This is a genomic window from Enterovibrio makurazakiensis (genome assembly GCF_050336585.1).
In the GTDB taxonomy this organism is placed as follows: Bacteria; Pseudomonadota; Gammaproteobacteria; order Enterobacterales; family Vibrionaceae; genus Enterovibrio; species Enterovibrio gelatinilyticus.
In genome coordinates, this window is the sequence record NZ_JAKJSE010000023.1 from 57672 (window position 1) to 115342 (window position 57671).

The 57671-nt window shown below is 46.3% G+C and carries 42 protein-coding genes (2 of these 42 cut by a window edge); 31 read left to right on the forward strand and 11 right to left on the reverse strand.

The window, feature by feature from the left end; all coding sequences use genetic code 11:
• From plsX to L4D06_RS17890, 11 genes are all read left to right on the forward strand, one after another.
• On the forward strand, positions 1–561 hold the 3' portion of the coding sequence (gene plsX / locus L4D06_RS17840; RefSeq protein ID WP_274166476.1) for a phosphate acyltransferase PlsX. 465 nt of this gene lie to the left of the window's left edge; the window shows 561 of its 1026 coding nt (coding positions 466–1026); the start codon falls outside the window, past its left edge; its stop codon occupies positions 559–561.
• 5 nt (positions 562–566) lie between these two features.
• On the forward strand, positions 567–1532 hold the full coding sequence (locus tag L4D06_RS17845; RefSeq protein ID WP_274166477.1) for a beta-ketoacyl-ACP synthase III: 966 nt from the start codon (positions 567–569) through the stop codon (positions 1530–1532).
• A 14-nt stretch (positions 1533–1546) separates the two neighbouring features.
• Positions 1547–2470 (forward strand): ACP S-malonyltransferase, encoded by a 924-nt coding sequence (gene fabD, locus L4D06_RS17850; RefSeq protein WP_274166478.1) that lies wholly within the window; start codon positions 1547–1549, stop codon positions 2468–2470.
• Between the two features lie 59 nt (positions 2471–2529).
• On the forward strand, positions 2530–3264 hold the full coding sequence (fabG, locus tag L4D06_RS17855) for a 3-oxoacyl-ACP reductase FabG (protein WP_274166479.1): 735 nt from the start codon (positions 2530–2532) through the stop codon (positions 3262–3264).
• Positions 3265–3421: 157 nt separating this feature from the next.
• Positions 3422–3658 (forward strand): acyl carrier protein, encoded by a 237-nt coding sequence (gene acpP / locus L4D06_RS17860; RefSeq protein ID WP_007467184.1) that lies wholly within the window; start codon positions 3422–3424, stop codon positions 3656–3658.
• A 98-nt stretch (positions 3659–3756) separates the two neighbouring features.
• On the forward strand, positions 3757–4995 hold the full coding sequence (gene fabF / locus L4D06_RS17865) for a beta-ketoacyl-ACP synthase II (RefSeq protein WP_274166480.1): 1239 nt from the start codon (positions 3757–3759) through the stop codon (positions 4993–4995).
• 73 nt (positions 4996–5068) lie between these two features.
• On the forward strand, positions 5069–5878 hold the full coding sequence (gene pabC / locus L4D06_RS17870; RefSeq protein WP_274166481.1) for an aminodeoxychorismate lyase: 810 nt from the start codon (positions 5069–5071) through the stop codon (positions 5876–5878).
• Entirely contained in the window at positions 5875–6888 is a 1014-nt protein-coding gene (gene mltG, locus L4D06_RS17875; RefSeq protein WP_274166482.1) for an endolytic transglycosylase MltG, read from the forward strand. The genes pabC and mltG overlap by 4 nt, the downstream gene beginning before the upstream one ends.
• Positions 6885–7520: a dTMP kinase gene (gene tmk, locus L4D06_RS17880; RefSeq protein WP_274166483.1), complete on the forward strand. Its 636-nt coding sequence runs from the start codon at positions 6885–6887 to the stop codon at positions 7518–7520. The genes mltG and tmk overlap by 4 nt, the downstream gene beginning before the upstream one ends.
• Entirely contained in the window at positions 7510–8475 is a 966-nt protein-coding gene (holB, locus tag L4D06_RS17885; protein WP_429740594.1) for a DNA polymerase III subunit delta', read from the forward strand. The genes tmk and holB overlap by 11 nt, the downstream gene beginning before the upstream one ends.
• A gap of 68 nt (positions 8476–8543) precedes the next feature.
• A complete protein-coding gene (locus L4D06_RS17890) occupies positions 8544–9320 on the forward strand; it encodes a TatD family hydrolase (protein WP_429740595.1) in 777 nt (258 codons plus the stop codon).
• 121 nt (positions 9321–9441) lie between these two features.
• Here L4D06_RS17890 and L4D06_RS17895 read toward each other — a convergent pair whose 3' ends face one another.
• Entirely contained in the window at positions 9442–12204 is a 2763-nt protein-coding gene (locus L4D06_RS17895; protein WP_429740596.1) for a M16 family metallopeptidase, read from the reverse strand.
• A gap of 469 nt (positions 12205–12673) precedes the next feature.
• On the opposite strand from L4D06_RS17895, the gene ptsG reads away from it, so the two are divergent.
• Positions 12674–14104, forward strand: coding sequence for a PTS glucose transporter subunit IIBC (gene ptsG, locus L4D06_RS17900; RefSeq protein ID WP_429740597.1), 1431 nt, complete (start codon positions 12674–12676; stop codon positions 14102–14104).
• 141 nt (positions 14105–14245) lie between these two features.
• Here the strand turns inward: ptsG and L4D06_RS17905 are convergent, their stop codons facing one another.
• A complete protein-coding gene (locus tag L4D06_RS17905; RefSeq protein ID WP_429740598.1) occupies positions 14246–15145 on the reverse strand; it encodes a LysO family transporter in 900 nt (299 codons plus the stop codon).
• An 89-nt stretch (positions 15146–15234) separates the two neighbouring features.
• A complete protein-coding gene (locus tag L4D06_RS17910) occupies positions 15235–16155 on the reverse strand; it encodes an HDOD domain-containing protein (protein WP_429740599.1) in 921 nt (306 codons plus the stop codon).
• A gap of 447 nt (positions 16156–16602) precedes the next feature.
• On the opposite strand from L4D06_RS17910, the gene L4D06_RS17915 reads away from it, so the two are divergent.
• The 4 genes from L4D06_RS17915 (at position 16603) to L4D06_RS17930 (ending at position 19280) form a co-directional block, all read left to right on the forward strand.
• Positions 16603–17187, forward strand: a complete 585-nt coding sequence (locus L4D06_RS17915) for a TfoX/Sxy family DNA transformation protein (RefSeq protein WP_274166496.1) — start codon at positions 16603–16605, stop codon at positions 17185–17187.
• Between the two features lie 138 nt (positions 17188–17325).
• Positions 17326–18237, forward strand: coding sequence for a DNA-binding transcriptional regulator DsdC (dsdC, locus tag L4D06_RS17920; protein WP_429740600.1), 912 nt, complete (start codon positions 17326–17328; stop codon positions 18235–18237).
• A gap of 96 nt (positions 18238–18333) precedes the next feature.
• Positions 18334–18804: a TetR/AcrR family transcriptional regulator gene (locus L4D06_RS17925; RefSeq protein ID WP_429740601.1), complete on the forward strand. Its 471-nt coding sequence runs from the start codon at positions 18334–18336 to the stop codon at positions 18802–18804.
• 107 nt (positions 18805–18911) lie between these two features.
• Positions 18912–19280 (forward strand): hypothetical protein, encoded by a 369-nt coding sequence (locus L4D06_RS17930; RefSeq protein WP_429740602.1) that lies wholly within the window; start codon positions 18912–18914, stop codon positions 19278–19280.
• Positions 19281–19328: 48 nt separating this feature from the next.
• On the opposite strand, the gene L4D06_RS17935 is transcribed toward L4D06_RS17930, so the two are convergent.
• The 3 genes from L4D06_RS17935 to L4D06_RS17945 all read right to left on the reverse strand — a co-directional run bounded on the left by L4D06_RS17935 (position 19329) and on the right by L4D06_RS17945 (position 22550).
• A complete protein-coding gene (locus tag L4D06_RS17935) occupies positions 19329–19886 on the reverse strand; it encodes an outer membrane beta-barrel protein (protein WP_274166500.1) in 558 nt (185 codons plus the stop codon).
• Between the two features lie 211 nt (positions 19887–20097).
• Positions 20098–20598, reverse strand: a complete 501-nt coding sequence (locus L4D06_RS17940; protein WP_429740603.1) for a response regulator — start codon at positions 20596–20598, stop codon at positions 20098–20100.
• The gene (locus tag L4D06_RS17945) at positions 20595–22550 is read right to left on the reverse strand and encodes an ATP-binding protein (RefSeq protein ID WP_429740604.1); all 1956 of its coding nucleotides are present in this window, start codon (positions 22548–22550) and stop codon (positions 20595–20597) included. Before L4D06_RS17945 ends, L4D06_RS17940 begins: the two co-directional genes overlap by 4 nt.
• A 172-nt stretch (positions 22551–22722) precedes the next feature.
• On the opposite strand from L4D06_RS17945, the gene L4D06_RS17950 reads away from it, so the two are divergent.
• The 7 genes from L4D06_RS17950 to udp all read left to right on the forward strand — a co-directional run bounded on the left by L4D06_RS17950 (position 22723) and on the right by udp (position 32238).
• Entirely contained in the window at positions 22723–24039 is a 1317-nt protein-coding gene (locus L4D06_RS17950; RefSeq protein ID WP_429740605.1) for a DUF945 family protein, read from the forward strand.
• Positions 24040–24278: 239 nt separating this feature from the next.
• A complete protein-coding gene (locus L4D06_RS17955) occupies positions 24279–24698 on the forward strand; it encodes a CBS domain-containing protein (protein WP_274166504.1) in 420 nt (139 codons plus the stop codon).
• Between the two features lie 207 nt (positions 24699–24905).
• On the forward strand, positions 24906–26378 hold the full coding sequence (locus L4D06_RS17960; protein ID WP_429740606.1) for an MATE family efflux transporter: 1473 nt from the start codon (positions 24906–24908) through the stop codon (positions 26376–26378).
• Positions 26379–26778: 400 nt separating this feature from the next.
• Positions 26779–28194 carry an SLC13 family permease gene (locus L4D06_RS17965; RefSeq protein ID WP_274166506.1) on the forward strand — a complete coding sequence of 472 codons (1416 nt, stop codon included), beginning with the start codon at positions 26779–26781 and terminating at the stop codon, positions 28192–28194.
• A gap of 69 nt (positions 28195–28263) precedes the next feature.
• Positions 28264–28737, forward strand: a complete 474-nt coding sequence (locus tag L4D06_RS17970; RefSeq protein ID WP_274166507.1) for a response regulator — start codon at positions 28264–28266, stop codon at positions 28735–28737.
• Positions 28738–28846: 109 nt separating this feature from the next.
• The gene (locus L4D06_RS17975) at positions 28847–31243 is read left to right on the forward strand and encodes a zinc/cadmium/mercury/lead-transporting ATPase (RefSeq protein WP_429740607.1); all 2397 of its coding nucleotides are present in this window, start codon (positions 28847–28849) and stop codon (positions 31241–31243) included.
• 227 nt (positions 31244–31470) lie between these two features.
• Complete coding sequence (udp, locus tag L4D06_RS17980) at positions 31471–32238, forward strand: uridine phosphorylase (RefSeq protein ID WP_274166509.1); 768 nt, start codon at positions 31471–31473, stop codon at positions 32236–32238.
• Between the two features lie 73 nt (positions 32239–32311).
• Here udp and L4D06_RS17985 read toward each other — a convergent pair whose 3' ends face one another.
• A complete protein-coding gene (locus L4D06_RS17985) occupies positions 32312–33481 on the reverse strand; it encodes a Card1-like endonuclease domain-containing protein (RefSeq protein ID WP_429740608.1) in 1170 nt (389 codons plus the stop codon).
• A gap of 459 nt (positions 33482–33940) precedes the next feature.
• Between L4D06_RS17985 and L4D06_RS17990 the strand changes: the two genes are divergently transcribed.
• The 4 genes from L4D06_RS17990 to ppl all read left to right on the forward strand — a co-directional run bounded on the left by L4D06_RS17990 (position 33941) and on the right by ppl (position 47640).
• Positions 33941–43129, forward strand: a complete 9189-nt coding sequence (locus L4D06_RS17990) for a retention module-containing protein (protein ID WP_429740609.1) — start codon at positions 33941–33943, stop codon at positions 43127–43129.
• Between the two features lie 173 nt (positions 43130–43302).
• Positions 43303–44040, forward strand: a complete 738-nt coding sequence (locus L4D06_RS17995; protein ID WP_429740610.1) for a glycerophosphoryl diester phosphodiesterase — start codon at positions 43303–43305, stop codon at positions 44038–44040.
• A 131-nt stretch (positions 44041–44171) separates the two neighbouring features.
• Positions 44172–44648, forward strand: coding sequence for a Dps family protein (locus L4D06_RS18000; RefSeq protein WP_429740611.1), 477 nt, complete (start codon positions 44172–44174; stop codon positions 44646–44648).
• Positions 44649–44946: 298 nt separating this feature from the next.
• On the forward strand, positions 44947–47640 hold the full coding sequence (ppl, locus tag L4D06_RS18005; RefSeq protein WP_429740612.1) for an anti-phage protein Ppl: 2694 nt from the start codon (positions 44947–44949) through the stop codon (positions 47638–47640).
• Positions 47641–48524: 884 nt separating this feature from the next.
• On the opposite strand, the gene L4D06_RS18010 is transcribed toward ppl, so the two are convergent.
• Both L4D06_RS18010 and yccS read right to left on the reverse strand, forming a co-directional pair.
• Positions 48525–48809: a hypothetical protein gene (locus tag L4D06_RS18010; protein WP_429740613.1), complete on the reverse strand. Its 285-nt coding sequence runs from the start codon at positions 48807–48809 to the stop codon at positions 48525–48527.
• Positions 48810–48824: 15 nt separating this feature from the next.
• Entirely contained in the window at positions 48825–50999 is a 2175-nt protein-coding gene (gene yccS / locus L4D06_RS18015; protein ID WP_429740614.1) for a YccS family putative transporter, read from the reverse strand.
• 199 nt (positions 51000–51198) lie between these two features.
• Here yccS and helD point away from each other — a divergent pair, with 199 nt between their 5' ends.
• A complete protein-coding gene (helD, locus tag L4D06_RS18020) occupies positions 51199–53286 on the forward strand; it encodes a DNA helicase IV (protein WP_429740615.1) in 2088 nt (695 codons plus the stop codon).
• A 71-nt stretch (positions 53287–53357) separates the two neighbouring features.
• Here helD and L4D06_RS18025 read toward each other — a convergent pair whose 3' ends face one another.
• Together L4D06_RS18025 and L4D06_RS18030 are read right to left on the reverse strand one after the other, a co-directional pair.
• Positions 53358–54809 (reverse strand): HD-GYP domain-containing protein, encoded by a 1452-nt coding sequence (locus L4D06_RS18025; RefSeq protein ID WP_429740616.1) that lies wholly within the window; start codon positions 54807–54809, stop codon positions 53358–53360.
• Between the two features lie 28 nt (positions 54810–54837).
• Positions 54838–55275 carry a hypothetical protein gene (locus L4D06_RS18030; protein ID WP_274165442.1) on the reverse strand — a complete coding sequence of 146 codons (438 nt, stop codon included), beginning with the start codon at positions 55273–55275 and terminating at the stop codon, positions 54838–54840.
• A 463-nt stretch (positions 55276–55738) separates the two neighbouring features.
• Here L4D06_RS18030 and L4D06_RS18035 point away from each other — a divergent pair, with 463 nt between their 5' ends.
• The 3 genes from L4D06_RS18035 to L4D06_RS18045 all read left to right on the forward strand — a co-directional run.
• Entirely contained in the window at positions 55739–56488 is a 750-nt protein-coding gene (locus L4D06_RS18035; RefSeq protein ID WP_274165441.1) for a flagellar brake protein, read from the forward strand.
• A gap of 204 nt (positions 56489–56692) precedes the next feature.
• On the forward strand, positions 56693–57313 hold the full coding sequence (locus L4D06_RS18040; RefSeq protein ID WP_429740617.1) for a chemotaxis protein: 621 nt from the start codon (positions 56693–56695) through the stop codon (positions 57311–57313).
• A 51-nt stretch (positions 57314–57364) separates the two neighbouring features.
• Positions 57365–57671, forward strand: partial view of an oxygen-binding di-iron domain-containing protein gene (locus L4D06_RS18045; protein ID WP_274165439.1) — the beginning only. The gene runs 428 nt beyond the window's last position; only the first 307 of its 735 coding nucleotides appear in the window; it begins with the start codon at positions 57365–57367; its stop codon lies off the right edge, out of view.

Here is a 57671-nt window from a genome sequence, read left to right on the forward strand (position 1 = left end):
GATACGTTATTTCAGTTTGCTGTGATGGGTGCCGTACTCGCTGAAGAAGAGTTAGGTCGCCAACCATCAGTGGCATTGCTGAACATCGGTGAGGAAGAAATTAAAGGGAACGATTTGGTTAAACGCTGTTCAGAAATGCTGCAACAGTGTTCTGCGGTTAATTACATCGGCTATGTAGAGGGTGACCAACTCTATACAGGAAAAGCCGACGTGATTGTCTGCGATGGATTCGTCGGTAATGTCAGCCTCAAAACCAGTGAAGGTGTCGCGAGATTATTTTTAGAAAGTCTAAAAATGCATATACTCGAGAACCCGTTTAAGAAACTGGTGGCTAAATGGCTATTTGGCAGTCTATTTAAATCGCTAAATAACCTGAACCCCGACCAGTACAATGGTGCAAGTCTGTTAGGATTGCGCGGCATTGTAGTGAAAAGCCACGGACGTGCTGATACATCCGCTTTCCAACACGCTATCGGAGAAGCGGTACACGAAGTCGAACGGCAAATCCCTAAAAAGATATGTGACCGTTTGGAAGCCGTACTACTCGAGAGGCATTATTAGTCTTCATGTTCAGTAAGATTTTAGGCACAGGCAGTTATTTGCCTGCGCAAATCCGCTCAAATGCGGATCTCGAAAAAATGGTTGATACCAGTGATGAGTGGATCATGGCTCGCACTGGTATTAAAGAGCGTCGTATCGCTGCTGAAGACGAAACAGTGGCGACGATGGGTTATCACGCTGCTTGTCGAGCCATTGAAATGGCACAGATTGACAAGCAAGACATTGACTTAATTATCTTTGCGACCACCAGTGGCGAAAACGCATTTCCTGCAGCGGCTTGTGATGTACAAGCTATGTTGGAGATTAGCGGTTGCCCTGCGTTTGATATTGCTGCGGCATGTTCAGGGTTTGTTTATGCCCTCAGCGTGGCAGATCAATACGTGAAATCTGGCATGGCGCGTAACGCACTCGTGATTGGTGCAGATCGTCTATCGCATAAATGTGATCCAGAAGATCGTTCGACCATCATTCTGTTTGGTGACGGTGCGGGTGCGGCAGTGGTGAGTGCCAGTGAAGAACCTGGAATTATTTCAACGCACCTTCGCGCTGACGGTAAGTTTGGCGAGTTGCTGAAACTTAAATTTCCTGAGCGTGCTGGCGCCAATAGTCCTGTCGCGCAAGATGCATGGCTAGAAATGGCTGGCAATGATGTGTTTAAAGTTGCTGTTACCCAACTTGCTAACATCGTGTCGGAAACACTTGATGCGAATCATATGGATAAGTCAGAGATTGATTGGTTAGTTCCACATCAAGCTAACTTCCGCATTATTAAAGCTACCGCTAAGAAACTCGCGATGTCGATGGATCAGGTAGTGATTACCCTAGATAGACACGGCAATACGTCTGCCGCCTCTGTCCCTACTGCGCTCGATGAGGCAGTGAGAGATGGACGCATTCAACGCGGTCAAACGATTTTGCTGGAGGCCTTTGGTGGTGGTTTCGCCTGGGGCTCTGCTCTGATTAAGTTTTAAAAAGGAATATATCTATGTCTAACTTTGCTGTGGTTTTCCCAGGTCAAGGTTCACAAACTGTGGGCATGTTGGCAGAACTGGGTGAACAATTTGATGTAGTAAAACAAACGTTTTCAGAAGCATCTGACGTGTTGGGTTACGATCTTTGGGCACTTGTTCAAAATGGTCCAGACACTGACCTTAATCAAACACATCGTACGCAACCTGCACTATTGAGTGCGTCTGTTGCTATCTGGCGTGTTTGGCAAGAACAAGGTGGTGCTCAGCCATCAGTTATGGCTGGTCATAGCTTGGGTGAGTATTCGGCGCTTGTATGTGCGGGCGTTATCGATTTCAAAGAAGCAGTCAAATTGGTTGAGCTTCGTGGTCAATTAATGCAAGAAGCTGTGCCTGCTGGTGTCGGCGCGATGTCAGCCATTATTGGCCTTGATAATGATGCGATTGCAAAAGCGTGTGAAGAAGCTGCTCAGGGAGAAGTCGTTTCTCCAGTTAACTTCAATTCACCAGGCCAAGTTGTGATTGCGGGTAATAAAGAAGCAGTAGAGCGTGCAAACGTATTGTGTAAAGAAGCGGGTGCAAAACGTGCTCTTCCTTTACCTGTTTCTGTGCCTTCTCACTGCGCATTGATGAAACCAGCAGCAGATAAATTGGCAATTGCACTTGAGAATATCGTGTTTTCTGCGCCATCTATTCCTGTGATTAATAACGCGGATGTGGCAACTGAGACTGATTCTGCTGCAATTAAGAGCGCATTGGTTCGCCAGCTTTATGGTCCTGTTCGTTGGACAGAAAGTGTAGAGAAGATGGCAAGCGAAGGTGTTGAGCTGCTATTGGAAATGGGCCCAGGTAAAGTATTGACAGGCCTAGCAAAACGTATTGACCGCAACTTGAGTGCAGCGGCAGTAAACGATTCAGCATCGCTGGAAGCGGCGAAATAATTTCTGGGAATTGCGGACAGCAATAAAAGCTGGCAGCTGTTATAAAGGAACGAAAACTCATGAACCTGAACGGAAAAATTGCTCTTGTAACCGGCGCAAGCCGCGGTATTGGCCGTGCTATCGCAGAACTTCTTGTTGAACGAGGTGCGACAGTAGTAGGCACTGCCACTTCTGAGAGCGGTGCCGCAGCAATCAGTGATTATCTGGGTGAAAATGGCAAAGGTTTCGCACTGAACGTGACATCAGCAGAGTCTGTTGATGCTGTACTGAAATCGATTAAAGAAGAGTTTGGCGACATTGATATCCTGGTAAATAACGCAGGTATTACGCGTGATAACCTTCTGATGCGAATGAAAGATGACGAGTGGCAGGACATCATGGACACCAACTTAACGTCTATCTTCCGCATGTCGAAAGCAGTAATGCGTGCAATGATGAAAAAACGTCATGGCCGTATTATCAACGTGGGCTCTGTTGTTGGCACAATGGGCAATGCAGGACAGGCGAATTACGCAGCAGCAAAAGCTGGAGTTGTGGGCTTCACCAAATCTCTGGCACGAGAAGTTGCATCACGCGGAATTACCGTAAATACTGTTGCTCCAGGTTTCATCGAAACCGATATGACAAAAGCGCTGAACGATGATCAGCGTGCAGCAACACTTTCTCAAGTACCTGCTGGACGATTGGGTGATCCACGTGAAATTGCTGCGACCGTCGCTTTCTTAGCGTCAGGTGATGCAGCATATATCACAGGTGAGACACTTCATGTTAACGGCGGCATGTACATGATTTAAACATTAAAGTTGCAACACGAAATGATACAGGTCAAACTCCGGCTGTTTATCGAGCATATCGTGGTTTGACCAGCATATAGGGTGTTGCAACTTCCACATTATTGAATAAACTACTGCACATATCGCATCTGCGAATCTTGTAAGGAATAGTATTAATATGAGCAACATCGAAGAACGCGTTAAAAAAATCATCGTTGAGCAACTAGGCGTAGACGAAGCTGAAGTTAAAAACGAAGCATCTTTCGTTGACGATCTGGGTGCAGATTCACTTGACACTGTTGAGTTGGTAATGGCTCTGGAAGAAGAATTCGATACAGAGATCCCAGACGAAGAAGCAGAGAAGATCACTACCGTCCAAGCAGCGATTGACTACGTTGTAGGCGCGTCTGAGTAATCAGAACAAGATCCTTCCAGGCGGTCACTATGACCGCCTGAGTTTTTTCTAAGACCCCGAAAATTTCAAATTACACCTTTTCTCCGGAGAATATCATCGTGTCTAAGCGTCGTGTTGTTGTCACTGGCATGGGGATGTTATCACCTGTAGGTAACACCGTTGAATCTTCTTGGAAAGCCTTGCTGGCAGGCCAAAGCGGAATTCAAACCATCCAACATTTCGATACCACTGGTTTCGCAACCCAATTTGCTGGGATGGTGAATGATTTCAACTGTGAAGATTACATCTCTAAGAAAGATGCCAAGAAAATGGATTTATTTATCCAATATGGTATCGCTGCAAGTGTGCAAGCATTTGAAGATTCTGGTTTGGAAGTCACAGAAGAGAATGCAGAGCGTATTGGTGTAGCTATTGGCTCTGGTATTGGTGGCCTCGGACTTATTGAGTCAAACCACCGTGCGTATGTCGAAAAAGGCCCACGCAAAATTAGCCCATTTTTTGTACCGTCGACCATCGTGAATATGATCGCCGGTCATGTTTCAATTAACTACGGTCTTCGCGGTCCAAACATCGCGATTTCGACTGCTTGTACGACTGGCCTTCATAACATCGGTCACGCGGCACGTATGATTGCATACGGCGATGCGGACGCTATGGTGGCAGGTGGTGCAGAAAAAGCATCAACTGAGCTTGGTATCGGTGGTTTTGCAGCAGCAAAAGCACTGTCAACTCGTAACGATGACCCACAAGCTGCTTCGCGCCCTTGGGATAAAGACCGTGACGGTTTTGTTCTGGGTGATGGTGCAGGCGTCATGGTTCTTGAAGAATACGAGTTTGCTAAAGCGCGCGGCGCGAAAATCTACTGTGAGCTAGTTGGCTTCGGTATGAGTGGCGACGCCTACCACATGACCTCGCCAAGTGCAGACGGCTCTGGTGGTGCATTGGCAATGAAAGCGGCAATCCGCGATGCTGGCATTACACCTGAAGACATTGGTTATGTTAACGCACACGGCACCTCGACGCCGGCTGGTGACGTTGCTGAAACCAAAGGCATTCGTTTGGCTATGGGTGCTGCTGCTGACAAAACCATGGTGTCTTCGACCAAGTCGATGACTGGTCACTTGTTGGGTGCTGCAGGTTCTGCTGAATCTATCTTCACCATCATGTCATTGGTTGATCAAGCGGTACCGCCAACAATTAACCTTGATAACGTTGATGAAGGTTGTGACCTTGATTACGTTCCTCACGAAGCGCGTCAAGTGAGCATGGAGTACGCTCTGTGTAACTCTTTCGGCTTCGGCGGCACGAATGGCTCGTTAATCTTCAAAAAAATGTAAGTTTTTTGATAGAATAGAACGGCTCGATAGTTGATATCGGGCCGTTTTTTTTTCTGCTTTTCAAGGATGAACCATGATCCTGCTTAATGGACAGCTTGCTGATTTCCTGCCGATTGCTGACAGGGGACTGCAATACGGAGACGGATGCTATACCACCATGCTGGTCAATGATGGTGTAGTTCGTTCTTGGTCACGTCACTTAGCGCGTTTGAAAGCCAACACGGCAAAGCTAGGTATTGATGGCGTTGATTGGCAACAGGTCGCTACGTCAGCTGAAAGCGTTGCTTTTTCTCAGAAGCATGAAAGCAAAAGCATCGTGAAGATTATCGTGACGCGAGGAAGTGGTGGTCGAGGTTATAGCCCAAAAGGTTGTCACACGCCGAATGTTGTTGTGTCATCACACGCTTATCCTTCGCACTATCAGCAATGGAAAGAGCAGGGCATACAAATGGTGATGCTCAATCAACGATTAGGTTTGTCTTCGCTTGCTGGATTAAAGCACCTCAATCGTCTTGAGCAAGTATTAATAAAGCAAGAATTGGATACTCAAGACATTGATGATGGTGTGGTGTGTGATCTCAACGGCAAGTTGGTGGAAGCGTCGGCATCAAATTTGTTTTGGCGAAAAGGCAATGCCCTTTTCACGCCGGACCTATCGTTGTCTGGTGTAGAAGGTACAATGCGTGCTGAAGTGATCCATGCAGCACCATTGGAAGGATTCGACGTGAATATTGTGACAGTAGACGCCGACACGATTTTCAGCGCGGATGAAGTATTTATAACCAATGCAGTGATGGGATTGGTTCCTGTTCGTTGCATAGAACAAACACGTTACCGCAGTGATGCGGCGTGTAGAGCTCTTACATTGAGGTTGAATGCGTGATTAAGAAAATCGCCCTGATTTTATTGTTTTTAGTAGTAGCTGCACTGGGCGGCGCATATTGGGTTCATGGTCAAATCGAAGGCTATGTGAATGGCCCCATCAAGATCGATGCCAGCCAACTGGTGACGGTTCCAGACGGAGCCAACTACCATTCATTTACCCGAAACTTGGTGTCACAAGATATTGTTGATGGTTCTCAATGGGCTCGTTGGGCTGCGAAAACGCACCCTGAATTAACAAGATTGAAAGCTGGCACTTATCAAATCAAACCGGGAATGACACTTTCTGATGTTTTTCTGGTTGCGCGTTCCGGTAAAGAACATCAATTTGCTATCACGTTTGTTGAGGGGAGCACATTCAAAGAATGGCGTGCTCAATTGGCGACCACAGAGCATATTACTCATGATACCGAAGATATGTCTGAGGCTGACATTGCAAAGAGCTTGGGTTTGAGTGTTAATAAACTGGAAGGGCTGCTACTTCCTGAGACCTATCATTATGTGTCAGGCGAGAGTGACATAGCGATTCTCAAGCGCGCATCAGACCAGTTGGAAAACACCCTGAAGCAGGCATGGGAGCAGCGTGAAGCAAGCTTACCAATCAAATCTGAGTATGACCTTCTTACGTTGGCGTCCATTATCGAAAAAGAAACGGCCGTGGATAAAGAGCGTGGTAAGGTCGCGTCTGTATTCGTTAACCGATTAAATAAAGGGATGCGATTACAAACAGACCCAACCGTGATTTACGGTATGGGTGATAAGTACGATGGTAATATTCGTAAGAAAGATTTACGCACGCCAACACCTTACAATACCTATACCATTAAGGGTTTGCCTCCAACGCCGATAGCCATGTCGGGCAAAGCGTCGATATTCGCTGCAGCCAACCCATCAGATACACCCTACTTTTATTTTGTTGCCGATGGACTCGGTGGACACAATTTTTCTAAGACGCTCGCGGAACATAACCGCGCAGTAAGACAGTATCTAAAAGTATTAAGAGCCCAATGAATAGCGGAAAATTTATCGTCGTAGAAGGCTTGGAAGGTGCGGGTAAAACCACAGCTATCCAAAACGTAATCGAAACTCTAAAAGCGACCGGGGTTTCAGATATTGAAACGACACGCGAACCGGGCGGTACACCGCTTGCAGAACAAATGCGTGCTCTTGTCAAAGAGGGGCATCCCGATGAGCCATTGACGGACATGGCTGAACTACTGCTCCTCTATGCAGCGCGAATTCAACTGGTTGATAATGTCATCAAGCCAGCGCTAGCGCGTGGTGCGTATGTGGTTGGCGATCGTCATGATATGTCATCTCAGGCTTATCAAGGTGGTGGTCGCGGGTTTGATAAAGCCCTAATGCAGAACTTACGCGATACGGTTCTGGGCGATTTCCGCCCTCACTTTACGTTGTATATGGATCTCGACCCAGCGATTGGCCTAGCTCGCGCTAAAGCGCGTGGAGAGCTAGATAGAATTGAAAAGATGAAGTTAGATTTCTTCCATCGCTCGCGTGCGCGTTATTTAGAATTAGCGAACGCCGATGACAGTATTGTGATTATTGATGCCTCACAGTCGATTGAGAGCGTGACCGCTGATATTCGTACTGCACTACAAACTTGGCTGAATCATGCAGGCTAATGTCTACCCTTGGCACGGCGAACTCTGGCAGAACTGGCAACAGTTGTTAGGACAAGATCGCTTGCACCATGCCGTTTTGCTCAGCGCACCGAAAGGCAGCGGAAAACTAGCGCTTGCCGCCATGCTTGCCAAAACGGTGCTATGTAAGAATGGCGTTGTTGAACCTTGCGGCGTATGCCATAGCTGTAAGCTGTTTGATGCAGATACACATCCAGACTTTCACTGGTTAAGGCCTGAATCTGAAGGTAAACAACTGGGTGTGGATGCGGTTCGTGCGGGTAATCAGTATGCGTGGGAAACCTCCCAACTCGGTGGCGAGCGAGTCATTTTGGTTCAAAACGCCGATCGGATGGGCGAAGCTGCCGCCAATGCGTTATTGAAAACGTTGGAAGAGCCACCGTCACATTGTCACTTTATCCTGCTTTCCGAGTCTATCGACAGCATGCTGCCAACGGTTGTTAGCCGCTGTAATAAGTGGAAGCCTAAACTGCCCGAAGAAAGCGTGGTAAAACGTTGGGTGGAAGGGGAGCTGTTTGATTCAGTGCCTTTACAAGTCATTCGAATTAATCGAGGAGCCCCGCTGGCGGCGAAAGCGTTTATTGAAGATGCCAGCATGGCGAAACATAAAGCGTTGGTTGAGGCTTTTGTTGCGTTTGTGTCTACCCGCCAAGGTCTTTTTACGTTGACCGATATGCTGACCAAAGGGCAGCGAGAGGGTCTAAACTGGCTTAGCTTTTTACTGCTTGATGTGATGAAGACACAACAAGGGTCTCAAGAAGCTATCGTCCACTGTGATGCGATGGATGCGCTACAACAGATAGCTAAGGCAGTGCCGTTGGCGAAAGTGATGTCGCAGTTGATGGCACTGAACAAACTGAAAGCGGAACTTGTTAAACACACGGGTCTAAATGGCGAGCTATTACTGAGTCGCTGGCTATCAGGCTTCAATGAATAAATTAAAAAAGCGCGAAGATTACCGTATAATCCTGCGCTTTCATCATTTTGCTAACCGGAGAAAGTGACGTGCTAGTCGACTCGCATTGCCACCTCGATAAACTAAATTACGACGAATTACATACAGACGTTGCTGACGTGGTCGAAAAGGCCAAACAACGTGGTGTGGATTATCTATTGTCTGTCGGTGTGACCCTAAAAAGCTTTCCAAGCATGATGGAGTTGATTCGCCCGTTTGATAACGTATTCGCTTCTTGTGGCGTTCACCCACTCGATATCGAAGAAGGCTTTGATTACGATACGTTAAAGCAGCTTGCGTCTAATGATCGCGTGGTCGCGATCGGTGAAACGGGGTTGGATTACCATTATCAACCAGAGCTTGCGGACAAACAGAAAGATGCGTTTCGTCAGCATGTGCGCCTTGCTGTCGAGCTGAATAAACCATTGATCATTCATACTCGTATGGCACGTGAAGATACCTTGCAAATTCTGCGTGAAGAAAACGCGCAGAAAGTGGGTGGCGTTTTGCACTGCTTTACGGAAAGTTATGAGATGGCAGAAGCGGCAATTGAGCTCGGTTTCTATATCTCAATATCTGGCATTGTGACGTTCAACAAAGCGTCTGAGCTGAAAGATGTTGTTCGCCGTTTGCCATTAGAGAAATTGCTGGTTGAAACCGACTCTCCGTATTTGGCACCGATTCCGTATCGCGGAAAAGAAAACCAACCAGCTTACGTTAAAGAAGTCGCTGACTACGTAGGCTTGCTGAAAGGCGTATCTGGTGAGGAGGTGGCGAAAGTCACCACCGAGAACTTCTTCAAATTGTTCTCTCAAGCTAGACGATAGTTTCGACGGATTTCGACGAACTTCGATAAGACGGACTTCGATAAATAGTGTGCACGTCTATTCAGTAGACGGACAGACCATCAGATAGATAAAAGAAGCCGGGCAAATGCCCGGCTTCTTTTTAGTTTGATGACGGCAAATTGGTTATCTCATACCGAATAGCATTCTTACTTACAAAGCCTGCCAAGTAAGTTTCTAACTCTTCTTTGGTAATGGTCTCCAGTACTGAGTTAGGGTTTATAACTGCTAAGGGATCTGCATCATAGAGCACATAGTTAAACATCATTCTCGCCTGCTCTTTGGGTAGATTTAGTCCTTCATTCAACGCTTGCCCGAGCTGTGTCAGGTTGCTTGAATACTCCTGATCTGTAATCCCATCCCCCAATGAATCAACAACGTTAGCAATTCGTTCTTTGGCTTGTTCTCGCTTGAGCAATGACACATTAGAAACAAACATAAATATCTGCTTATCGGCACCGTCAGGCCACATGACAAAGGAATAGGGTGAGTAATCGAGACTTGCGTCCTCACGAATATTCTCAAGCAGTCGTTGGGTCATGATGCGGCCTGCTATATCGGCCAGAAAGCGATCACGTGTAGTTTTTTCTTCACCAGAATGCACTAACCCCGTTACAAACTCGACATTGTTACCTCGGGGGCCATAGGCGTACACAATGTTAGTTTTCTCACTGTTTATATTGAGGCTGTACTGCCAATTTGATGTTTCTTCTTCAAATGTCATACCTGCGATATAGGTACGGAGAAAAGGTTTGAGTTCTTCTTCCGAGATGTTTCCGGCGATGACAAAAGTGAGCCCTCGGTTAACGTTGAAAAGCTGCTGGTAAGCATCTCTGACTTGTTTGACGTTAACGGCGTCATAGTCCTCTGGTTTGAAGCCATATCGGGGAGATGATGGCGTATAGATACCCGCATTGAATGCACTAAACGATTTACCATTGAGTGAGTCGTGGAATTGCTTTTCGTTGGTGACAAAGGTCGATTTGTGTTGTTCGAACTTACTCTCATCCACCGCTGCATACTGATAGGCTTGGTTAATAACCGCGAGCAATGCAGGGAGAGAAGAGCGGGTTGTTTCACCATAAAACCCCTGGCGGTTCTCATCAATCATTGGCTCCAAGTAACTGCTATTCTTCACCATAAATCGATTGAAGTCGGTTGATGACATTCCACCGAGTCCTGTCAGTGCGTAAGCGCCCGGCGCCATATACGCCGCTGGTCTTAGCTCAGTAGACAACGATGAAATACCGCCTTGAGCGCCCGCATAAATGTATATTCTGTCGCCAGTATCTGGCATGTGTCTGAGGTATACATTGACGTTATTACTGAGTTTGAACTTGGTTGTGTCAGGTGTGATAGCGATGACTGAAGCAATCTCTCCTGTTGTTTTTGGTTGTGGGAAGTCGTCTATGGCTTCAGGCAGAATCAGTTTCTGTCCTTTTGTGTTGAAGGTGTTATCGAAAGCGGCAAGACTTGCGGTAACGAGTTTGTCGGTGTTTTTGTCGATGATCTGATTGTGGGCGAGACCAGTAATGGGCTTAATGCCATCGTCACTGAGCAGTTGGCGTAACTGTTTGTTGAGATACTCGTTGTCAGCAAGGGTGGCATAGCGACTAGATAGAGCGGTGCGCTGAGCCTGTGACAATGTTTGAGTGCCGTTGAGGAGGTCAGTCAACTTTTCGTCAGCAAATTCTGTCGCGGTCCAGTTGGTTTTGAGATTTGTCTCTTCATCCGCAAAGACGGTCAATTGCGCTTCAATTTCCAGTGAGCTGAGCCCATGATCTCTGAGGGTAGCAAGTTCTTTTGCTAGAAACGTCATTGCTGCTTCGCGATTATTGCTTTCAAAATCCATTCCCACGATGAGTTGTGGCGAGTCAAATAAGTAATCAACACGACTTGATATAGACTGAATGGGGGCTTGAGTGTCCGATGCTCTGTCGTTCAAGCGTGTGCTGATAGCGTTGGCCAGAATCAGATGGTTCGCATATTTTTCAAAATGGACACCTTCAGTTAACGCATTATTTTCAGGTTTGAATATGAGCGAGAAAGAAGGGAATTCGTTGTCAGCTACGGTAAGTGTTATTGGCTGTGCATTAAATTGCGTTGCCTTCGTCTGTCTTTCTATGGGTCTTTCTTGGCGGGGCCAATCACCAAATGTTGAACGAATGAGTGTGTCCACATCGGTTTTATCTATATCCCCACTGATGATCAGCTCTGCGCGATCTGGCGTGTAGTTCGTCTGATAGTAGTCTCGTAACCTTTGGAGGGAAAGGTTGGTTATGGATTCACGTGTTCCAAGCACGTTGATGTTACCTTCATAGGCTTCGTCTGCCAGTGCCATATGTGCTTTGAAGTAGATTGAGTTTTGTGAGGCTTCTTGACGACGGAGCTCGCCAAGTACGACGCCTTTTTCTGCGTTCACCGCATCAGGAGAGAGCATTAAGCCTGTTGATATGTCTTTGAACCAGTTTAGTGCTTGTGGCAAATGACTATTATTGGGTAAATCGAGTTTGTAGTACGTCCAATCATAATAGGTGTATGCGTTTAAATGCTGACCGAAGTTCAGCCCGGCATCACCAAACAGTTTGATAACGTCGTTTTTTTGGAAGTTTTCACTACCGTTAAATGCCATGTGCTCGAGAAAGTGCGCGTAGCCACTCTGATCTGCCTCTTCATCAATGGATCCTGTGTGAACGAGGAGGCGCACTGAGACTGACGCGCCTTGCTGCTTTTGAATATGCAGATTTAAACCATTGTCTAATGTTGTGTGTTGCCAAGAAGTATCTGCTTGAATCGGATCCGGTAACAGTGTGCTGTTGCAGCCAGTAACTGAAATCGCCAGTAGCAAAGTAAGTAATTGTTTCATGGCTATATTTGTCCTACATGTCCTCATTTTAACGTAATTTACATATCGAAGATTAAATGGACAGTATTACTGACTTGAAAATGCGACATGATGGTCTTAATAAACATGCAACACTATGTAAACCAGTAAATTGAACCGTTTTATGTAACTAGCGGTATAGATATTAATCTTAATTCGTTACATAAAATAACTTGAGTGGCTCTATTTTACTTCACGCTTGGGATTGTTTAATTGATGGGCTAAATGATTTTTAACTGTTTAAAATCAACTGGTTGCTGTTTATTGGGGTGGTTGTTATCGACCTTGGTCATGTGATCTATATTTAGTTTCTGAACCCTCAAGTGACGTTACGTAGAGTCCTACAAAAAGCAGGCCTATATTACTCAGCGAATAACATTGTTTCCGGGTTGTCGAGAACTTGAATCGGATCTGAGTTTTAGCTCAACCCTACATATTTCAGGAGTTACATATGTTCAAAAATCTCTTTGCGAATATGCAAAAAGTCGGTAAGGCGCTGATGCTTCCAGTATCTGTTATGCCCGTCGCCGGTATTTTGCTGGGTGTTGGTGCTGCAGATTTCTCTTGGCTACCAAGTATTATTTCTACCATCATGATGAGTGCTGGTGACGCTGTTTTCGGTCACATGGGTCTTCTGTTCGCAGTAGGTGTTGCGCTTGGTTTCACTAACAATGATGGCGTTGCTGGTCTAGCAGCGATAGTTGGTTACTACATCATGGTTAACACCCTAGGTGTTATGGGTGAAGTGTTTGGTGTAGGTGCGATTGAAACTGGCGTACTTGGTGGCATTCTTGCTGGTGGTGTAGCGGCATGGTCATTCAACCGATTCTTCCGCATCCAACTTCCAGATTACCTAGGCTTCTTTGCAGGTAAGCGTTCAGTTCCAATCATCACCGGTTTTCTAAGTATTTTTCTCGCGATTGGTCTGTCTTTCATCTGGCCTCCAATTGGCGCTCTGATCGCTTCTTTCTCTGATTGGGCCTCTGTACAGAACCCACAGGTTGCGTTTGGTATCTACGGTATCGTTGAACGTTCACTGATCCCATTCGGCTTGCATCACATTTGGAATGCGCCATTCTTCTACGAAGCTGGCCAATGTGTAACACCTGCTGGTGAAGCGCGTACCGGTATCCTAACTTGCTACATGGTGGCTGATGAAGCGACTCGTGCAGCGGGTAACGGTTTCGGTCAGTTGGCTGGCGGCTTCATGTTCAAGATGTTTGGTCTGCCTGCGGCTGCTATTGCAATGTGGCACACAGCGAAACCAGAGAACCGTGCGAAAGTTGGCGGTATCATGGTGTCTGCAGCGTTGACGTCATTCCTAACAGGTATTACTGAACCTATCGAGTTCGCATTCCTGTTCGTTGCTCCAGTGCTTTATGTTATTCACGCGGTACTTGCAGGTACTGCATACGTGATTACTAACACTTTGGGTATGGTACACGGCACGTCTTTCTCTCACGGTTTGATTGACTTCATCGTATTGTCTGCTAACTCTCAGAAAATGTGGCTATTCCCGCTTCTGGGCATGATGTACGCAGTGTTCTACTATGTGGTGTTCCGTGTTGCTATCGTGAAACTTGACCTTAAAACGCCTGGTCGTGAAGACGATGAAAAACAAGCAGTAGCTACTGGCGAAACGTCTGACATGGCGAAAGAGTTGGTGATGGCATTCGGCGGTAAAGAGAACATCACAAACCTAGATGCGTGTATCACACGTCTTCGCGTGGCTGTAGCAAGTGTTGATGCTGTAGACCAAGACAGATTGAAGAAGCTAGGTGCTGCGGGTGTTGTTGTTGCTGGTGGTGGCGTACAAGCTATCTTCGGTACTAAGTCAGACAACTTGAAGTCTGATATGGATGAGTGGATTCGCAATCACTAAGATCGACTGTTATTCCCCCAACAGTTAATCGTTAAAAAGGAGAGCATATGCTCTCCTTTTTTTTGTTCATATATTGCTTATTGCTTATTGCTTATTGCTTATTGCTTTGTCTGCTTGCGCATTTGACGTGATCTTTTCTGGCTACAGTGCCACGAAAAAGAGCATGAGAATAGGAACGAGCAAGCTTAATATAAACCCACTAACAATGGCGATGGGAACACACTTCACGCCACCAGTGGTTTGAATGATGGGTAATGTGAAATCCATAGATGTTGCGCCACCATATCCAATCGCTGTTAATGGATAGCGAGCAATAAAAATGGGAATAAGGATAATCGCTACGAGTTCACGCGTGAGCTCAAGCAAGAAAGACGCACCGCCATAGACAGGCCCAAGTGCATCACCCATCAGAATTCCCGCTAGAGAATACCATCCAAAGCCCGATGCCATCGCAAGACCGTGATTGTAGGGAAGGTCGAGAAGCCATGCTGCAAGTAATCCACCTAAAAGTGACGTAACAATAACAACCAGTGCAACACTCAGCCCTTTCTTATTCAGAATAATTTGTTTGAGGGTCATGCCGCTATTGCGAAGTTGAATACCAATCAAAAACAGCAGAATGAGCAATATTCCTTCACTGGCTGGATCAACCCAGTCTAGTGGAATAGGAAGTAGGAGCCCGAGCACTAGGCCTCCTCCGACAACAAACACCAATTTGACCGATTCCATCACCATACTTGAAAGCGGGACGGTTTGTTTATGCTGTTCTGTTTTGGTTTTTAGTAAGAGATCAAGGATGGGTAAAGCGAGTAGATTGGCAACACCAATGCAGAAAAAGAACGTTACGCTGAGCAAAAGAATTTGATTCAGGTTACTACTAAGGTTGTCTAACCCAGCAAGACTAAGCCCCATTAATCCTAAAATGACAAAGACTAATCGCGACGTTGAGCGATTAATGGTATCAAGAAGAGATGTACTCTTAATGGTGATGAAGTAACCCACTACGAGTGGAATAAAAATGTATAGCATGCCGGGAAGCATCGAGTAAGACCTTATTGATAAATAGAAAACCGAGATGAGAGTATCAGCGGTCTTCTAATTAGGTCAATCTTTGTCCCGAGAGAGGGGGGTTAAAACCCGCAGTTGTTTACTATGTTGTTAATCTGATGACGAAATTCACGTTCGTTGAGGTTAGACAGTTCATAAAGTGCCTCGGCTCCCGCCAGTGTGATTTCAACTTCGTGTTCGTCGATATCTTCATCTTTGGCACGAAACATGAGCAGGTGATTGGCCATCTTTGCCACATCAAGGTAGGTGACATCTTCAGTAGACTTCCGGATCCGTCGATTCAATGATACTTCAATGAAGTCGGCATCAAACCCCCAGTTTTTAAGGATGAACCGACTAGCTTCTTTGCTCACCGAATAGAAAACGTGGCTAGCGATTTCAAAATCCAGATAGTTACCTTCATCAGAATACTCCTGATAAGCCTTAATAGCGCTGTATATGCCGATGTCAGCGAGCAATCCAATCAATAGTGCTTTTTCGACTTCGAGAGCAATCATGTCATCATCGTAGCTTTTTACTTTTTGACATAGCAGCGCCATGGTAGAGGCAAACTCACGTGACGCGAGGGCACTTTGCTTTAAGAGTGCGTTGCATTCTTTACTGAAATGCGAATTATTCTTCAATGATTGAATTGCGTGTGCCGTCGCGAGCCCCAAAACACGCTGAATGCCAAGCCGAGAGACCGCCATATTAATGTCATGACATGGACGATTAGTTCGCGGGCTAAATACCGCCGAGTTAGCCGATCGAATAACAGCCGCTGCAAGTGTTGCGTCGTCAAGCAGCAGTGTAGAAACGTCTCTCACCCTTGTATTCGGCGAATGACAAACCTGTTGAAGCTTGAGAACAACATCTGGAATGGGGGGGAGTTCCAGCGTGTTGTCTTTTATTGAGCGATAAACACGGTGGAAAAAATCCGATTCAATGGCTTTTAGGTACTTATCACGGTTGGGATTAACCCAGAATAACGATAGATGATCCATCTTTTTAGACTCGAAAAAACGCTGGTCGAATAGTAGTTGTACTGCGTATTAAATGGAATACATAAGTCACTAAAATTGAACGAGCGCCACTAAAGGTAGATCTTCTGTCTAGAAATCCTGCCATTCCTCTAATTGACAATACTAATAATTAAAGATTCGCAAGTTTACGTGATATTACCCTCCATAATTTGAAGTGAATTAACGTTTGTTAGCAAAAGTTGATGTAACAAATCGTGTCAAGTTGCGAGCGCTATGGTGCATTTAACATTGATTAAACATAATTATTACACTTCATATTCGTGATGGATGTTGCATTTTTGCTACATTCATCCACTATCGGTGATCTAGTGCATGGTTTTCTATGCCTTTATGCGGCATCATTAATTCGCGTTGAGAAATTACAGATTTTGGCCGAGGAATTGGCTCTTGGGGAGAAAGGAGGCACCTGTGCTTGAAGTTAAAAGTGGCTTTGTTGAGTACTTATCTCAGTTCGGCGAAACGGAAAAACGTTCGATGTTTGGCGGAACAGGATTTTTCGTTAGCGGAGCGATGTTTTCGCTAGTCAAAGAAGAGCGCATTTATTTGCGTGGTGGTGCAGATTTAACCGATGCACTGCTTGCGAAAGAATGCAAAAAGTTCGTTCATGTTAAGAAGAGCTCCACTGCGATTGTAAATTACTACGACATCACCGATCTCTATGATGCAGAGGACGAAGGTTTAGATGCGATGGTAAAAAAGTCCGTAGTGAACTCTGTCGCCGAGAAGGAATACCGCGATTCCAAGTTAAACAAGCGTCTTCGTGATTTGCCAAACCTACGCTTGACTATCGAAAGAATGTTGAAGAAAGCGGGTATTGCCGATGTTGATACTTTCTTCTCTATGAGTCCTGAAGAATTGTTCCGAAAAGTGCAGGAAGCACACGGATACGATGTCGATATTAAACTATTGTGGATGTTTGCTGGCGCTCAAACGGGTGTTCACTACACATTGCTGAGTGAAGAGACAAAACAGAACCTTCTTCGCGCTGTGTGATCTCATCTCATTCTCACCCAACAAAAGCCGCATTGTGCGGCTTTTTGTCTATCTGAAGCGCAGAAAAACACGTGCTATACGTGTTTAGACATAATTGTTACAGTTCTACTATTCAGTACCAAAAACAGTAGCATTGTTATGAAATTACCAGAGTTGTCTGCGTCATTACTTGCAGGGTTACACTGCTTTTCGATTGTTGCAGAAACCATGAGTTTCACGCGTGCGGCTGAACAGTTGCACCTAACACAAAGCGCGGTGAGTCATCGAATAAAAAAGCTAGAACAGCGTTTAGATGTGTCTCTTTTCTTAAGACGCCCCCGTCATTTGGCATTAACGAATGAGGGAGAGCAGTTGAAGCAAGTTGTGACCGAACAGTTTTCGGCCATCAGTGTGAAGCTACTTGAGCTCAATCGTGCAAAGCCATTTGGTGATTTTATTATATCGGCACCGCCAACATTTGCACAAAGATGGCTAGTGCCGCGTCTTTCTCAGTTTGCTAATACTTTTCCTGATGTGACGTTGCACTTGAGAACTCGAAATGACCTCGTAGACTTCAAGGCTGAAGCATTTGATTGTGCTATTTATTTTGGTCATGGGCGCTACAGTGGTTTGGAAAGCCACCGTTTAATGGATGACGCAATCGTGCCAGTTTGTAGCCCTGAATATGCAATCCAGCATGGGCTTTATGATAACCCTCACAAGCTCGCTCAATGCCAACTTTTACACGATGCAGCACCTTGGGCTAGTGCAAGCTTGAGTGATGAATGGCTTTATTGGGCGAACAGCAATGGCATAGAACTAAATGGAACAAACCACAGTTTTGATCGCGCTGATCTTGCACTTGAGGCGGCGGCATCGGGAATGGGGGTCGCAATCGGACGCGTCACTTACATTCAAGATCACCTGGCCTCAGGTCGCCTAGTAATGCCAATCGACCAGCCTGTTAAGTCGCCATATAGCTTTTTTCTGGTGTATCGAGAGGAGCATCAAGGTAACGCGAAAATTGTGGCATTCAGACAGTGGCTCCTCAATCAACTCGGAAATTCATGAATGTGCGTGGAGTGTTAAATAACCTGGTGTAAAGCTGTAAGTTTTTGTGAAGAAAATATAAGATACGAAGTATCTTAACTAAGAATCAATGGACAGATGGCAAAAAACACTAGGGAAGGTGCGCAACAAACGGAAGTCATGATCTATCAAACGATTATCGATATCTTCATGGAGCAGGGTTGGGATGCCGTGACATACGGCAGTATCGCAAAACGCACAGGGTTGAGTCGAAGTGGTATTCAGCGAGTTGTACCGACAAAGGAAGCAATGACTGATGCATTTCAAGGGCAAGTATTTAACTACGTCGTCGGTTTGATTGATCATTCCTCTCACTACACCATTAAATTGAGTTGGCAAGCCGCCTTGAACGAGCCGAAGTTTGTGCATTGTATTAAATACCTTATCAATGCTATTAACGAGCATTCGGGAGGTAAACAAAAAGCGACACTGGGTTTACAGCGGTTGATGGACATGCTTGGTCAACAAATTACTGTTGAATTATTAGGGTTGTCGGTTGCGCACTTACTTGATGTGGATGTCGTTTGGGATGGGAGCCAGTCGGCTTAAAATGAAAGTAACACTCATGGGTTGGGTATATAACCAGTCATTTAAAGGGTGACGGATTCACTGAGCATCTAGATGACACTTAGGGATACAAGGCTAGGAGGCCACGTTTGAAGTCTATCGCGTTAACACTTTCAATTACCTCGTTTCTTCTGATTTCAGGCTGTGCCATTAAATCGCCTGAATACGTGACGGTTTACCAGTCTCGTGGCGTTATTCAGTGTGAAAGTGCAGGGATAACGGCCGCTGACAGTCGAGAGCAGCTATCTTCAAAGGGTGTCGGCGTAAAAACGTCGCAATGTGGTCAATTGTCTGGTGTGTCGTTTATCAGTGTGTGCGGTGCTGAAACATCGGATGTCGTGATTCATTCGATAGAAGCTAAAGACATTAGACTGGCCGAAATGATGGGCTACTCGTTGGTTGATTCGACACAAGAAACTGGCGATGAGCAAGAGTTCGATATTATTCCTTGTGAATAGAAAAGGCCTCAATGTGAGGCCTTTTTTGAATTCTATTTTAAACGCAGTTTAGAACTTAAATCGCGTGGTGAGCATGAATTGATCACCGTATGCTTCATTGATACGCAGTTGCGCACCCAAAGAGAAAAGTTCTGTTGCGTGGAAACGGCCATATACTGAGCCGAAAATATCATCGTCATCAGCGATAGATATGTGACCCAACTCGCCACCTACTTCAAGTTGTGGGCCTAACCATTGGCGAATACCTAGGTTAACTTCAACGCCAAATTCGGTGTCATGGTTGAAACGACCACGTTGTTTCATTGTACGTAAACCCAACTCGCCGTATACATCTGCCCAGTTGTTCACTGGTGCATGAAAACCAATTGCTGCGGTTGAGTCATAGTCAGATTCGAATTCGCTGTCGATTTCTGCACGAATGTGAGCATTAGGGTGAATTGACGTGCTAAAGCCGACGCCGTATGTCACTGGGCTAATACCAACGCGTGCTTCAAAGTAGTCATAGCTAAAGTTGCTCATGGTGCCGTCGTTGGCAACACTTGCGGCAGAGAATGCAACTGAAGAAGCAGCAGCCAGTAAAATACTAGCAATCTTGGTTTTGCGCATGAAAGGTCTCGTGATGAAAAATGAGTATGTGGGTAGTTTAATAGAAGTCGCTTTTGCGAAACAACAGCATGGCACGTATTTAAGAGATTGCTGAGTGACTTTTAACCAAAAAACATCAAAAAGATGACGTAGACAGACTATTTTGCCAGATATCGTCTGCCTATTTGCGTTTATATACTTACGCATTTTCAGTTTGATCGGGTATTCAATTCTACATATCTGAGTAATTGAGTCGATTATTGCTGATTGCTTCCATGATTCGTTCTGCATCTAGCACTTGTATCCATGGCATCAAATTGGCGTCATGCTCGATCATGAAGCTTGTTAATTGATCGATAACGACCTGCTTAAGGGTTTTTCCCTGCCAAGGTTTGGCAATAAAATAGTTAAGACTAGCGTGATTGACGGCTTGCACGGTTTCATTCAAACCTGCTTGTCCTGTTAGGAGTAACTTCTTCGCGTTGGCTGTCATATCTAACCGACTGAGCTCTATTAAGAAATCAACCCCAAGATCGTCTGGCATAATATGATCGCAGAGTATCAATGCCAATTGGATATCATCGGCGTTCGCGTCAGCAAGAATCTCTTTTGCCTCTGCGACGGATTCAGCCGCTTCAATAATGAAGTGCTCTTCTAATGAAGCGAGATCGTTCGTGACACTGTCGAGAACGTCACGTTCATCATCAACACACAATATTAGATACTTACTCATATATTCTCCTTAGAGGGTGTAGTCAAAGGTGAATAGGGAAGGGTCACCATCATTGCGGTAAACTCCCCTGCGGAGGAGTGCACATCAATAAGTCCCCCATGATGTTCGACAATTTGGCGACACACAGACAGGCCAATGCCTAGACCAAAATGCCCTTCACGTTTGGTGGTATAGTTGAGTTCGAAAATTTTGTTTTTGATGGGGGTAGGAATACCCATGCCATTGTCTCGTATCGTGACTTTTACCGCTTTACGGCTGCGAAATACTGTCTCGCGGGTTGTCACTTGAATTTCACCGTCTGTACTAATCGCGTCGAGAGCGTTTGATATTAGGTTGGTCCAAACTTGCTGAAGTGCTATCGGCATGCAACGAATGGCTCGAAGCTCACCGTAATCTTTCACCAATTGAACCCGTTTGAGCTGATTTTCAAACATCACCAAGGTGTCTTCAATCCCTTCATGAATATCAACTTCATGCATGGTTTCGTCGTCTTGTCGGGCGTAGGTTTTTAGGCTTTTCACCATGTCGGCAATACGCTGTGCACAGACATTGGTTGATCTTAATAAGCTACCTGCTTGGTAAAACATGTCCCATTGGCTAAGCGTTTCGTCAAATTCGGGGTGTAGTTTTTTCTGCCAAGTCTGAAGTTCATCTGTATCATCTAACCCCATATTTACGGCTTTGCGCGCAAGGTTGCGATCGCCAATAATGGGTTCGATGACCTTGGCTTTTTTCCTTGCATCCGCCGTTGACATTGGGCGAGAGAGCAGGGCATCTGCCATGATTTGATTGGCTTTGTCCCGAGCAACATCGCTCATCTCTACATTGATGAGAAGCCCAATATTGTCTCTGAGTGTGTCACTGTTTCTGAGTATGGCGGAAACAGGGTTGTTCAGTTCATGCGCAACGCCCGCAACAAGCTGGCCTAACATTGCCATCTTCTCTTTTTCAATAAGCTGTTTATGGGCTAACTCAAGAGACTGAAGCGTTTGTTGGAGTTTTACTTCGGTAGAAATGCTGCGTTTTAGCCTGCGGTTAAAGTGACGAAGTAGGTAGCTGGAGAACAAGGGAAGTAGATCGTTTCTTGCCTGCATAACTTGAGAGAACAGCGTCCGGTTGAGCTTGATCACTTTGGTGGGCTTTAAGGTTATCCCAGTAGAAAATGAGACATCCCCAGTCACAAATGACATACCCCCTATCAAGCTGCCTTGCCCAAGCCGTGCGACTTCATGAGAGGCGCCAGATTCATCTCTTTTTAATAGGGCAACTTCACCTTCTTCCACAAACCAAAGGAAAGAGTTGGGTTTGTCTTCATGCGTGAGAATATGATCTTCACTGTAGATACGTGTGACGTTATGTTCGCTGTTTAGTGCAAAGTATTCGTGCAACCCTTGAATAAGCTCTTGGGCGAGTGCTTCGTCGCTGACGCCTAACGCCGACTCAATAAATCCATTTCTGTATGAGGCAAGCTTATTGTCGATGTGCGCTTCTAGTAGGCATTTCTGATCGAGAACGCTGCAGTACCGCAGTAAATCGTCACTGTTGTGCTGAAGCACATACTGGGTTAACTCTTTTTGGGCCGTCTCAAACATTTCTTGTGGCGCCCAAGGCTTGGTCATGCAGTAGTTGAGTCGACCTTCGTTTACTGCTTGCATAATGACATCTAGATTGGGCTGATCATTAAGCAATATGGTTCTGGCACCTTTTGAAGCAGGGTGATTATCAATGTTGATAAGGAGATTCACACCCTGATCTTCGCCAAGCGTATGATCACAGATAAACAACGCAACATGTTGGTCGTTACGCTTCAACTCTTCAAGAATATTTCCGGCAGTGTGGACGTTATCGGCACAGAGTATGTCGAATAGCCCACTAAACGCTGACAATTCAGATGCGATTTGCGTCAAGATGCTTGGGTCATCATCAAGACACAATATGACTTGTAGATTCATACGGTTATCTAATATCACTATTTTCTGTGAGTGTATCGTTTTAAACGTCTTCAAGCTGAGAAGAGCGCAGCAAACTGACACATAGATAAAGAAAACCTCGAAAGGCCATAGGGTTATAGATCGCGATGGTTTACACTCGGTAAAAATTCATGACGGAGTACATGGAGTAAAAATGATATTTGGAAAATACACGGCAATTGCAGGCGCTGTAGCGGTTGCTGTTTTGTGGCCTTTCGCGACGGGTCAAATCGGTCAGTCTGTCTATGACAGAGAGATAGAGGAAGTTCAATCCCCCTATATTGCAGTCGAAAATGAATCTTATGATAGAGGATATCTATCGTCAGAGGTGGTGACGCGCGTCTCTGTTGTTGGTGGGATGAAAGAGGTTTACGAAGAGGAAGGCTTGCCAACATCCTACTCGGTCACTAGTCATGTCAGTCACGGTTTCATGGGGGTCAGCACAACGTCTACCTTAGACATGACACCTGACATGAAAGTGATTACCGATTTGCTGTGGCCGTCAGGGGAATCGCCTGTGACGGTTGTCACTGAGACTTCTGTTTTCGGAGACACCCAGTACGACGTCACCGTTCGCGCTATGAATGGGGGCAATGAAGAAATAAAGATCACGAGTTCACCGGCTAACATTTCGGGTACGGTGGATAAAAATGGTGTGATGCTTTTCCAGATGGAAATGCCTTCTCTTGAATTGTCTAGCCCAGAAGGTGAGACGTTCAACTTGACGGAAATTACCGGTAGCGGTAATGGTGAATTGGTTGATGATGTTTGGGTGGGAGCCCAAAGCCTTAACATCGGAACGAGCACCTTCAATGATGCATTTGGTTCAGCAGCGACAATCAGTCAACTTGGTTTAAACGTATCGAATGCACTGTCAGCAATTGACAATGGTGACGTGAAAACCGCCTTGCCTGATGCGCTTCGTTTCGATAACTCGACGGTCATTTCGTTTAATAAACTTGATGTACCAGATACATTAGTTATCGACAACTTTAAAGTCGGCGTTAACTTTAACGCACTAGACTACAACTCCATGATTGCGTTGGCGAGCACTGCTGATTCTATGGGGGCGGAATCGGCTCCTGAAGACATGATGAAGTTGCAGACAGCGCTTGATGGCTTGGTAGAAAAAGGGATGACGTTTGAGATCACTCCACTTGAGCTTGATACCCCAGAGGGGAACATCAACGCGAAGTTTGATCTTTCTATTGAACCTGGCCTTGGCAGTGTAACGCAAAATATGGGTGCGTTAATGTCTAAGCTCAAGGGCAACATTTTTGTGAATGTCCCTACTGCCTACGTTCAAGGTATTCCTGAGGTGGAAGCATCATTAGCAAATATTGAATCTTACGGTTTCGTTTCTCAAGCTGAAAACGGCGTAACATTGACAGCGAAAATTGAAGGCGATCAGCTGATCTCGCCAAATGGGGAGAAAATTCCTCTTGGTTTGCTCATGATGCTTTTCATGTAGTCGTTTAACCGTTATCGATTCATATGCAATGAAACCAGCACCTTATTAGGTGCTGGTTTTTTATGAATAAAGTTTGCTTAAATAAAAGAAATTTGGCGCATTGATCTCTTTCATTTGTGACAAAGGATAAAAATAGTCTCGAGAGTGCTAGTAATTTCCTCAGGTTGGTCAACACTGTTAGATAAGAATAGAGATTTTCCCTATCACTGCGTGTAGACCAATCATTAAAAGGGGAATACATGGAATCCATAAAAGTAAAAGATTACATGAACAAAAGACCCGTGACTTTCAAGGCTTCCATGTCTCTGTCTGTTGCGCTCGAAAAAATGCTCAATGCCCACCAAACGGGGGGGCCTGTATTGGATGAACACAACCATGTTGTGGGATTCTTGTCTGAACAGGATATGATTCACAAACTGCTCAAAGCGGGTTACTACTGTCAAGACTCCAATACGGTTGAAGACTGTATGCACAAAGAAGTGTCTTCTGTATCGCCGGAGGAGAGCATCATTAAGCTGGCAGAAGAGATGTTGCCTGCCAAACCCAAGGTTTATCCTGTTGTCGACGAGCATGAACGACTCATCGGCATTATTTCGCGAAGGGATATTTTGAAGGCAATAGCGGCGCAAATCGATGATTGCTTCCTGCATCCAGTGTAGTTAAACAATTTATTCGAATAAGTCGTATCAAAAGAGGTGCTTGAAGCACCTCTTTTTCATGGCACAATATTACTCTAAATTTATCTATACCCAATTGTTTGTAAGAGGATGATCAAGGATCTTCACCTTGTCATTCTGACAGTCCTTCGTTTTTTCAAGCAGCTAGGATGGCTGACAATTTCGTTTTACTCGATACGGATACCAAGTATGCCTAATCAGCAACAAGCCAAGTTTGTTAACGGCTCAATCATGCGCCATATCACTGTGATGTCTACGTCAGGTGCGGTTGGACTCATGGCGCTATTTTTGGTCGATTTGGCCGATATGTTTTTTATCAGTCTACTTGGGCAAGTTGAGTTAGCGGCCGCCATTGGATTTGCAGGCACTATCCTGTTTTTCTCCACATCAGTCTCGATCGGTACTTCTATTGCGATGGGCGCATTAGTGAGTCGTGCGTTAGGGGCGGGTGACCGAGAGGAAGCGAGAAAGCTAACCGGAAGTATTATGGTGTTCTCTGCCATAGTAAGTACGGTCACTGTGGGTGTCATTTTACTGTTTGTTGATCCTATCTTAGCGATGATTGGCGCCAACGGTGAAGCCGCTGATAAGGCAAAAGATTTTCTCGTGATACTTTTGCCGGGTTCGCCATTGATGGCGATGGGCATGGCAGGCGGGGCAGCATTACGAGCCGTCGGTGATGCTAAACGTTCAATGGCAGCAACTTTGGTGAGTGGGGCCGTGAATGCGGTACTTGATCCCATCTTTATCTTTGCGTTGTCGATGGGAATTGAAGGTGCAGCAACGGCGTCTTTAATCTCGCGCTTTGTGTTGTTTGGTGTGTCATATCATGCCGTTCATCGTATACATGATCTGGTTGCTCGCCCAAGCTTGACGGATTTATCTCAACACTTTCGCGCTATTTTTCATATTGCCGCTCCGGCAATCGTTACCAACACAGCAACGCCTATTGGCAATGCTATCGTAACGGCACAAATTGCAAAATATGGCGCGGATTTTGTTGCAGGATATGCCGTGATGGGGCGACTGTTACCTGTATCATTCGCATTGATCTTTTCGCTTTCTGGCGCGGTTGGGCCAATCCTTGGTCAGAACTACGGTGCTCAAAAGTTTGACAGGGTACAGCAGACACTGACCGATTCAGTGAAGTTTGTGACAGCGTATTGTGTTGGTGTGGCACTCATTTTGTTCTTTGCTCAAGGGCTTATTATTGATGCGTTTAGCCTTGATGGTGACGCGTCTTCCATGGTTTCGCTGTTTTGTACCTATATCGCCATTACTTTCATTTTCAATGGCACATTGTTTGTTTCCAATGCGGCCTTCAATAACCTGAACCGACCAACATGGTCAACGCTCCTTAATGTAGGTAAAGCAACGCTGGGTACCATTCCGTTTGTGTACGCGGGTGGCTACTTGGGCGGAGCGCAAGGCGTGTTGATTGGTCAAGCTGTGGGTTCGATCATTTTTGGTATTGCTGGCTATGTACTGGTTAAGAAACTGATCGTCCAACTTGCGCAAGACCATGAGGAAAAAGAAGAAGACGTTATCGCGATTGAACCTAGCGTGCCTGTCACAGCGTTCACCAGCTGTCGAGAAGTGATGGCTGAAGAAAGTGAAGAAGCATTTGATAATACCACCGAGAAAAATGCCCCTCTTCGTTAGGGTCTGTTTACCTTTGGTGGCTAAATTTTGTTCTGGCTAAAAGTGTTTTAGGAGAGGCGTGTGCCGCCTAGCATTTTAAGCAAATACGCCTCAACAAAGCATAAAGCGCTTTTAGCACGGGACGCGCAGTTGAACCCTTCGGGCAGCAGTTTGTGGCGACTTTCTTCTGCGTTATCGATTTCTCATGTAGGCCTGCTACACATCGAAGCCTCTGCCTTGTATTAAGCCGCCACAAACTGCTGCAAAAACCATCACCAAAGGTCAACAGACCCTAGGTGTTTTTGCACAGAAATCGTTCCAATTTATTGATCTAATTCAGTACTCCTTTCAAGCAAGTAGCGCAGAATGAGCGTGTTGCCCACGGAATGTGGGCGTTTGCTTTAAGGGATTACAGGCGATCATGCGCATTCATGCGAAATACATTCTTCCAATTCTTATTCCGCTGGTGGTCATGCTACTACCGGCTTCCGCGTTTCCTTTTGAAACATTAACCGTGATGCAACAACGCGCCATCGCGTTGTTTCTGTTGGCGGCGCTCTGCTGGGTGTTAGAGCCTATACCCATTTATGCTACCTCGGTATTGGTGATCGTTCTCGAATTACTCTTCTTATCAGACAAAGGACTCATCTGGTTTCGAACTGAAGCGGGAACGCCAGAATTTGGTGGGTTACTCCATTACAGCGACATCATGGCAACCTTTGCTAGCCCAATCATTATGCTGTTTCTGGGTGGTTTCTTTCTGGCAATGGCGGCGACCAAATACCGATTAGATATCAACCTTGCCCGCGTGTTGTTAAAACCATTTGGTCATAAACCACAAATGGTTATGGCAGGATTGATGCTGATCACCGCCGTGTTTTCCATGTTTATGTCCAACACAGCAACCACGGCAATGATGCTTGCGATTTTGACACCGATTTTGATGTTATTTAAGCCGAATGATCCTGGGAAAATTGCCTTTGCCCTGTCCATTCCGGTGGCGGCGAACATTGGTGGAATCGGTACTCCAATTGGCACACCGCCCAATGCGATTGCATTGAAGTATTTGTCGGGTGAAAACTTGATCACCTTTGGTGAATGGATGTCATTCGGCGTGCCATTTGTCATCATCATGTTGGTGCTGGCTTGGGTGTTACTCAGCAAGCTGTTTCCATCAGATGAATCGTCAATTTCTTTAAGCATTAAGGGTAAGTTTCTTAAAACACCTAAAGCCATCACTGTCTACGTTACCTTTGCAGTCACCGTATTGTTGTGGTTGATGGGCTCTAGTCACGGTATGAATTCCTACACCGTAGCATTGATTCCTGTCGCGGTATTTTCGATGACAGGGATCATCAATAAAGAAGATTTAAAGAAAGTGTCGTGGGATGTACTTTGGTTAGTCTCCGGCGGTTTCGCTCTGGGTTTGGCATTGGACAAAACAGGCCTTGCGCAGCTCGTGGTGCATAGCATTCCGTTTGAACACTTTGCGCCAGAATTGGTGTTGGTGGGTGCAGCTGCTCTTTGTTTGTTGATGGCAAACTTCATGTCTCATACTGCTACGGCTAACTTGCTGATGCCAATTATGGCCGCGCTAGGTATGTCAATGACGTCACTCTCTTCACTGGGGGGCGAAACGACACTGATCTTGGTAGTTACCTTTGCAGCATCTTTGGGCATGTCTCTCCCTATTAGTACACCTCCAAATGCTTTGGCCCATGCGACAGGCCACGTGAACAGCCATCAAATGGCGAAAGTGGGTGTGATACTTGGTGTGGTGGGCGTGGCATTGAGTTTTGTCATGGTATGGATTCTTCGACTGGTTAACTTTTTATAGCAATGTTTCCACGTCTTCAGACATGACAGTGACTCTGGTGGCGTGGGTAACTTTAATAAGGGGATAAAGATGGAAAAAGTAAATATCATCTGCGTTGATGATCAACGCGAAGTGTTAGACGCTGTGCTTAAAGATCTTGCTCCTCTTTCCGCGGTGTTTCACATCGAAGATTGTGAATCTGCGGACGAAGCATTGGCTTTGATTGATGATCTCGATGCGGACGGCGAGCACATTGCGCTGATCATTTCTGACCATGTCATGCCAGAAAAAACGGGCGTTGAGTTGTTAACGGAAGTGTCGTTAGACCCAAGGTTTCGTGCCACAAGAAAAGTGCTACTAACAGGTCAAGCCACCCATGCAGATACCATTGAAGCGATCAACAATGCTCGTATAGAGCGCTATTTTGAGAAACCATGGCAAGCTGCGTCTCTACAAGAAGCGGCGAAAAAGCTTGTTACCCATTTTGTGTTTGATGCAGGTCTCGATTACCGCGACTATCAAGAATGTCTTGATACTCAGGTGATTTTTGACCGCCTAAAGTAACTCATTGGCAAAAAATGATGTTTCTTCAAGTTACTGAGGTATAGATGCTTGACCTTGGAGATGACTCCAAGGTTTACACTGAATGTAAGTTTAAGAAGGGAGAATCCTTATGAGCCATTCATGTAAATCGGGACATTGCCAACAAGCTAACCATCATCACGAGAAACATCAAACTGCGGAAGTTACGAGCTCTGGCGCAGGCGGTGGATGTTGCAACCCCAAGAGCGATGCTTCCGTGGATACAGCGCAAGGCTGTCACGGGACCACCGTCGAGGATAGTGACGATCCAGAGGGGCATGGCTGTTGTGACCACTCACACAACAGCCAAACACCAACAGCTTCAAATGATCATCAAGAATTCAGCGTCAGCGAGAACTACGCCAACGAGAGCAACACATACACCTGGCGTGTGACAAACATGGATTGCCCAAGTTGTGCGGGAAAACTCGAAGCCGCAATCAATGGGCTCGATGATGTCACGCAGGTAAACGTTCGATTTGCCACCGAAAAGCTCGTCGTCATTTTTAATGCCTTGCCGACTGATGCTCAACGCGAGCAGGTTGCTAATCGTGCGAAGAAAACCGGCTTTCCGCTGGTTGAACTTTCTGCTCCCTCTTCGATAACAGAAACCAAAAGTGTTGCCATGCGCATCAAAGAGGAGGGTATTCTCCTTTCATTGATAGCGATTATGGCGCTATCCGGCTTACTGTCTCTCTGGCGACCAGATCTATCACCATGGTTGTTTAGCGCTGCGACAGTGATTGGCTTGATACCTATCGTCAAAAAAGCGGTGATATTAGCGCGAAGCGGCTCACCATTTTCGATTGAGATGTTGATGTCCATAGCAGCGCTGGGTGCTCTCTATCTTGGTGAAACCGTAGAAGCTGCCATGGTGCTGGTTCTGTTTCTCATCGGCGAACGACTAGAAGGTTATGCTTCTGCGAAAGCGCGTGCGGGAATTAAATCTTTGATGGCTTTAGTGCCCGATGTTGTAGTGAAAGTTGCCACTGATGGCACGAGAGAAGACGTCCCCGTATCTTCTCTTCAACCGGGGGACAGGATTGAAATCTCTCCAGGTGGCAGACTACCCGCTGATGCGACGTTGCTTGCACAAAGTGCGAGCTTTGATTTAAGCGCACTGACAGGTGAATCTATCCCCGTAGAAAAACGGGTGGGTGAAAAGATACCGGCAGGGGCGCTTGCGGTGGATCAGCGTGTCGAATTGATTGTGTTTTCAAAGCAAGGTGAAAGTGCGATTGATCGTATTTTGACGCTGATTGAAGATGCGGAATCTCGCCGTGCGCCAGTGGAGCGATTTATCGATCGATTTAGTCGTTGGTATACGCCGCTCATGATTTTGATTGCAGCGCTGATTGTGGTTATTCCGCCGCTGCTATTTGGCGAAAGCTGGGATGTTTGGATTTATCGTGGGTTAGCGCTGCTTCTTATCGCTTGTCCTTGTGCCTTAGTGATTTCTACACCTGCAGCAATGACATCAGGGCTAGCTGCAGCCGCAAAATATGGCGCGCTAATTAAAGGTGGTGCTGCGCTTGAGGCACTAAGCCGAGTGGAATGGGTAGCATTCGATAAAACAGGCACGCTGACGCAAGGTAAACCCGTTGTAACGGATGTTCTCTGCTGGCAAGGAGAAACGCATCACATGCTTGCTCAAGCCGCGGCAATAGAAATTGGGTCGCATCACCCGCTAGCAAAGGCGTTGGTTGAAGAGGCGCAGCGCCTGCATGTGGTTATCCCAAGCGCTCAAAACGTCCACACTCAGTCAGGACGAGGTGTTTCTGGTGTCGTTCATGGTGAGGAGATCACGGTTGTTGCCTTGGATAAGCTAAATGCCAATCAATTTATCCAACCGGACAACGCGGCGTCAGCGCAGCAATTAGCCGAAAGCGGCAAAACCGTGGCGGTAATATTTGTTGAAAGTGAAGCAATAGGCGTGGTTGCTTGGCGTGATGAACTTCGCCAAACGGCAGCAATGACAGTTGACCGCTTGAACGGGATAGGTATCCAGTCATTGATGTTGACAGGAGATAACCCCAACGCTGCGGCAGGGTTAGCGAACGCACTGAACATGGAGTACCAAGCGGGCTTAATGCCTGAAGGGAAAGTTGATGCAATCAATGAGCTAGCAACGCGATCTCGCGTCGCTATGGTGGGGGATGGCATTAACGATGCGCCCGCAATGAAAGCCGCGACGATTGGGATTGCAATGGGGAGTGGGACGGATGTCGCCCTTGAAACCGCAGATATTGCACTCAGCCATAACCGTATAGAAACGATTCCGGACGTGATTACATTGGCCCGCGCTACGATGGCTAATGTCAGACAAAATGTGGCGCTTGCTATTGGTTTGAAAGCGATCTTTTTGGTCACCACTGTACTTGGTTTTACAGGACTTTGGGTGGCGGTACTTGCAGACAGTGGTGCGACAGCCATTGTTACGGTCAATGCTTTACGTTTGTTACGACACGGGCCAAATAGCTCGAAATAGGCAAGTGCTAGATGTGGGGTGACACTTCTTTAAAGTGATCTATGTCACTCAAATTTGCAATGAAATGAAATGAAATTGATGCAAAGTTGAAGTTTGTCACTTTATTTTTTGTCCTAAACGGTAAGGTGATGGCTAAATTCATCACCACCCTATAATTCGTGGTCATCGTACTCAGCACTTTTCGAATGATATGACGCTGAGGGACACGATACAGTGAGGAGAACATCATGACTGAGCAAACCGTATTCCATTTGGGCGTCAATGCATCTGATCTTGAAGGCGCAACTCTGGCTATTATCCCGGGCGATCCGGCGCGTGTCGAAAAAATTGCTGCTTTAATGGATTCACCGAAATTTTTGGCAAGTCACCGTGAATACACGCTTTTCTTGGGAAAACTTGAAGGCCAGTCAGTGGTGGTTTGTTCAACGGGTATTGGTGGCCCATCGACGTCTATTGCGGTTGAAGAACTCGCTCAACTGGGTGTTCGTACATTTTTGCGTGTCGGTACTACGGGCGCAATTCAGCCGCACATTAACGTTGGCGATATGATTGTTACCACGGGTTCAGTACGTCTTGATGGCGCAAGTACCCATTTCGCGCCGTTAGAATTTCCTGCCGTTGCTGATTTTGATGTGGCGACAGCAATGAAGTCTGCCGCAGATGCGTCTGGTGCAGAAGTGCATACGGGCGTTACGGCATCAAGCGATACCTTCTATCCGGGTCAAGAACGTTACGATACATTCAGTGGGCGCGTGGTTAAACGCTTCCAAGGCTCAATGAAAGAATGGCAAGACATGGGCGTACTGAACTTTGAGATGGAATCTGCCACTTTGTTGACCATGTGTGCAAGCTCTGGATTGAAAGCAGGATGTGTGGCGGGCGTGATCATCAACCGCACACAAAAAGAAATCCCTGATCAAGCGACCATGGCAGAAACAGAAGCACGTTCGATCAAAGTCGTTGTTGAATCAGCACGTAAGATGTTGATTTCGTAAGCTGGAAAAGTGATATAAAACAAAAAGCCGACGTTATATAACGTCGGCTTTTTATATGCTGCAGTTTTGCTAATTACGCAAAAGACGATTTTTCCGTACCACCGGCAGCTAAAAACCATTCATGGAGATACTTTTTAAGATCACCTAGTTGGTCTGGGCCAATGAGCGCAAGTCCCAGGTCGGTTGCACGCGTAATATCGTGGTGTCTTAATGGGCGGAAGCTCACTAACATTGCTCGTGCTTGTAACCCACCTAGCAAGTCGCGAATGGATTCAAGCTTGTAAAGTGTGTCATCACCATCACTCGACATGCCTTTGGTTTTACATTCAATGATGTGCAGCTTATTGTTGACCACAGTGGCGACGTCCAATTCGTTACGTACTTCTCTTTCGCCGATTTTTCGGTAAACCTGAACACCCAGTGATAAGTCTTGGATAGTCAGAAGATCATGCTTAATCTCCTCAACTATGTGGTGCACATACCATTCTAGCCATTCGCCATTCGCAAAACGTCGAGCGGCTTCGTTTTCAAACGTCAGTATTCCTTTGTCGTAACTCGACAGTCCAGCGTCAGTGAGATCGTCGATCAACATGCTGAGTTCACGATAGCCTTGCTGCTTTTCACTTAGTTCGACATCTAGCTTTTGCTCTTTGCGGCAAGTGGTCGCCAAGTAGTTCAAGGTCGCGAGGCCCGGACCAAGCTCATAGGCGTTGCTTGCCCACTTATGGCCTAAGGTTTTAATTGAGGTATCAAGAACACTGCGAATGTCTTCGTCTTGCAGTTCACAACGCGCACCAAAAATTGTTAGGTAGTCGCTGATGTTGATGTGGTCTTCCACCTGCTGTTGCTCGAGGCCGTAAGGGTAGAGCCAACACAGCTCATCACTGAAAGGTTCGATAACATAAATGGGCCAGTGATAAGTGCGGAAAATTTCGTAGGCGGTCAATAGACGGTGACGCAAACCACAGCTTGCGTTAAAACACACCTCTGCGCCTTCTCGCTTCAATCGTTCCGCGAGTTCAACGATTTTACTTTTGATCAAAGGAATATTGATGTCTGACGGGATCTGGAAGAATTCCGTAACAATGCCCTTTGGATTCAATACCTTACTCAGCTGCTCGAACTGAGGAAGCTGACACTCAACACCAATGAAAATCACTTTTTCGGCTTTGAATTCTTGATGCAGCAAAGCAGTAACCAACCGAACCGGGTCTTGGTCAATAATACCGACATGAATAGCCATATTTACTCCGTGTAGGTGTATATACCCAAACAACCTGAAGGTGCCTATGAAATCGAGTAACTTCATGTTGTTTGGGTATACGAACAGACTACCTGCTCACCCATCTTTATTTATTCTTGGAGTTAATATCAGGGCTAGATATGGATTATTCAAGTACTTAGTGATTTTAATCCATACCTGCTGTGTGGAATCCATTCGTGAAAAGTCGATACTGCATAAATTTTGATACGAGTAGCGCTGATTTTCCTAATCTTATAAGTGTTGACCGTGTCAAAAACGGAGCGACAAGCGTTAAACCACGAGCGAACTTGTATCAAATTGTCTCAATGTTGAGTACACAGAGAAACTAGCCAGGTACGGGGTAAGACTTGGATATAGCTGCTGGTTACACTATGTGTGTAGATTCTAAGCACGCGGATTCGCAGGTAAAAAAGCGATGGATAAGTTGGGGAAGAAAGTATGATTGGTCATGAGTTTGACACAGCGTTAAATATTGACAGCGTCAAAGGGCAAGCATTTTTGGTTTCTAACGCTTCAGGGATCGTTCCAGCCCAGCCCGGTATGCTCATAGCGCCCAATCAAGTTCTACTGACCAATGATAGCAGCAGTGTTGTTGCTAGCTTCAATGGGCAGAAATATTATGTAGACAGTCGCTGTGCTTCTTGCCTCATCCCTCTTTCCGACAGTGATGCACAACTTGCAACTTCTCCAATTGGTGTCCGTTTTAACCCCGATGAATTGACGATTGGCGACAACCTGAACCTCGATATCGCTGATTTGCAGCAATTGATCTTAGATGGCGTCGACCCTACCGACCTTTTCGAAGAGCCCGCTGCGGGGGAGAGTGTTGGTTCGTCAAATGCGGGTTTCGTTGTTGTGGATTATCTGTATGCCTCTTCGCTAACCGAAGCGGGCTTTGACACCACAGGTCCATTGGCAAGCGACACTGACGAGGTCAATTTTCTTGGCGGTGACAACGATCAAAACTCTGGTTCAATTACAGATGGAACAACACCGGTAGTACCACCTGTTGTTGATGTTGATGCGTTGGGTGGGCAACGTCTCTCTCTTGAGGTGACAGAAGGTGACTTAGATCCTGATACATACGGGGTGTCGCAGACTGAATCTCTTTCCATTGCAGGAGGCAGTGAGCGTCTATTGCCCGGCTCGCTCCAAATCGCACCGAGTGATTTGGCGGCATTTGAAGCTGAATTAGCCACACTGACATCGAACGGAGAAGCGGTCTCATTTACTCGCCAAACCAGTGTTGATAGTAATGGTGTTGGAACGTTTACACTGGTGGGAACGGTTAATGGTGACGTTGTGGTGACTTTGACGATCACTGCCACGCAAGATGGAAATGGGCTTTCTGTAACGGCAACGCTGACGCAATCCGGTCCGCTTGATCACTTAGAGAGCACGGGCAGTTACGTGGCAGTGAATGGTGATAGCATCTCCATTAATATGCCATTGCAAGTTGCTGACACCGGCGGTGACCTCATGCAGAGTCCTGCTGTCGTTACCTTGGTCAGTAATGATGGCCAAGATACGGTACTGAAAGAAGGCAGCCTTGATGTTGTTGAGCCTCAAACGGATCCCAGTGAAACAAAAGTTGGCAATACATCAGACGGTATAGACTTAGGCAGTGATGAGATAGGTAGCATCTCATTCGATGTGATGGCCGCAGAGAGCGCTTTTGCAGGTATAACTAGCCATGGCATGCCGACCACCGTTGATACATCCGTCGAGGGTGTGATCACCGTCTACTCAGATAACAACGGTGTACCAGAGAAGGTGCTAGAAATTACGTTCTCGCCATCAGGCGCATCTGACGATCCAACGTTCACCGTTACCCAATATCAACCGATAGACCAACATCAAGCCAGCGATGGCGATAGTGATGACGAGAAATCTAGCTTCACACTTCCCTATACCGCCACCGATGCCGATGGAGACGTCAGTAATATTTCGTCAGTCACGTTTAACATCATTGATGGTACGCCCGCCCTTGGGGGAGAAAGGTTAGATGCTTTTGGGGCTCCAACTGATGTGATTGAACTGGAAGAAAATCAAACACAAAATCAGTACGACGCATCGGCACCTGAAAACACCCAAACAGGAACCATTAACGTTGGTGCCGCATCTGATCGCTTGGTGCCAGATACCTTCTCAATTGATGATGGTAATAACAACGCCACCTTGATCAGTGAGCTGAAGCTTCTTTCTAACAATCAGAATGAATTCGTTGATAGCGTCACGATCACGCCGAGTACTGATGGGGCAGGCAACGCAGTATTGACCATTTTGGCGTCGATTAATGGCGAGCCTGCTATCAGAATCGTGCTGACATCAGAGCAAGCGGCGGATGGCTTAGGCATGGATGTCGATGCAGCGTTTACCCAATTCCAAGCGCTGATACATCCCACTGAAACGGCTGATCAGATTGATGGGAATTTTGTCAGTGCTGACGGCGAAAAAATCAATATCAAACTGCCTATTCAAGTTGAAGATACCGATGGCGACAAATTGGTTGACCCAACTGATACCAATGTCGAAGCGCCACTTTTAGTGACCTTTACGGTAAATGATGATGATTCTACAACCTTTGGTTTGGTCACGACTGATCCTATCTATGTTGAAGAAAGCAGCATAGATGATGGAACCGGAATTAGTCAGGGCTCGAAATCAAGCGGTACGTTGAACATTGATGCGACCAACGACAGTGGTGATCCTAATACACTCGATGCTGATAGCGATCTTGGCGATGATGTTAGCAATTTCTTTTTCAAAAGTGATTACGTTGTTTATGACAACGGCCAACCCGTATTGGCGAGTGGCTATGACGTGTTCTTGGAGCAACGTCCGGAAACTGCCGCATACCCAAAACATTATTACGGTGTCGCGGATGATGGCTCTGGCAATAACCGAGATGTAATGCATGTGGTGCTGAATGCGGATGGTACGTTTACGTTCGAACTGTTATCAGCGTTAGATCACGAGCCAGGTGATGGACAAAACTCTCTGACGTTTAGCATTAATGCGTTCACCGTTGATGCTGATGGCGATGAGTCGAATAACATTCGCGTTCCGATCACGGTGCAAGATGATGTGCCGACCACACAAGGAAGCATTACGTTAGCGGTTGATGACTCATCGACTGAAGACACCACAGTCACAGTGGATGTGTTTGATATCACGGACCCTTCTCACCCTGCGGATAATGAAAGCTTGCAAGGCGCGGATGGCGCTCATATTACGCGTATTCACAACGGTGTTGAGTGGGTGGATGTTTCCACAACAAGGCCGTCTACGATCACCTTGTATTCAGCGGTTTCTCCTAACGGAGAAATTGGCACAATGCGTATTGACCCACGAAATGAGCCTGTCGGGGAAATTACCTTCACATTTGCCGCAAACGTTGTTAATCCGTCAGCGGTACTCAACCAAGCCATTCAATATGAAGTCACTGACAATGATGGTGACAAAGCGGAGGGTGAAATTTCCCTGACGCTTAACGACCAGACGCCAATTATTACGATCGCGCCAGCCAAAGGCGGCGTAATCGAAGGTAAAGAAGATCAGGGGCAAATTGATACCAATACCGAAAATGCGGGCATCGATGCTTCTGAAGGCGTAGCCATCAATGTTCGTGTGAATATTGGAGACAATGACGTCGGTGAAGCCTACGAAGACAACGGTATATTGGTACTTGACGGTGAAGTCACGCTCATGACCAAAGACCCTTCCGGTGATATTGGCGGGAAATTCTATTTCAACGGTACCGAGATTTTGCCAGACGGCGATGGTAACATTGTTTTTTCCGGTAACATGTTTCAAGCGTCAGGAACAACAGCGCCAATTCTCTTTGATTTGTCAGGCGTGACCTTTATTCCTGATGCCGACTATTCCTCCTATGACGACACGGATCTGATTCAGTTTGATGTTGAGCTGGAGGTCACGGGTCATGACCCTGTCATGACATCGTCACCTGTTGAAATAAAAGTGTCGGCCATAGCAGACACGCCGACAATCACCTTAATTGGCGATGCGGCTGATGGCGTGTTTGAAATGAAAGAAGATTTTGACCCTTATGCTATCAATGTATCTGACCCACTCAACTTTACGTTAGGCGATCTACTTTCTTCTGATCTGCAAGATACTGATGGCTCGGAAACATTGCAGCTTGAGTTTACTTTAAGCCCAGATATGGGTGAGTTGAGAGGGGGTGGAATCAACTTGGTCAATGGCGTTTGGGTGTTAGAAGACCCTTCTCGACTCGACAAAGTACGTTTCATTCCAGACGAAGGATTTAGTGGCGATGTCACGTTAGGCATTAAAGCGATTTCAACGGAATCTGATCCTGTTGACCTAGCTGCAGACAAAACCGCGGAAACAACATCGTCCATTATTTTGCGTGTAGAGCCTGTCGCTGATGAGGCAAGGGTTGTGGTTCGCCCTGTCGTTGGCAATGAAGACGCGGGGAACCCAAATTCAGACATTGCCGAAGGCAATGCTATTTCGCTTGCGAATGCCATATCCATTACCAGCTTAGGTAACGATACCGATGGTTCGGAAGTCTTCTATGTGCGGATTTTTGACCTTCCAGATGGTGCGACATTGCAGCTTAACGATGGCGGAGTGATCACTCCCGTCACAGAAACCGATCGCGTTGCTATTGATGACTTAGCAAAACTAGAATTGATACCACCGCTTCACAGCAATGAAAACTTCACGCTGAAGGTTGAAGGTATTGTTGTTGATTCCGCGACTAATTCACCGGACGATGAACGAATACTTCCTGTTCAATCATTTAACGTCAACATTGCTGGTGTGGCAGATACGCCAGTATTTGAGGTGGAAAACGAAGGTACTGATCCCGGTCAATGGCAATATGATGCCGATACGGGTGTGGTAACCACCACGGTGCCGGAAGATGGCATTGAAGGCGATGGTCTCGTCGCCATTGATTTCACCGTGTCTTCTGGGGAAAGTGCACTGTCACCGACAGACACGTCTGAGTCGATGACACTGGTGGTTTCTAATATTCCCGATGGCGTTGCTTTTGTTGTTAAAAATGCCGATGGCAGCCTCACGGATGTAGAGCTCGCGTTTGCGGGTTGGGCAACGGACGGTGCAGGGATGTCTATTCCGACGTATTCGGTCGATCTCCCTACCTTTGCGACGTCGAATGTTTTCATCAAGCTGCCTCCTAATTCCACAGAAGATGTGCGTATCAATGCCAAGTTAGTTGCGACAGAAAACGATGGTGATGAGAAAGCCATAGAAACTGTGATTGAAGTGGTTGTTGGCCCACCCGTTATTGATGCCACAGACTATGGCACATCTACCTCTTTCGGCAGAGAAGACCAATGGGTCACTATCGATTGGAAACCTGATCTTTCTCTGTCGCCAGGCTCGGGTAATGATGGTGACGATGTCATAGAAAAAGCGGTCGGCGTGACCATCTCAGGCTTTTCGTCGACCGACAGCGTCCAGCTTGTTCGAGGGCCAGACGTTATCCCTCTTACCTTGGACGGCGACAAAGTCACCCTGACAGAAGCGCAGATTGCCCAAGGTTACTTGTTCCAAGTGAAACGCGGCCCACATAGCGATCTTGATTTGACACTGGAGACAACCGTTACGGTGAGGCAGGATGATCTCGAAGGCCAAACAAGCACAGAAAAAGAGATCACCGGCTCGATTGAGGTTGATATTGCCGCGTCAGTCGAAACTGAAGAAGGGCGAATTCAACTTGTTCAAGATGGTGTGTCGGTTTCCGAAATCACGACGGACAGTGACGGGCGAATTGATTTAGATGAAGGCGTCATTTTCGCTCACCCGGATGATTCCAGTGACGAAAGCATTATTCGTATTGTCATCACGGGTTTAGAAGCAGGCTTTTACGTCGACAATGCAGTGACCGATGGCAATGGCGGTTGGATTATTAACGATCCCAATGACTTTAGTATCATTGCACCACCGAACAGTTCGGGATCAACCACCTTTACGATTAGCGCGATGGCGGTTGATGCGGGTGATGCGGGCGAGAACGATACCAGTCTGTTGGCCCCTGTTTCGAGTGAGGAAATCACACTTAATTATGTGAATAACAACACCATTGAACATGAAGCTCAGCAAGTGGTCGTGCCAACGACGCCAGTGGTGATTGAAGGAAAAGAAGACAACGCAATCTCTCTTGACGCGTTGGGTGATGCGGTTACCTATCCTAGCAATTCCTCCGGTGACGTGGCGTTTGATGTCATCACGGTGGTGATAAACCCATCAGATCTTCCGCCTTTGACGGTAGTGAGTGGAGCAAGGATTCACGTTGATAATCGCAGTTACGTGTTTGAGGTTCCTGCAAGACAAGGCGACGGAAACCCATACCCTAACGGTCTGGATCTCAGTGGGCTGTCAATCACCCCGCCTGATGATTTCGCCGGGGTGTTAGTGGTGCCTGTCACGTTTGTGAGTGTAGATACACGAAGTGGCGACACGGAAACGTCTGTGGTTTCTGTTCAACTCAATGTCACGCCGCTGGTCGATTTGCCACCCCCTGATGGCGAAGCCCAACCCAGTGACAACTCCACAGCCTTTTCATTCCAGTTAACAGCGAAAGAAACGCAAGGGCTGAATGGGGATAGGCAACCTCTAGGCACGGGTGAAACAGAGCAGATTGTTGAAGACGAAGCACTAGAAGATGGCATTGCTATTCTTGCGTTGACGGCAAATTTTGCAGATAAAGACCAAACCAATGGCGAGGAAACGATCAGTGGCGCAACGCTGACCGTTCCAGCCGGGGTGGGTGTCTTCATCTTACCTGATGGTACAGAGTCCACCACGTTAGTGGTCGATGCCAGTCAGATTGATAACATCAAGTTTAAGCCTGCTCCGGATTTCAGCGGTGAAGTAGAAATCTCTGCAACCGTGACCATTATGGATACCGCCTCGACGGGGACAGATAGCCGCACGGTTGATACGACAATAAATTTTGACGTCATCGCCGTAAACGATGAAGTCACGTTTACTCAAAACGGCATTGCATTGGACGATGACGATGTTGTGGCCATAACTGCGGACGAAGATCCTACAGAGGGCATTTCATTAGCTGACCTTGGCTTCTCCTTTAACGATATCGATAATTCTGAGTCTCTTGCCTCAATTGTTGTTGAGAACGTGCCACTTGGTTTCACGCTTTCATCGCCCGCAGTGAATGGCTCTCAAGGGCAATGGATCATTCCAGCCAGTGCGATCACCGATAACGCGTCGCTATCCCAAATCAAAGTAGAACCAGCGGCTAACTTCAGCGGAACGGTTGAATTTACCGTGACCGTGTATACGCAAGAAGAGAGCCTGGATACGCCAACGGGCTTTTCTCAGACAGTCTCCCTCACCGTCGATCCGGTTGCGGATGGCGCCAATGCCAGTGTGAAAGCCACAGCGAGTGGGGTTGAAGATAACGACATTCATCTCGAGTTGGAAATCAAAGCGAAGGATGACAGAGACAGCGTGAATGAAAGCGGGCAACCGACGGGCGTCAATGTGACAGAAAACGAACCCGAGACCCTTTTGATCACCATTTCCGGTGTGCCTGATGGCGGGAAAATTGTATTGCCAGACGGTGTGACGGGGTCGGTGACACCCGAGATATCGAATGGCGGCGACGTCGTTGTTACTGTCGATAGCTCGCGATTGGATGATCTGACGTTTACGCCGCCACAAGATGCCAACGGCACATTTGTGTTGGATTTAGCGATACAAACGGTCGATAACGGCGACGTATCGGTTGATGTGGTAAATAAACAAATTACCGTTGAGGTGTCTGCGGTTAACGACAAACCCGTCAATGTGATCGCAGACAGTTACGACGCAGAAGAAGACACGATACTCACGATCACCGACCTTCAAGTACAAGATGTAGATGCAAGAGAAGGAGCGAGCATTGTTTACGTTGAATTGAAGGTGGAAGATGGAAACACGTTAGATTTGGTCGGGGACAGTACGGGCATCACTGTGTCGGGTGATGGGTCAAACGTTTTAACGTTAGAAGGCGATATTGATGCTATCAATACCTTGTTGGCAGGTGGTGTTAATTACCAGTTTAGCGAAAACGCATCAGGTGAAGATTCGCTGACAATGACAACACGTGACCGCGGGAACTTTGGGTCGGGTGGACAGAAGTTTGATCGCGATGTCGTCACCATCGTTGTTGCGCCAAAATCCGATCTTCCTGAGCTAACTTACGCGTCGCAGCTCGCGTCCATAAGAGCATCCACGGGTGTGCTTGTGCCTATGCTTGGCTTGATGGCAACCCTCGTTGACCCAATTGAAAATGAGTTCAGCCTAACCTTTAGCGGGTTAGGTACCGAGGGCGAGTTGGTAGACGGTGCGGGTGACCCAGTGGGCACGAACGATGGCAGCGGAAATTGGACACTCAGCCAAACAGAATTAGCGTCACTAAACCTTGCTGATCTCAACCTTCGCTTTACTGCCCAACCAGTGGGTGATGTGACGGTAACAGCGCTGTCAGATGTGGGCGATGGCGATCCTCAAGAAGCGTCCCTCACCATTAATGTCAATGTTGTTGATACAGCAACAACGCCAGTGCTTAACGACGCTGATAACAGCAACGACGATCTCGTGGTTGATGGTAATCAAGCCACTCAAGTGCACGGTGGGGCGGGCGAAGATATCCTTGCTGGTGGCTTAGGCGAAGACATACTGATTGGTGGTGAGGGTGACGACCAAATGTGGGGTGGCAACCTCAATGGCACCGGCGATGGTGAAGCGGATACTTTTGCGTGGAAGTCCGGTGATTTTGGTACTCCAGGTAATCTGGCTAGCGACGTGATTAAAGATTTTGAAGCTGGCGTCGACGTGATTGATATCTCGGAAGCCTTCATTGCAAATGGGCTATTCACGTTCACAGATTTGGCGAATCGATTGGATATCCAAACCGTTGGCAGTGACACACAAATACAGATTTTTAATGAAAATAGCGAACCGCTTCAAAGCATTCTCATTGAAGGCAATACACTGAATGAACTGTTAGGCACAGATGCAACAGGCTTAACGCAAGACGAGATACTTGAATCCATGCTGATGACGGGTCAATTGGTGGTGTTTGACCCAAGCAACACGCAATTCGGCACGGAAGATGATGATGTGCTGACAGCCGATGATGACGGAGAGCGCATGTATGCGGGAGACGGTGACGATACGCTGACTGGTGGATTAGGTAATGACATCCTGGTAGGCGGGGCAGGCGATGACACGCTGACAGGAGGCGCTGGCGATGACATTTATGCTTGGTCAGCATTGGATGTCGAAGCTGGCGAACTCGCCACCGACACCTTGACAGACTTTGATGTGGGTGACACTGTCACGGGTGATAAGTTAGATATCTCAGCCATTTTGCCAGAAGCCATTGGCAGTGGTTCTACTATTGGCGAACTGCTGGACTATATTCGCCCTGAAGTGACCAGTGATGGGCTGACGCTCCATGTGTCCCAGACGGCTGGTGGGATGGAAGTGCAAGATATTGCCCTTGATAACACGGTATTGGCGGACCTTGGTCTCGATATGAGTGCGACGGGGACGGATATACTGAACCAGTTGATTCAACACCAAGCGTTGAAACTTGATTAAGCTGCTCTTATAAAAAGAATCGTCACTGATAAACAGTACAATCGTAACGGAAAGGCACTGCATTATGCAGTGCCTTTTTATGTGTGGTATATGTCAGTTTTTATTTTAGTTGATACAGGAATTTTGCAAAAATTTGCGTATAGTTGCTTCAAATAGCTTAGAAAAGTTGACCCATGAAAACATTGTTTGCCCACCGAGGGATGTCCTCACTTGCGCCTGAAAATACACTTGCCGCTTTCTCGCTAACACCAGAACATGGTCTTAGCTGGGTAGAGTGCGACGTGGATATTTTGGCAGACGGAACGGTAGTTGTTAGCCATGATGACACCTTAGATCGCTGCACCGACAGACCCGGCAGTTTGTATGATTTGACAGCAGAAGATCTCGACGATATTGATGCAGGAAGTTGGTTTGGTGACGCTTTTATTGGCGAGCGAATTCCAACATTCGACCAATTCATCACCCTGATGAACATTCTAAAACTCAATGTTAACGTTGAAATAAAATCCTGCACGTCAGGCTGGGAAAACACCGAAAAGCTCATCAGCGGTGTCGTTGAAGGGTTAAAAAACCTCAACAGAGACGCCGACGTGTTGGTTTCCAGTTTCAACCCTCTAGCACTGGCAGAATTCAAACGTCGTTGCCCGAATGTGGGCGTTGCCTGCTTATTTGAGCCACAGATTCCGGAAGATTGGTTATCAACCCTACAGGCATGTCAGGCTGACACCATTAACGTTGCTAACGAAGGGCTCACCAAAGATAAAGTGCAGGAAATGAAAGAACACGGTCTTGTCGTGAACGTGTACACGGTCAACAACCTGATGCGCGCTAACCAGTTATTCAACTGGGGTGTTGACGGTGTGTTTACCGACATCGGTCACCAATTCCCTACGCGCTACCGCAACGGATAATTACCCACCTAAAGTGATAGGTATGACAGATTGAATCTATAAATTTCAACGATTATACCTATCATCTAATCCGTCATACACTAAGCCCATAAACGTTAAGGCAAGCCGCTGAACAAGATGGGGAAAGGGTTATGACAAGCATCAATATTGGTATTCAAGAGCACGACAGAATAGTGATCGCAGAAGGGCTAAAACGCCTATTAGCGGATTCATACACCCTGTACCTGCAAACGCATAACTTCCACTGGAATGTTACCGGTAAACAGTTCCGTGAACTCCACGTCATGTTTGAAGAGCATTACAATGCGCTAGCACTGGCGGTGGATGAAATTGCAGAGCGAATTCGCACGTTAGGCGTTGCTGCACCGGGCACGTACAAAGCCTTTGCTGCATTAAGCGCGATTGAAGAAGTGGAAGGCGTTCCGTCTGCGGATGAGATGGTGGACATACTCACCCAAAACCACGAACAGGTTGTTCGCACCGCCCGTGAAGTGCTGAAGTTGGCACAACAAGCCGACGATGAATCTTCAGCATCACTGGTGTCAGATCGTATGCGCGAGCACGAGAAAACCGCTTGGATGCTCCGCGCAATGCGTGAAAACGGCTAAGCCGAAAACTAAGCCGTAAAGCGTAGAGTAAGCAATGTTCCGTACGAAGAAGGCCGCCCGATGGGCGGCCTTCTTCTGGCATAGTTTTGGACAGAAACGGGTTAGGGTTGGTGCTCTAAGCTGTCCACTTCGGATAAGTTGAATTAGGGGACAAGAAAGGCTTAAAAGTGTCTACAGACTAGGTGGCTATTCAAAATGTAAGCGTAGATTTGTTTCAACGCATTGATGGCAAAAATGACCTCGCATATCATACGGGTTACATAGTAATAGAGTTGCTTATTCGCATTGGGAGCAGAAGTTGCAAATTGTTGGTAGCAAATGGTTTAAAGTTGATTTTCATTGTCATTCTCCTGCCTCAGATGACTTTCCTAGGTCTGACAAGACTCCTACCTGTACTAACCGAGAATGGCTCCTGGGTCAAATGTCCAATGAAGTGGACTGCGTGGTATTGAGTGATCACAATACGGGTGCTGGTCTAGATACCATTCGAGCAGAACTAGATGCGCTCAAAGCTGAGTACGATTCTGGTGAGAGTAATGGGTATCGGGACATTGTTATTATGCCAGCAGTGGAGCTCACAGCAGCGGGCAACGTCCATGTTCTTGCTATCTTGCATGACGACGCTACGTCCTCAACCATTAGTGAACTGGTGGGTAGTTGCGGTCTTCCTTCAACTCAAGGCAAGAATCATTCATTGGAGCTGGGATATGGTACACGCGGGATTGTTGAGGCTATCCATGGCTTTTCGACACCTGCTTTGGCCATTCTGGCGCATGTAGATGAGTATAAAGGAGTTTTCAAGAATCCCAATCAGGGGTCAGTAAGCAGTGTTTTTGATGCAAATCCAGACGCTATAGAGCTAATCGGTGAGGTGGACACTCTCGAACCTTATCAGAAGAAACTCATCGAGGATCTGGCTTGGGTAAAAGGGTCTGACGCGCATTCTATTGATGAGATGGGTCAGGGCTACACGTGGGTTAAGATGATAAAGCCTTCTTTTGAAGGGTTAAAAGTAGCACTGTCTGATCCTAAGCACTGTATAAAACGCGGACCTAAACAGCCACCTGCGATCCCATCGCAGCAAATCACCAAATTAACTTTAAAGACCAAGATGTGCCAAGACGTCGGTGGTAACCCCATAAACATTGACCTAAGTCCTTGGTATACCTCAATTATAGGGAGCCGTGGTTCGGGTAAGTCAACGTTGATAGAAGCGATGCGCTTGAGTCTCCGTCGTGATGAAAACCTTCCTCAGATACAACAAAGGAATATCGATGCATTCAAAAAGGTGGGGCCCGAAGGGGCTATGTCACCTGACTCATTCATCGAACTTGAGTACCGTAAAGGTCAAGAGAAATACAAGCTGACATGGTTACCGACAAATACTCATTTTCATCACCTCAATAAGGGAAGTAGGCAGTGGGAGGAAGAAGAAACCTTTAATACATCGCGCTTTCCAGTCTCGATTTACTCACAAAAAATGTTGTATGAAATGGCGACTAAACCGAATTCATTTCTACGCGTAATCGATGAAAGTGAAACGGTAAATTATGCTAAGTGGGTACAAGATAAACTCAATCTTGAAACTAAGTATAAGCACTACTGTTCTGAAGAGCGTGAAGCCCTTCGAGCTATCGAAAACCTAACAATCACTAAAGGCCAACTACAAGACGTTGATCGTAAGCTTCAAACCTTAAAAGAGGCGGGATTAGAGTCACTTCAACAGGCGCTTACCAGCGATAAGGAAGAGTTAGGTAAATCGGAAGACAGTAAGCAGAAGGTCGACGATTTAATCGAGGGGCTTGAAGGCATTTGCACAGAGAGCAATATAGAAGAAATTGACGATCCTGAGTCTGACTTAGGTAAGTGGCAACTTGAGGTCAATGAAATTCACGACACCTTGAATGCAGCAGTACTCGCGTTAATCGAAGAGTCAAAGGCAAAGTTGGTTAAGTCATCTGAACAAGCTTATCTTCAGACGCTCAAGTCCCGAATCGCTGTTAATTCTGCCGAGTTAAACACTAAGGTATCTGAATTAAACAACTCGAAAATTGATCACGAAGAACTGAGTGCTCTTATGGACTCGCAAGCGGAATTGCAACTGGTTCTAAATAACGAGCAAGGTTTGAAAGACGAACTTGCTTTAGTTCAAGCAAACAAAGCTGAAGTGTACGGGAAACTCGTGACGCATAGGGAGAATCTAACAAAAGTTCGTAATAAGTTCATCGAGGAGCTTGGTTTAACGGAGCTAAAAATCCAGGTGCTTCCTCTGGCATGTTCGAGCGACCGGTTAGTCAAGGGTTACCAGGCGGCCTCAGGAATCGAAAGATTCGATAGCCACATCTTTGATGTAGGCACTCCGAATAGCTTATTATTCGACTTAAACAATTTTAACAAATTCAATCCTAACAGCGCGGAGCAGCGATATGCTGAGTTGGCAAAACTAAAGCGTTTTCATATCGCTTGTGTAAAAAAGGAAGAGAGTACTGACTATTCCGCGATACATGGTTCACTAAGAACTCGATTGGGGCAGCTGCAGGATGAAAGGTTGGATGACTTACATTGTTGGTTTCCTGACGACGGTCTTCAAATTCAGTTCCAAGATTCAATTGGTCAGTTTCGTCAGTTAGAAAGGGCGTCACCAGGCCAGAAATCTGCGTCTATGTTGTCGTTTTTGATGTCATATGGCGAAGATCCGCTCATCCTAGATCAGCCAGAAGATGACTTGGATTGCGCTATGCTTGCCTGCTCTGTGATTCCTGCGATTTCAAATAATAAGAAACGCAGACAGCTAGTAGTCGTAACTCATTCTGCGCCAATTGTGGTGAACGGGGATGCAGAGCTAGTAGTGGGGATGAAACAGCAAGCTCAAAGGTTAGAGCCTCATATCTCTGGAGGACTTCAAGAGGAGACGGTCAAAGAGTTTATATGTTTCCAAATGGAAGGTGGTGAAAAAGCCTTTAGAACTAGATTCAAGCGCATCATAGGTTAGATAAAGCAAACTAAAAAGCTCAGCTAAATGTTGAGCTTTTTAAATCCACAAATCTTTCAGTTAGCATTAGAAAATTTATCGAATAATTTTGAAGTGAGACTGCTCGGAGTTGCCTTCTCTAAAGCGAAAAGGGGCATGGACGTGCCAGAAAAGTCGTTAGCTGGTCAACCTTTTGGTGTCTCAACGTAACTCGTCGGATATTTCACTTCAAAGTGCAGCAGGTCTGTGTTGTTGTCGATAACAAGTTTCACTGCAATGACGAGGAAAAAAGAAGCAAAGAAAAGGAGTAGGTTCCTGATTTTGAATTGAAGTTTGGTCAGGCCATACAAGAATTTAGCCAAATTAATGGCCGCATAGACAAAAAAAGCCATTGCAATAAAGACAAGAAAAAAACCAACGAATTCCATTATTTAGAATTAACCTCCGGTTTATCATTGTTGTCGAGCCTCTACGAGGCACCTAGAAATATCAGGTTTAGTGACTTTGCTTGCCACTTTAAGTCCTTTTCTAAATCTAACAGCTCAACCTTTTAACACCAACAACTACTAAAATACAGGCGATTTCCTTGTAACTGCTTTGGGCGATCAAAGTTAGCGGGACATATATGGACCCTACCTACAAGCCTTCTCGGTACGGAGCACGCCATCACTGTGAAATTTATCCGGCAAGAAGTTACCACTGAACGCATACAGTGACGTTTGATTCGGTCGTATGAGGGACTGATTATTTATTGATTGACCAGTCATTAATTACGGTATTTATGGAGTTAATGAGTTGATCGCCAAGGATTAGTTTAAGTAAGGTAAAACTCGCTTGCTGCGAGCCGAATGAAGAGTCGCCTTAAAACAAAATGGGGCAAAAACACGCTAACAAAGCGCGGCATGTTAGTCCTCGCTTTGTTGGGTGAATCCGTGTTGCTCGAAGCAGGCGGCGGCTGCTTTTAAATCATCAAGAGCGGCTTCAATATCGCCGCCATTAAGGTTGGCAATATGATGAGCGGCTTGGTTAATGCCGCAATTGTCAGAAATGACATCAATCACATCATCGGGAACCACTTCGCCTTGTTGGTTTAGCCAGACAAGGCTGGGAAAGGGTTCTGCATTATGGCTGTCGTTGGCATGCGCATTTAATGCAAAAAGCAATGCGAGAACCATTGGGATTTTCATCATGCCTTTCTATACCTTCTATGCCTTTGAGCTCTTGAGTGCTTTTTGTGCCAACACATCCGTTAGTTGGTGCATTTCAGGCATGATTCGGTGAATCAAATGAAGTTGCTGCAATACCATTCGGGCAGAACTGCTTTCTTCTTCACGCCATCTTTCTAAATGCTTGCCCAATGCATCATCTAAGCAAGGCGTTTGAGTCTCTGAATTGCCAGAAAGGGTGGTGATCAAGCAATCCAATTCTGCGTGAATGCCCCGGTGCGCTTTGGATACTAGTTCATGAATGCTGTCATCATCCATTTGCATACGGTGGGCGCCAAGCGTTGATATATAACTCAACATGGCATGATTCAAACAAAGAAAGCGAAAACTCTCATCAATCGCAGTGCGGTATCGCCCTGGTTCGGCGAGCATGTTACTGATAGCAGTGGTCAGTTGCGCGTCTTGGTTGTGCGCTTCTCGACGTGCAACGCGATAAGCCATTGTGTCTCGTTTACCGATGCGATATTGACCGATGATTTGCGCAAGATAGTCGCGGTTTGCTGCTACGGAATCTTTCATGATCCCCCGCAAGCGGTGAGCCTGCCAATCTGGCAACACAAAACGTACCGCGGCGACGGCGAGTAAGCAGCCGATCAAGGTATCTCCTAATCGCGGCAACATCACGGCATAGCCTTCACCAAGTTGGTTGAAACACATCAACACCAATAAGGTAATAAAGGCTGTCGCGGCGGCGTAGTGCGTGGTTCTAAAGGCGAAAAACAACACGCCAAATAGCACCATTAAGACGAGTTGCCCGGTTAAATCAGGGAAGAGGGTGAGCAATGGCAGGCCAACAAGCAAACCAATCAGTGTGCCTGATATCCTTTCAGTCAGTTTGCTTCGGGTGGCGGAATAGTTGACTTGGCAAACGAACAATGTGGTGAGCAATATCCAATAACCACGTGTGAGATCAAACGCTTGAATGATGCCGTAGCCAGCGCCTAGCGCTAAACTCAAACGCACCGCGTGACGGAACAGCAAGGATTTTGGCGTCATCTGTGCCCATACGCGAACACACTTTTCCTTGAAGCCGTGGGCATTTGAATCGGGGATTTCTTTGTCTTCATCGTTGATCGTGGCATCAGGGTTGCTGATGTTTGATAACTGGCGTTCGACCGTGGCGAGGTTATTGAAGAGGAAATCGAGTTGCCCCAGCAGTAAATTCCATTCAGGGTTGTTTTCCGCTTTGATGTACATCAGCGACTCATGCAATTCATCCAGTGCTTTAACGCTCTCTTCACCATGACGGTAGGGGCGAGATAGGGTTAAGCAATGAGATACCTCCAAGCACGCCTTGGACTGCAAGTGCAGTAAACGTTGAAGGCGGAACATGACATCACTATGGAAAAACACTTCTGCTAAATCTTGGTAGCGAGAGTGGGACGAATTTGCGCGTTCATGGATATCTTGAGCGAGAAAGTAAATCTTGAGCAGTTGGCGTGTGTTGCTGTTGACGCGACCACGACGCATTCGATTCATGAGCGCGGTTTTTGCCCCGTTCAACGCATTAACGACTTTGATGTTTTCATTCGCATCTCTCAGGCGTAAAGGCTGAGGGTTGATGTTTCGGCTGGGGTGGAACATCTCAGATTTTTGGTCGAGGTACTGGGACAAAGTGTTAAACACCAAGGCGATGCTTTGTTGTACCGGCTGTAACGGCCAAAGAAGCAGCCATACTAATGAAATACATCCATACCAAGCCGCACCCGCGATAAGCAGAGAAGGCTGATACCACAAAGATACAGAATCTTGCGCCCCGAGCATGGTGTAGATGGCGGTTAAAACGGATGCAAACGCAATGCTGGTATACCGCGGGCCAATAGCCCCTAGCATGATGAAGCTGAAGGTGGAAACAACCATTCCAGAGACGAATAAAAGGGGATACTCAAACAGTATTTCGACAGAAAAGGTGGTGATGGCGAAACAGAACAACGTGGTAAGCAGTGCAGAGAATCGACCGGAGAAATTATCATCTGTTTCCGCCAGTGCCGAAGCAATAATGCCTAGAACAAGCGGTGTGATTGCCTCTGATGCGCCGTACCACCAACAAGGGATCGCAACACCGACCAGAGCAATAAATACTCTCACGCTATAATTGATGCGACTGTTGGCCCAGTATTCACGGAATGTTAGCGAAGTGCGTTTTGAAATCATGAGAACGAAACTGGAGGAAGAATGGGAGTAAGATAGCAGATTGGCGTCTTCATCCAAGGGATGAGATCAAAATCAATGTATTTTTCCCTTTCATAAGATCATTTTTGTTGTATTTCATTTACCTAGTCCCAGCTATACAGTGAGAAGGGAGCGATAAATTGTTATTATCGTCTTGTTATTCCTATGATAGAAACCGTTCATGAAATTGTCTGCCAGTAAGCTTGCTCAATGGTGTGTACAGGGCGATCACTACAGCATCGCATTGTGTGATAACCACCTTATCTTTGAGTCAAAACAGCTCACAGAAACCGTTCCTTTTGCAATTTGGGATGGTCAATGCAGGCTTTCCCGTGGCTTGCTCTGGGGCAAAGTCACCTTCATTGTTTCCCCTTCGGATCAACCGGCGCGTTCCATCTCAGTGTATGGTCTTCCTTGGCAAGATTTAACGGCGTTTGTGAGTAGAATCACTGACGCTTACCAGTTGTGGCTGGGTAAACAGCAAAATCGTTTCATGTTGGTGGAGCATGAGTTGATCGCACTACGCGATGAGATTGGTGCCCATAAAGGCTATCTACGTGATGCCGACCTGCGACAGTGGATGAACAAGGCAAATAAGCAGATTGAGGAGTTGGGCGTTCACCCTCAGGTGGCGGCGTTAGCAAACCCTGAGCTTTATCAGTCGCTTTTTGTCTGGCTGCAAAACGGAAGCGCGATGCGGGACGCGCGTAATGTCCGATGGAAGAAAAACGAACTTACGCGATGGTCTCAGTGGTTCGATGGCATCGAGTCTTCACCACTGAATCTTTCGCAGCGTCAGGCTGTTCTGATGGATGACAACCATAATTTGCTGCTTGCAGGCGCAGGGTCGGGTAAAACCAGTGTGTTGATGGCGCGTACTCAATATCTTGTCGCCAGTGAACAGGCAACGGCAGATCGCATTGTGATGTTGGCGTTTGGCAAAAAAGCCAGTGAAGAGATGTCCCAGCGACTGAACGCTGCGGGTTTGAAAGATGTACATGTAGCAACGTTCCACAGTTTTGCGACCCGAGTGATCAAAGAGATCACGGGAAGCGCACCTGTATTGTCACCGCTAGCGACCGATGAAGAAGCGAAACTGACGTGGATGACGTTGTGGTTAGCAGAAAATCTGTCACAACCCGCTGTTGAAAAACGTTGGTTGAAGCATCTCACTCAGTGGCAAATTTCAGGTTTGAGCAGTGAAAGAGCGCTGGCAGAGCAAGCGCACGAGCCTCGTCTTCATAAATGGTTATGGCGACAAGTTGATTTGCTGATCCAGCAAGACAAGTCACAATCGGCGTTTCGTGGCTTGGTGAAAGGGGATGCCCGTGCGGAAAGTGAATTCGCAATGGTGTGGCCGCTGATGCGAAGCTATCAACAACATCTGTCCCAAGCCAACGAGCATGATTTTAACAGCCTGATTAAGACAGCAACCAAACTGCTATCGAAAAAATCCAGTACCTTTGCGGCGCAATATGACCACATTATGGTGGATGAATACCAAGATATTTCGCCATCAAGGATGGCAATGCTAGAAGCATTGTGTGGTGGTAAGCGAGAGCGTTCGCCTTCGTTATTTGCAGTAGGGGATGACTGGCAGGCCATTTATCGTTTTGCGGGGTCGGATGTGAGCTTAACGACTGACTTCTTAACGCGATTCTCTGCCGGTGTGATTGGATATTTGGATGTGACCTATCGTTTTCACTCTCAGATAGGGGCTGTTGCTAACCCGTTTATTCAAGTGAACCCCAAGCAAATCACCAAACCGCTCAATAGCCAAAAAGAACAGAAGAAAAAAGGCGTCCACCTTTTAGTGTCAGAATCGATTGAAGAGACATTAGCTAAGTTGGCGAATACCGTGGGTGATCGCGACGTGTCACTTATGATGATTGGACGTCAACATTCCTGTAAACCTGCCGATCTATCGTCGTGGCAAGCCCGTTGGCCTGCAATAAACATGACGTTTGTGACGGCTCACGCCAGTAAAGGCCTAGAGGCGGATTTCACGTTTATTCTTGATATGAATGAGGGTGTATTTCCCGCTAACAGCCAAGGTGAGGGGTTAGAGTTCGCACTATTGAGTGTTGATGGAGAGATGGTTCACGCAGAAGAACGGCGCTTGTTTTATGTGGCTCTCACGCGTGCCAAACAAGAGTGCTGGATTTTCTGCCAACCAGAAAAAGCCTCTGAGTTTGTAAAGGAGCTTTGGCAAGGCGACTATCCAGTAACGGTAAAACTGCCCAAAAAAGCACTTCATTCGTCGTTGTGATGGCGGGATGCTTCCTATCGCGATCAGACAATAATCAGAGAATAGTTGGTCGCGTGGCTGGAACTGTCAGATTAGGCTGCATGCGTGTCTTTATCGCTGTATTGCGCCGCAATATCAATAAACTGGTGTTCACACATAAGAAACGCGTCAACGATGGCGGGATCAAAGTGGGTGCCATTGCCCTGCAAAATGATGGCTTTTGCTTTTTCGTGACTAAATGCGGGTTTGTAAACTCGTTTTGAAATCAACGCATCGTAGACGTCTGCAAGGGCCATTAAGCGCCCTGACAGCGGGATTTTTTCGCCTGATAACCCTAACGGATAGCCCGATCCATCCCACTTTTCATGGTGCGTTGCCGCGATTTCTTTGGCGAAGCGTAAGAAAGCGATGCCATCAACGCTTTGTTCTGTCATGGACAAGGCATCAGCCCCTAACTGGGCGTGGGTTTTCATGATCATAAACTCTTCATCCGTCAGTTTGCCCGGCTTGAGTAGAATTGCGTCAGGGATACCTACTTTGCCAACATCATGAAGTGGGGCGGATTTGTAGAGTAGATCAATCGTTTCGTTGCTGAGGTAAGCCGCATATTTGCTTTGTCTACGCAGCGTGTAGGCGAGTGCTCGCACATAGTTCTGTGTGCGAAGAATATGCGCCCCTGTTTCGTTATCCCTCACTTCCGCTAGCGTTGAAAGCCCGATGATTGTCGCATCCCGTGTTCTATTAATTTCGTCATAACTGGCATGAAGGTCGCCCAACATCTTGTTGGTGTAGTAAGCAATAATACCCAATTCACCAACATGATTTGACGGAAGCGTTTGATCTAATTGACCGTGAGAGGCGAGCACCATTGCATGGGTTTGACGTTCCAATTGCTGGTGGATTAAATCCGCCCCATTTTTTGAAATGATCGCGATATAACCAACGACGACCAATGCGACGAAGAAGAACTCCTTAAGAATGCTATCAATATCGGCAATCGCTGGCTTGTGTTCAGTATGCTCGACTAACCAAAGCAAATCTTTGGTGACGACTAAGCCCAAAAGTACCGTTACCATAACAACCAGAAACATCGCCCCCAAGCCAATCTGTCCTGCCAGTGGTGTGCATTTTTCGGGAGCATCTGGAGATAGATTTGGTGACTCAAAAAGGTGGCGAGCGTTATCTATAGCCAAATCAAGACTGATGACAATGCCCAGCAATGTCACGCCAAACATCACCTTCAGATTACTGTCTAGCGGAAAGTCATAAAGGACTCCGTACCACGTGGCAAAGCCTATTCCTGTGACAGCAAAAACGGTGACATTAGCCGATAGGCTGGCTTCTCCATGATAAATAGTGCGTAAAATCAATCGTACAAAGAAGAGTGCAATAAACACTGTCGCAGTTTGGATAAGTAAGACCGCGGTGGGAAGAGAGTCAATGAAGGGGCAAACTTTTGAGCCATATAGGGTGAAAATAATAACCGCGACGACATAGTGAATGATGGCTCGTTTTGGAGATTGTACCCGTGCTCTTTCTGTCATGTTGTCTTTCTCTATTGGGTCAAAGTGTTTAGTTTGTTTGGCCAGCGCTTACGCCACATTGCATTAGTGTTTTGTTGGCGATGAGTTCGGTCACCAACACATGAAAATAGAAAGGAGCATCGCCAGAACGTATTTTTTGCTCGGGTTCGGTCAGTGCGTTTTTCGTTAGCGAACCAAATTTTTTGAAGACGATGGAGGACGACTCTCCCGTTATCGCCATGCCGAGTTTCGCGCAAGTAGTGAGGTTGTTCATTAAGGACATGTGCATGCCATTTTCATCAGTGTCACTGACTCCCAATACGGCAAAATAGTCATTGTTACGCAGCCAGATTTCCCCATTTTCAATGATCTGCTTTTCCCCTGTACCTATGCTCGCCCACGGTCTTTCGAAACCCAGCGCTTTGAGTGCTTTCTTGATGTTCTCTGTCGGTGGATAGCTTTTTCCCTCCGAGGAATGTGCTGACACGGAGTAAACCGCGAAAGTGATCATTGACCCGAAGAGGAGAAGAGCGGGCGAAAAACGCCACAAGCCGCGTTTAACCACAGGCACCACGTTTATCTAAGAATGTTCTCTAAGTGTAGACGGATGAATGTATTTATCGATAAATCCCGAGTTTGAAATTTCCGTTCATCTAATGACTCACATCACAGAATCCATGTTTCTTGATGGCTGGATTTATGCTGAACAAGAGAGCGAAGGATATAACTCAATAAAATACAAGGTAGTAGAGCGTGATTTTCGAATAGGAGCAGTTAACTAGTTTGTTGAATTTACGTGATCTTTTGCCTATATATTAATGATAGGAAAAAGAAATGTTAGTCATGGGATATGCGAGGGACTTGTCAATATTTCTTACATTGACCGATTAAGCATGTAAATAAAACTGAAATTACGCATTAGAAATATGTATTTCCGGCGAGGGATAGCAATGAATACAAACTCGGCACCAGCGAAAAGTCCGCCGGCAAAACCAAAAGAACGTGTGATTATGGGCCTTCAGGCCATGGATTTTATCCAGCACGGCACTGAAGCGTCATTGGAAATAGTAACGCCCCTAGGACAAAAACTTGATTTCAAATCCAATTTTATTGGGTTTGATGATCAACAACATATTTTCTTTACGATGCCAAAGCTGAGTAAACGACAGTATGAAGAGTTTTTTATGGAAGGCTTTAACGTTGATATTGAAGGCATTTCTGAGCAAGGAGAGGGGGCTTTAATACGCTTTCGAACGCGGATCGCGCATGTGGTTTTACGTCCTATTCAAGTGTTGGTTTTCCCCGTTCCTCAGCAAGCTAAGCTTGTTTTGCTACGAAACGAAGTGAGATATGACTTGCGTCTACCTGGCGATATTCAACTGTCGAACAGAAAGCTGGGTGTGATTTTGACTGATGTGTCTTCAGGTGGGTGTGGCTATAGCTACGAGGCTATTTCGCCAGAATTTGATGTCGACCAAAAGATTGTGCTGGAAGTGGTTAACAAAGCCAATGGAGATACTTACGCACTGAGTGGCTCTGTGAAAAATGGTCGTAAAAAGCGAGGGAAGCAAACCTATGGGATGGTATTTGATGAACCCGGAAAGGCTAACTGCCGTCGCTTACTCTCAACCTTGATTTATGATGGGACAAAATATGTATTTAGAAATCCCAAAAAAGAAGCTGGGCCCGGTGGAGGCTAAGTTCTAGCGACACGACGTTTCGCAAAAGATATAAAAGAAAAAAGCACCGATGAAAATCGGTGCTTTTTTCTTTTGTTAAGTTTCTTAGTCATCGGTTGTGAATAGTTGCGTTAAATCAAATAATTAACAAAAAATGTCTTATTTCTGATTATATGAGAAATCTTGTCTAAACTTAGCGGATAGCGTTATAAATCAGAGTTTTTCATGAATGACCTGAATGTTGATAATCACTTTGTAACGGCTGCCGTAGTTGCCGCAGAATTGTACAAGGCGAGAGAGATAGCCAATGACATTTCATTGACGGCGAGCAATGCCCGTGCGTTGGCGTTACGAGCAGGTCAAGGCGCGGCTGGCTTTCGCGCCATAACAGATTTCATTGATCAGCTAGCCGATACCACAGTTAAAACGTCAGACATCATCAATTTTAGGGCAGTGACAATCAGCCGCTTAGCGACCAATATCGTTCGAAGTGAACGAACGATAGCGCGTTTTAAACAAGCAGCGAAAGCCAGTCACGATGCTCGGTTTGTGCAAAGTATTATTGATCCCATCGTGCACATGAAAAATGAACACGCCATAGTGGTTCGACAATTTCACCGCGAAGTCGCGCAACTCAGTGAGCTTCTGGAAAACCTCGCGAGAGAAATAAAAACGGCATCCGTTTTGTCTGCGATGTCTCGCGTGGAAGCGTCACAGTCAGGGAAAAAGTTTGAAGAAGGACTAAATGTGGTGGCAGATAATGTATCGACCGCTGCTGAGCGTATTCAAGTGCACATTTCGCTCTCTCAGTCACTGTGTCGTGAATTGTCGGACGACTATTACTGAGATTAATTGCATTTATTAGGAACGGCTCTACTGCCTCGGAGATAGGCTTTAATGATTACAAAAGAAATCTATTCTGGTGAAACGCATCAATGGTTTATGTTTGGTCGAGATCCCTCTAAACCTGAAAAAATCATTGATACAAACCAGTACATGATTCGTACCCCTAAAAGTGCTTTGTTGATGGACCCCGGCGGGATTGAAATATTCTCAGCGATGTTGGCATCAGTGGTTAAGCAAGTACCTATCACGCAAATTACTCATTTATTTGCTTCTCACCAAGACCCTGACATTATTTCGTCGTTGGGGCTTTGGGACACGGCATTGCAAGACGCAAAGCTTCATGCTCCTTGGTTGTGGG

Excerpts from the sequence above, each read along its gene's own strand:
- L4D06_RS17895 (WP_429740596.1), bottom strand. The coding sequence starts at position 12,204 with ATGAAACAATTACTTACTTTGCTACTGGCGATTTCAGTTACTGGCTGC.
- L4D06_RS18025 (WP_429740616.1), bottom strand. The coding sequence starts at position 54,809 with ATGACAGAAAGAGCACGGGTACAATCTCCAAAACGAGCCATCATTCAC.
- L4D06_RS17940 (WP_429740603.1), bottom strand. The coding sequence starts at position 20,598 with ATGAGTAAGTATCTAATATTGTGTGTTGATGATGAACGTGACGTTCTC.
- L4D06_RS18010 (WP_429740613.1), bottom strand. The coding sequence starts at position 48,809 with ATGATGAAAATCCCAATGGTTCTCGCATTGCTTTTTGCATTAAATGCG.
- L4D06_RS17845 (WP_274166477.1), top strand. The coding sequence starts at position 567 with ATGTTCAGTAAGATTTTAGGCACAGGCAGTTATTTGCCTGCGCAAATC.
- L4D06_RS17995 (WP_429740610.1), top strand. The coding sequence starts at position 43,303 with ATGAAAACATTGTTTGCCCACCGAGGGATGTCCTCACTTGCGCCTGAA.
- L4D06_RS17970 (WP_274166507.1), top strand. The coding sequence starts at position 28,264 with ATGGAAAAAGTAAATATCATCTGCGTTGATGATCAACGCGAAGTGTTA.
- L4D06_RS17910 (WP_429740599.1), bottom strand. The coding sequence starts at position 16,155 with ATGGATCATCTATCGTTATTCTGGGTTAATCCCAACCGTGATAAGTAC.
- L4D06_RS17935 (WP_274166500.1), bottom strand. The coding sequence starts at position 19,886 with ATGCGCAAAACCAAGATTGCTAGTATTTTACTGGCTGCTGCTTCTTCA.
- L4D06_RS17950 (WP_429740605.1), top strand. The coding sequence starts at position 22,723 with ATGATATTTGGAAAATACACGGCAATTGCAGGCGCTGTAGCGGTTGCT.
- L4D06_RS17925 (WP_429740601.1), top strand. The coding sequence starts at position 18,334 with ATGGCAAAAAACACTAGGGAAGGTGCGCAACAAACGGAAGTCATGATC.
- acpP (WP_007467184.1), top strand. The coding sequence starts at position 3,422 with ATGAGCAACATCGAAGAACGCGTTAAAAAAATCATCGTTGAGCAACTA.
- tmk (WP_274166483.1), top strand. The coding sequence starts at position 6,885 with ATGAATAGCGGAAAATTTATCGTCGTAGAAGGCTTGGAAGGTGCGGGT.
- pabC (WP_274166481.1), top strand. The coding sequence starts at position 5,069 with ATGATCCTGCTTAATGGACAGCTTGCTGATTTCCTGCCGATTGCTGAC.
- L4D06_RS17990 (WP_429740609.1), top strand. The coding sequence starts at position 33,941 with ATGATTGGTCATGAGTTTGACACAGCGTTAAATATTGACAGCGTCAAA.
- L4D06_RS17965 (WP_274166506.1), top strand. The coding sequence starts at position 26,779 with ATGCGCATTCATGCGAAATACATTCTTCCAATTCTTATTCCGCTGGTG.
- holB (WP_429740594.1), top strand. The coding sequence starts at position 7,510 with ATGCAGGCTAATGTCTACCCTTGGCACGGCGAACTCTGGCAGAACTGG.
- yccS (WP_429740614.1), bottom strand. The coding sequence starts at position 50,999 with ATGATTTCAAAACGCACTTCGCTAACATTCCGTGAATACTGGGCCAAC.
- L4D06_RS17955 (WP_274166504.1), top strand. The coding sequence starts at position 24,279 with ATGGAATCCATAAAAGTAAAAGATTACATGAACAAAAGACCCGTGACT.
- dsdC (WP_429740600.1), top strand. The coding sequence starts at position 17,326 with ATGAAATTACCAGAGTTGTCTGCGTCATTACTTGCAGGGTTACACTGC.
- udp (WP_274166509.1), top strand. The coding sequence starts at position 31,471 with ATGACTGAGCAAACCGTATTCCATTTGGGCGTCAATGCATCTGATCTT.
- L4D06_RS17985 (WP_429740608.1), bottom strand. The coding sequence starts at position 33,481 with ATGGCTATTCATGTCGGTATTATTGACCAAGACCCGGTTCGGTTGGTT.
- L4D06_RS17945 (WP_429740604.1), bottom strand. The coding sequence starts at position 22,550 with ATGAATCTACAAGTCATATTGTGTCTTGATGATGACCCAAGCATCTTG.
- L4D06_RS17975 (WP_429740607.1), top strand. The coding sequence starts at position 28,847 with ATGAGCCATTCATGTAAATCGGGACATTGCCAACAAGCTAACCATCAT.
- helD (WP_429740615.1), top strand. The coding sequence starts at position 51,199 with ATGAAATTGTCTGCCAGTAAGCTTGCTCAATGGTGTGTACAGGGCGAT.
- L4D06_RS18040 (WP_429740617.1), top strand. The coding sequence starts at position 56,693 with ATGAATGACCTGAATGTTGATAATCACTTTGTAACGGCTGCCGTAGTT.
- L4D06_RS17960 (WP_429740606.1), top strand. The coding sequence starts at position 24,906 with ATGCCTAATCAGCAACAAGCCAAGTTTGTTAACGGCTCAATCATGCGC.
- fabG (WP_274166479.1), top strand. The coding sequence starts at position 2,530 with ATGAACCTGAACGGAAAAATTGCTCTTGTAACCGGCGCAAGCCGCGGT.
- L4D06_RS18000 (WP_429740611.1), top strand. The coding sequence starts at position 44,172 with ATGACAAGCATCAATATTGGTATTCAAGAGCACGACAGAATAGTGATC.
- ptsG (WP_429740597.1), top strand. The coding sequence starts at position 12,674 with ATGTTCAAAAATCTCTTTGCGAATATGCAAAAAGTCGGTAAGGCGCTG.
- L4D06_RS17905 (WP_429740598.1), bottom strand. The coding sequence starts at position 15,145 with ATGCTTCCCGGCATGCTATACATTTTTATTCCACTCGTAGTGGGTTAC.
- fabD (WP_274166478.1), top strand. The coding sequence starts at position 1,547 with ATGTCTAACTTTGCTGTGGTTTTCCCAGGTCAAGGTTCACAAACTGTG.
- L4D06_RS18035 (WP_274165441.1), top strand. The coding sequence starts at position 55,739 with ATGAATACAAACTCGGCACCAGCGAAAAGTCCGCCGGCAAAACCAAAA.